The following is a 53,953-nucleotide window of genomic DNA, read 5'->3' as shown; positions in this document are numbered from 1 at the left end:
CAGTGCCGAACCGGTCTGCTCGATCGCGCCCTGCGAGAAGTTCTGGTTGATCGCCTCAACCGTCGCGCCGATCCCCTGGATCAGCTTGGGGTTGGTGAAGGCGCTGCCGGCCACGATGTCGGCAAATTCGGTGCGGCTCTTCTTGAAGCCGTTGGTTTCCGAGTTGGCGATGTTGTGGCTGATCACGCCAAGGTCGGTCTGCGCGTTCTTGAGGCCGTTGAGCGAGGTATAGAAGGACATTGCGGCTGCCTTTCAGGTAAAGTGGGATCAGGCGGTCTTGGCGACGAGCTTGCCGATCTGGTCGGAGATCGTCTGGAGCTTGTCGTTGGTCGATTGCGCGGCGGAGAGGCTGGAGAACTGCGCCAGCTGCGCCACCATCTGCGCGTTGTCGACCGGGGCGGTGGGGTCTTGGTTGTTCAGCTGCGCGGTCAGCAGCTTCAGGAAATCGCCCGCGCCCATTGTGCCCCAGCTCTTGTGGTTGGGCATGCCGTTCAGCGTGGTCGAGGTGGTGTTGGTTACGGCGGTGGTCATCACTTCATCCTCATCGTTTCAAGCATCAGCTGCTTGGCGGTCTGCATGGCTTCCACCACGTTCTGGTACTGGCGGCTCGCCTCCAGCATCTCGACCATCTCGGCGTTCTCATCGACGGGAGCGCCCCAGGTGTCGCCGTTGGCGTCGGCCATGGGATTGTCGGGATCGTGGGTGCGGATCGGCGTGGCCGTCGTGCGATAGACGCCCTGCACCTTCACCGTTGAAAGGCCGGTGGCCTGGTCCAGCTCCTGCGCGAAGACGGGGCGCAGCGGGCGATAGGCTTCCTGCTCGGTGGCGGAGACGGTGCCCGCGTTGGCAAGGTTCGATGCCGATGCGTTCATCCGCACCAACTGCGCGCTCATCGCGCGGCCGGCCACGTCGAACAGGCTCATGGGGTTGGGGCCTGCCATCGTTTATTCGCCCTTGATCGCGCGGGTCACGGTTTCGATCCGGCCCTGCAGGAAGGAAAGCGTCGCGGAATATCCCACCGCGTTCTCGGCGAATGCGGTCTGCTCGGTGGCCATTTCCACCGTGTTGCCGTCCATGCTGGGCATCACCGGCATGCGGTATCGGGTGGAGGCGGCCACCGCCTTGTCCTCGCCCGCGCCGCCGCTCATCGCCTTCAGCGCGCTGGCGAAGTCGATGTCCTTGGCCTTGTAGCCGGGCGTCGCCGCATTGGCGATGTTCGAAGTCAGCAAGCCCATGCGCTGCGAACGCAGTTCCAGGGCCATGCCGTGGATGCCGAAAAGGCTGTCGCTCATGGTGCCGAATGCTCCATACGGTTTTTCCTGCCCGTATATCAGCAAGCACCGTGCCAATTGCCGCACAGGGCCGGTTTTGCCTCCGTTCCGGCAGCCAGGCGGCAAGCGCTTGCCGGGTGCGGCAAAGTTCGTCCGCCCCTGAAAGCGAAAAGCCTGCCGCCGTTCTTTGGTGCTGAGGAGGCTCCGCGCAGCGCACATGAACCTTGGTCACCTGGTCGATCCGGCTGCCGCCGCGATCGTTGTCGGCGGCACGCTTGTCGCCACCGTGCTGCGCGCGGGGGTGCAGGATTGCGCCCAGACCCTGCGCGCCCTGTCGGAACTGTTTCGCCCCGCCTTCGATGCCGATACCGTGCGTGGTGAAGTCGCCACGCTCGCCTCGCAGATCCGCGTTGACGGCATGTTCCGCGCGCGCCCGCGTCACCTGGGCGACATTGCCTTTGACGAGGCGACCGATGCGATGATCGAACAGCGCAGCACCGAGGCACTGTTCGAACGCCACGCCTTCCACGCCCGCGCCCGCATCGATGCCGCCGTCGCCGCTGTCCGCACGCTGACCATGGCGGCCGATCTCGGCCCCGTGTTCGGCCTCGCCGGCACGCTCGTCTCGCTCAGCAACCTTCCGTCTCAGGGCATTGCCCGCTCGATGTTCATGGGCGCCATCTCGATGTCGGTGCTCACCACGCTCTACGGCCTGCTCTTCGCCAACCTCGTCCTCGCCCCGCTTGGCCGCGCGGTCGAGCGCCGGTGCGAGCGCGAGGAGGCGGAGCGGCAGGAGATCACCGAATGGCTCGCCGCGCAGGTTCAGCGCGTGCTGCCGCATCCCGGCCCGGTCTCGTTCCACGCCCACGCACAGCAGCAGCACCTGCAGGGCCATTTCGCGCAGACCCCGCACGCCGTTGATCCGCGCGAGGCGGCATGACCGCGCAGGGCATCATCCGCGCCCGTCTTGCACATGGCTTCGCCAATGGTATCGGGGGCCAGGTCCGCGCCCCGGCTTCCTCGTGGCAGACCATCCTTGCGGACCTCTGCCTGATCCTGTTCATGGTCACCGCCTCGGCCTTGGCCAACGCGCCTGACGCCCCGCTCGAACCCGACGCGCCCGAACCCTCGCGCGCGGTCGCCAAGGCGCCACCGCCGCCGCCACCGCCCCCCATCCAGCCTTCCATCCGCGCCGAACCGGTCGGCGTGTGGACCGATGGCCCGGGCGCGCCCCCGCTGGCGCAATGGCTGCAGACACAGGCCGCCGATCCTCGCCTGCGCGTCACCATCGCCGTGCGCTATGCGCGGGACAGCCGCGAGATCGCGCTAGGCCACGCCGCGCGCCTCAGCGAAGCCGCCGGGCCCCGCGCCGCCACCGCGCGCATGGTGGTTGAACCGGGCAGGGCCGATGGCGCCAGCGTCTCGGTCGGCTATGATTCCGAAGATGCGATCAACTAGTCTGGCACGCTGCTTGCTTTGTTGGGGGCATGACCCACAAGGCTCTCCTCGCGTTCGCCCTGCCTGCCGCCGCCGCGCTTGCGGTGCCGGCCCAGGCTGCTCCTTCGCCTTTCACCGACCTCGCCAGCGTGGACAATGCGGTCGCGGCCTTCACCGGCCAGCCGATCGGCGTGCCCGGCGGCGCTGCCACCCCGGTCGATCGCCGTCTGCGCCTGGCCCGCTGCAACGCGCCGCTGGCCCTGTCATGGCGGGGAGACCGGCATGACAGCATTCTGGTGCAATGCCCCGATGTTGGCGGCTGGCGGCTGTACGTTGCCGTTACCGGCAATTCCCAGCCGGGCTTCGGGCAGGCTGCTGCCACCCCCGTCGTCTCGCGCGGGGATATGGTCACCATCGCGCTTACCGGCGATGGCTTCTCCGTCTCGCAACCGGGAGAAGCGCTGGAAGGCGGCGCGGTGGGCAGCTGGATCCGCGTGCGCACCGCGGCCAAGGCCGATCCGATGCGCGCCCGCATCATCCGCCCCGGCTTGGTGGAGATGCCGATCGAATAGCGAGGCAATCTTAACCCCTCCTGCGATAGCCCTGCAGTGCAAGCTGCGGGGATTTCGCTGTTGTGGCAACGATTTGTAAAATTTTTCTGCCCCGGTCTTAAATCCCCTTAAATCCCCCCTGCATCTTCCGTTCTTCCTCCTGAGCATCGCACAGGAGCGGACCATGTCATCGTTTGAAATCGGAGCATCCCGCCCGGTTGGCGCGATTCAGGTCAAGACCGTCGCACCAACCCCGGCCACCCCCACGCCTGCCACCGTGCAGGCACCGGTAGCCTCGTCGTCGGCAGCGCAGGTTGAGACCAGCGACGCCATAAAGGCGGGCGACGCGCCCATCGACGTCGAGCGCGTGAAGACCATTCGTCACGCCATCGAAACCGGCACCTACCCCGTGATCCCGACCAAGATCGCCGACGCCATGATTGCGGCCGGCATGCTGCTGAGGAACCCGCAATAATGGCTCATGCGCTCGCGTCGGTTGATACCAATGCCGCTCCGATCACGCAGTCCCTGCAGCTGCGTGATACGCTGCGGCAGATGCTTGCCGTGCTGGAAGATGAACGGCATGCGCTTGCCGGTCTCGAGATTGACGCGATCATGGCCTGCGCCGTCAGCAAGGATTCGCTGTGCGGCCGGCTTGATACCACCGACCACGCCCTGGTGGATGAAGAATGCCGTGGCCTGCTGGATGCCGCGCGCCGGCTGAATGAGGCAAACCGCCGCGTTCGCAACCTTATCGCCGCCAATGTCGCGGCCCGGCTTGATGCCATGACCGGCCAGCCCGCGCTCTATCGCGCCAATGCCGCGCCCGCCCGGATCGGCCTCGTCCGCTGATTTTCGGCAGCAGGGCCGCCAATTGGCACGCCCTTTGCTGAACCCCTTTTTGCCGCGCCTGCTGCAGGGCGCGCAAGAAGGGGTTTTTCGTGTCTTCAGTCCAGGCATTTCCCGGGCAGGCCATACCCGCGGCGGCAACGTCCGGGGGCGAAGTGCATGCCGCCATTGCCAATGCGGCGCAGGCCACCGGGGTCGATTTCGGCTATCTGCTGGCGCAGGCCCGGCTGGAATCCGGGCTCGATCCTTCGGCGCGCGCGCCCACGTCCAGCGCGCGGGGGCTCTATCAGTTCACCGGTTCCACCTGGCTGCGCACGCTGGACAAGCACGGCGCATCCTATGGCCTCGATTGGGCCAGCCAGGTGATCGATGGCGGCGCGGTGCGTGATCCGGCCATGCGCTCGCAGATCCTCGCTCTTCGCAACAACCCGCAGGTCTCGGCGCTGATGGCGGGCGAGCTCGCCAACGACAATCGCGATTATCTCGCCGGCGTGCTCGGTCGCCAGCCCGACAATGCCGAGCTTTACCTTGCCCACTTCCTCGGATCGGAAGGGGCAGGGCGCTTCCTCACCGCACTCTCGTCCGATCCCTCGCAAAGCGCCGCGGCACTCCTGCCAAAGGCGGCCGCCGCCAACCGCTCAATCTTCTTCGGCGCTGGCGGGCCGCGTTCCGTGGGGCAGGTCATGGATCTGCTGCGGGGCAAGGTCGAAGCCGCGATGAATGGTGGCTCTGCCACCGCGTTCGGCGGCGGCATCGATGGGCTCGAAATGGCCGGTTATGGCGCCTTCGTCCCCTCGGGCTATGCCGCATCTGCCACAGAAGATCGCCCGCAGTTCACCGGCGGGCCGGTGGCGCAGGAATTCCAGGCCGCGGCCCAGGGCTCCGGTGGCGCTTCGATGGCCGATACCCTGCGCGATGCCTTCGGCCTCGTCGATGGCGGCGCAGGCTCATCTTCCTCCTCCGCGCCGGGCCATGTCCGGGCCGCCTATTCCGCGCTCCGCGCGCTGGGGATGTAACCGGCCATGCTGAAACGCTTCGGTTCGGTCAGCACGCTGGCGTTGCCTGCGGGTATCCTCACGCTCATCGTCCTGATGGTCGTGCCGATCCCGTCGGTTCTGCTCGATGTGTTCTTCGTGCTCAACATCGCGCTTTCGGTCGCCATCCTGATGGCGGCGATGAATGCGGAAAAACCGCTCGATTTCTCCTCGTTCCCCAGCGTGCTTCTGTTCGCCACGCTGCTGCGGCTCTCGCTCAACGTCGCTTCCACGCGCGTGGTGCTGGTCAATGGCCACACCGGCGGCGCGGCGGCGGGCCACGTGATCGAATCCTTCGGCGAATTCCTGATCGGCGGCAATTTCGCCGTCGGCCTGTTCGTCTTCATGATCCTGATGATCATCAACCTCGTCGTGGTCACCAAGGGCGCGGGCCGCGTGTCCGAAGTGTCCGCCCGCTTCACCCTCGATGCCTTGCCGGGCAAGCAGATGGCCATCGATGCCGATCTCGCCGCCGGGCTGCTCACCGCTGAAGAAGCCAAGGCCCGCCGCCGCGAAGTCGCGACCGAGGCCGATTTCTACGGCTCGATGGACGGCTCCAGCAAGTTCGTGAAGGGCGATGCCGTCGCCGCGCTGCTGATCCTGGGCGTCAACATCATCGCCGGCTTCGCGCTCGGCATGATCAGCCACGGCCTCTCGGCCGGCGATGCCGCGCAGAAATACATCACGCTGGCCGTGGGCGATGCGCTCGTGGCGCAGGTGCCCTCGCTGCTGCTCTCGATCGCCGCCGCCGTCATCGTCACCCGCGTGTCCGACAGCCGCGATCTTGCCGGCCAGATCGGCGGCCAGTTCGCCGATCCGCGCACGTGGCTGCCCGTGGCCGTAATCCTTGGCGCCATCGGCATGATCCCGGCGATGCCGCAGACCATCTTCCTGCCCGCCGCCGGTCTCGCCGGCTGGCTGTGGTGGAGCCTGAAGCAGCGCGCGGAACGCCTGAAGAAGGTGGTCGTGGTGGAAGAGGAACCGCCTGCCGTCGATCCGGGCCGGATCACGCTCGAGGAAGTTTCCGATCACACCCTCGTCACCATCGAACTCGGCTATGGCCTCGTCCACCTTGTCGATGAAAAGCGCGGCGCGCCGCTGGTTGCCCGCCTCACCGGGGTACGCAAGCAGCTCAGCCAGGCCTTCGGTTTCGTGGTGCCGCAGTTCCGCGTGCGGGATTCGCTGGAACTTGCACCGGGTGAATACCGCATCCTGCTCGGCGGCGTGAACGTCGGCTCGGCGGTGCTCCGCCCCGAACGCATCCTCGCCATCGATGCGGGTGAAGCGCGCGAAAATCATGATCTGATCGGTGAACCCACCCGCGATCCCAGCTTCGGCTGCCCCGCGCTGTGGATCGATCCGACCAAGCGTGACCAGGCGATTGCCGAAGGTTTTCTCACCGTGGATGCCGGCACTGTTGTGGCCACCCATCTCAACCAGTTGTTGGGGGAACGGCCGCAGATGCTGCTCGGCCCGGACGAGGTCCGCGCCATTCTCGACAGCGTGCGCGAACGCGCCTCAGGCCTGGTGGAAACCATCCATCCCAACCCGCTGTCGCTCGGCATGATCACCCGCCTGTTCCACGCCCTGCTGGAAGATGGCGTCTCCATTGCCCATCCGGTGCCGATCCTGCGCGCACTGGGGCAGGGGGTGCTGCAATCCACCGACCACGATCGCCTGATCGATCTCGTGCGTGCCGAACTCGGTCCGCAGATCGTAGGCCGCGTCTGTGCACCGCATGAACGCCTGCCCGTTCTCACCCTCGAAGGCGGGCTTGAAAACATGATCGTGGGCGGGATGCACGATCCCACCACCGGCCAGCCGGTGATCGAACCAGACCTTGCCCGCGCCATTGGTGAGCGCGTGGCCGATATCGTGGCTGAACGCGGCCCCGGCGCGGTTCCGCCGGTGCTCGTCGTCCAGCCGCGCGCCCGTCGTGCGCTCTCCGCCCTGCTGCGGATGCGTGCGCCCACCTGCACCGTCATCTCGATCAGCGAGCTGCCGCCGACGCAGCCGATCGAGGTCATTTCCGTGATCGGCGGGGAGCCTCAACCGGCCCCCGCGCTTGGCCACCAGCCAGAGGTCCTTGCCGCATGAAGCACGACCATCGCACTTTCGCCGCCGCCCGCGCCTATCGCGACGATGCGGCAGACCGGATCCGCCGCTTCCTTCCCATGGTCCGTCGCCTGGCGTGGCACGTCCACGGCTCCGGCCGCGCCGGAATAGAGCTGGAAGACCTTGTGCAGGCCGGCCTCGTCGCCCTGACCGAATGTTCCCGCAAGCATTCCGGGCCGACCGAGGATGGCTTTGCCGCCTATGCCAAGTTGCGGGTGCGGGGGGCGATGGTGGACCTTGTCCGCCGGACCACGCCGATGTCGCGCGCCGCGTCAGATCGGCGCAAGTCCATCCGGGAACATACGCAGGCGCTGGCGACCACCCTGGGGCGCGATCCGACCGAGGCGGAACTGGCTGAATCCATGGGGATTTCCGGCAACGACCTGGCCGACATGCGGGCGGCGAGCGAACCGCTGCGCTTCGAAACCATCGACGAAACCTACTCCGACAGCGACATGGCCTTTGCCGATGACCGGCCGGATTCCTTCGCGCTGCTGGCTGACAACGAATCCCGCGCGCAAGTGGCCTCTGCCATCGCCGGATTGCCCGAACGGCTGCAGATGGTGATCCAGCTGTACTTCGTGGAAGAGCTGAATCTCGCTGAAATCGCTCAGGTTCTCGACGTCAGCGTACCGCGCGTGCACCAGTTGAAGGCGCAGGCGCTGGACAAATTGCGCGCCGCATTGGGTGACGATTTCGACGTACTTTGAGAACGACTGAGAAGGGGTTGAAACGGACTGAGAGGGGGTTGAAGTCGATTGAGCCCCCCTGAAACGGCCTAGAGCGCGTGGTCCGTTCCGGCCATGATCGGGTCACCCACGCCAATGCGCTTGCCGTCGGTGATGATCACCCTGTCGCCCAGCTTGGCCTGCGCGAAGAGGCGGCGGGCGAACTCGTCGGGCACGCCGATGCAGCCGTTGGTGGCGTACCCCTTTTCCACCTTGCTGCCGTGGATCGAAACGCCATCGTTGGTCAGGCGCAGCATATAGGGCATCGGCGCGTCATAGATGTTGGAAACGTGGTCGGCGTCCTTCTCGCTGATCGGGAACACGCCGGTCGGGGTGGGCTTGTCGCCATAGCCCTTGAGGATCGCGGTCGCGCCGATCTCGTGCCCGTTGCGAAACACCGAAAGCGTGCGCGCCTCGAGGTCCACCGTCACCACTAGAGGACCGGGTTCGCTCTTGCTCTCGTCCCAGAAGAACTGGCCGAACTTGATGGGTTCTTCGATCTTGAGGATCGACTTGACCACGAAGGGGCTGTCGACCGGGGCCGGGGCAGGCGCCTTTGCCAGCGGCTTGGGCGCGGCCTGGTGCACCGCCGGGGCAGCCTCGGCCTGGCTCTTGCCGAACAGCATCTGCGCGGCATCGTGGCCGACATTGAACGCCAGCAGCGAGGCGAGCGCCATCGCCACCGTGCCGGCCCCGGCACGGAGCCAGCGGTTGCGGATGAGGTCGAGCGGCGAGTCCATGTGTGGATAGATAGCGTAAACGCATGCGGATGCGAGGGGCGCAAATTGCGCGTCCCGGCGCGGGACGGCGGGGGTTTCAGGGATTAAGGGAGAGGGTTAACAGAGGCGGTGGGTTGCGTATGTCGGCTCGCCCCCACCCCAACCCCTCCCCTGAAGGGGTGGGGCTTCTTTCAGGTGGGGGCAAGGTTGGGGCGGCTATGCAGGCGCGGATGGACAGGTTCTACCAGCCGCTCGAGGCCGCCAGCCCTTATCTGGCGCATCTGCCGCCGCTGATCGTGGCGGCGCTGGCGGCGATCGTGCTGACGATGATCGGCGGGGTGGTTGCGCGGCGCCTGCCGATGACCGGCAACACGCTGCGCTTTATGGGCAACGTGGTGCTGATCGTGGTGTTCTGCCTTGCCGCGCTGCGCTTCGTGCGGCTGGACCCCACGTTCGATTCGCTGGGATCAAGCATCGCCCTGCCGGCGCAGACCGTTTCGGGTACGGAAACGCGCGTGCCGCTTTCTGCCGACGGGCATTACTGGATCGAGGCGCGGCTGAACGGCACGAAGCAGCGCTTCATGGTCGATACCGGGGCGACGCTGACCACGCTTTCCGAGGACGTTGCGGATGAGGCCGGGATCGGCGCCGATCCGCTGGCGCTGCCGGTGGTGATGCGCACCGCCAACGGGCAGGTGCAGGCGCGCATGGGCCGCGCGGAAAAGCTGCGCTTCGGATCGATCGAGGCCAGCGACATGGACGTGGTGATCGCGCCTTCGACCGGCGGGCTGAACGTGCTGGGCATGAACTTCCTGACGCGGCTGAAAGGCTGGCGCGTGGAGGACGGCGTGCTGGTGCTTACACCGAAGAAGCCGGTGGCCGAGGCGAGCGAAAGCCCAGCCACGTAAGCCCCCAAGTTAACTGGCGCCACAGCGTCTCCAGCGGCCCGGATGGGTGCCGCGCCAGCCACCAGCGCGGCCAGGCCAGCATCGCCACCCAGCCCAGCAGCACGAACAGCGGCAGCAGGGCGCGCGGCATTTCCGGCCCCAGGCCAAGGCCCCAACCGGAAAAGATCGCGGCCATCAACACCGTGGTGCCGAGATAGTTGGTGAAGGCGCACCGCCCGGCGGCGGCCAGCGCCTGCCCCGCTGCGCCATCGCGCAGGCGCGGCCAGAGCAGCACCAGCAAGGCGGCATAGCCCATGGCCATCAGCAGGTGTTCCGGCGCGGAGAGCGCACCGCCCAGCACCAGCATGGCGTGGGGGGGAAAGCCGTGGCTTCCTGCCCAGCCGATCAGGCCCAGCGCCATCAGGCCGCCCGCGCCGATGCCGATCGCGGCGGTGCGGCGCAGCGCAGCATGGCTCCACCCGCCGCCAGTGAAGAAGCCGGTGCGCAGCATGGCCATGCCCAGCAGCATCAGCGGCAGCGTTTCGGTGAGGGTGTGGAGGAAGGTTTCAAACGGCAGGAACGGTGCGGTGGACAGGCGCAGCCGCAGCGCCGCGAGAAACCCGGCGTTGATGATGCGGGTGTCATCCGCCATCGAGGCGGCGATGCGCTGCATCATCGCGGCCTGCTCGGCCACCTCCGCCGCCGCGCCTTGGCCCGCCAGCACGCTTTGCTCTGTGGCGATACCCATGACATCGCCCGCCGCATCCAGCGCATGGGGCACGACGAACAGCGCGAGGCCCGCAATCACCAGACCGGCTGGAGCCATGCGCCGCAGCGCCAGCGCCATCAGCCCGCACAGCGCATAGGGGAACAGGATGTCCCCCCACCACAGCAGCAGGTAATGCAGGTATCCGAACAGTGCGAGCCACAGCAGGCGGCGCGCCTGCGCCCAATCGGCACTGGCGCCGCGCCGCTCCGCCGCATCGGCAAACAGCACCATGCTCGCCCCGAACAGCATCGTGAACAGCGCGCGCATCTTGCCCTCGAACACCACGAAGGCGAAGGCGAACCACGCCTCCGCGCCGGGATCAGGATGCGGCAGGCGGGGGGAGAAGCTGGCGAGCGTAGGGCCCCAGAAGCCGGTGATGTTGATCGCCAGAATCCCCAGCACGGCCACCCCGCGTACGAAGTCGATCGCGGCGATGCGGGTGGCGGCGGCAGGCGTCATGCGCTGCGGATGGGGCAGCTTGGCGGAGCGGTCAAACGGGATTTGGCCGGGGCAGATCGGCGGAGAAGAATGAAGCGGGGTTCGGATCACGTCTGAAGTGAAAGGGCGTGGTGAGCAGAAGCAGCAGCTGGCAGCGCCGCGCGGCCATTTTCCGGTCTTGGTTGCGAAACAAGAATATAGGTTTTAATACATTGCATACCCGCCTTGATTGCGCTTTGTTGGCAGGAACGAGGCAAGGCAGGGTGCCGATCCGGCAGGGGACGGTCATATCTGTCGAGGCGGAGAGGTGAGATGCATTCTTTTGGCGTGAAGCAGGCTCTTATGGGCGGCATGGCGATGTTGTGTGCCGGAAACATGGCGATTGCGCAGCCGGTCTGGCGCGAGGCCTTCCAGTCTAGCCCCGCGACGTATGAAGCGCCTACGGACGTATTCATCGCCTTCGCCAAGGAACACTGGCGCGTTCCGACTGAGCAATTGCTTGCCGACCTGACACCCCAGCCCATCAGTGGGACGGTGCGTTATCAGGTGACCGTTCAGGCGGAAGGAGACCAGATCCGGTTGCGGCTGTCGAACGAGGAAGGAAAGTCCCCGATCAAGCTCAATGCGGTGACTGTGGGGCTGGCCGGCGGCGCTTTCGTCGCGGCGCCGGGTTCGCTTCAGCCGGTCACCTTCGGCGGCTCCGCCGGTGTCACCATTCCTGCCGGGGCGCCGGTCCTCAGCGATCCGGTTCCAGTGCGGGTGAAGGCGGGGACCGACCTGCTGGTGAGCGCCGCGTTGGCGGGGCAGATGTTGAACGAAGGCCGCGGCGGTGCCGGATTCCTGCTGGCCGAAGGTGATCAGGCACGCAGCCCGGCGATGGAAAGGCCGAGGCCGATGAAGGGGCGGCCGCTGCTGACTGGCGTGAGCGTTCTGCGCCCCGAAGCATCGAAGGTGATCGTGACTTTCGGCGATTCCATCACCGACGGAAACCGCACGGCGCCGGGCATGCTGCACGGCTGGCCCGAGCAGCTGGCGCACCGGCTCGCTGCGCGCAAGGGAGGCCACACCTACACCGTGGTCAATGCCGGCATCGCCGGAAACCGGCTGCTGTCTAGCGGCTGGGGCGCGGCGGGCCTAGCCCGTCTGGATCGCGATGCCCTGCGGATCGAAGGCATTTCGCATCTCGTTCTCTTGGAAGGCATCAACGACATCAACTTTTCGGGCCAAAGCCCCTTCGGCACGAATCCCGACCTTTCGGCTGACGAACTGATCGCCGGATACCGGCAGGTGATCGCCCGCGCACATGCCCGCGGCGTGAAGGTCTATATCGCGACGCTGACGCCGAACCCGGCGAGTGAGCTCAACACCGCGGCCAAGGTTGCCTTGCGCGAGGCGGTAAACCAATGGATCAGGCATTCGGGCGAACCCGATGCGGTGATCGATTTCGAGGCGATGGTGCGGGACCCGTCGCACCCGGACGGGTTCAGGGCCGAGTTCGATTCGGGCGATCATCTCCACCCCGGCGACCAAGGCTATCGTGCGATGGGTGACGGGATCGACCTGTCGCTGTTTCCCTGAGCAGGCAAGCGTTGAACGGAGCGCGCAAGGACTCCGCTCCGGCACTGCTATTTCAAGGCTTCACCACCAGACAAACCTCACCCGCAGCTTTCAGCCCGGCGCAGGCCTTTTCCGCTGCCGCCTGAGTATATCCGCCTGCCTGGAGGCGGGTGACGCCCGTGCCCACGTCCAGGCGGGAGTGGCCGGTGAGTTCGGGGCGGGTGTGGAGGCGGGTCCAGAGGGCGTCGGCGTTGGATTTCTGGCCGAAGGCGCCGAGCTGGATGCGGTAGGTGCCAGAGGCTGGCGCGGGAGCAGGGGCAGGGGCAGGAGTCGTTGCCGGTTTGGGCGCGGGCTTGGGCGCGGGGGCCGGTTTGGGCTGCGGCGCGGGTTTTGGCGTGGCGGTGGCCATGCGGGGGACTTCGACCGGGTTGGCATAATCGGCGCCTGCCATGACCGGGCCGGTGGGGGCGGTGCCGGGATCTTCGGTGCGGGCGGCGGGCAGGGGCACGGTCTGCAGTGGGGCGGGTGCGGCCTGCTGGCGCAGCGGGGCGGTGGGGGCAGGCGGCAGGGGCGCGGTTGGCACAGGTGGCGCCTTTGCGCCGAGATCGGCGGCGGCGAGCTGGCGGCCGCGCACTTCGGCGGTGCGCAGGTCAAGCTCCTGCGCCAGGGCGGCGCCCTTCTGCCGGTCTTCCAGGGCAATCGTTTCGTTCATCGTGGCGAGGCCGCTGACCGCCTGGGTGAGGCCGGAGGCGGCGGCGCGGGTCATCAGCGCATAGGCGCGGACCCAATCCTTCTGCGCATAATCGCCATTATAGGCGGCGATGCCGAGGATATACATGGCGCGCGGTTCGCCCCGTTCGGCCGAGGCGCTGATCCAGCGCATGGCTTCGGCCTGCCGCCCGGTCTGGAACAGCAGGATGCCATAGTTGTCTGCCGCGCGGGCGTGGCCCTTTTCGGCGGCGAGGCGGTACATCTGCTCCGCCTTCGCCGGATCGCGCGGCACGCCGCGGCCCAGCTTGTAGGCCTGGCCCATGTTGAACATGGCGTCGGCATCGCCCTTGGCGGCGGGGCCCTGCCACTGCTTGACGGCGGCGGGGTAATCGCCGCGCGTCCAGGCGTCGACTCCGTCCTTCACATCGGCAAAGGCGGGCGCTGCGCCCATCGTGGTGGCGGCAAGCATCGGAAACAGCAGGCGAAAGGCGCGCATTGTCGGTCCGTGTTCCTGTGGCGCGGAGGCGAATCCGGCCGGGTGTGTTGCAGCGCATGGTAAACGATGCGCGGGGCCCGGTCATTACACCCGCCTGCAAAAGGACGGGGCGTGGCAGGGCCTTTCCCGCACACGATAGTCAACAAGGCGTTAGCAATGCCTTAGCGGGGATGCACGGGATGGTTATTGCCGTTTGCGCAGGATTTCCGCGCGGCGAAGGCGGGTGTTAACCAATATTTGAGGGTCTTCTGCGAGTCATTTCCCCCAAGAGCATCTTCGTGCCAAGGGGAATGGACGTTGCGCGTACTGGCATTGGCTTCGCAAAAGGGCGGTTCGGGCAAGACGACCCTGTCAGGGCATCTGGCCGTTCAGGCACAGCGCGCGGGCGCGGGCCCGGTGGTGCTGATCGATATCGATCCGCAAGGGTCGCTGTCTGACTGGTGGAACGAGCGCGAGGCGGAGTTCCCGGCCTTTGCCCAGACCACGGTGGCGCGGCTGGCCGCGGACCTTGCGGTTCTGCGCCAGCAGGGCTTCAAGCTGGCGGTGATCGATACGCCGCCTGCCATCACCATGGCGATCCAGAGCGTGATCTCGGTTGCCGAGCTGATCGTGGTGCCGACGCGGCCATCGCCGCATGACCTGCGGGCCGTGGGGGCGACGGTGGACCTGTGCGAACGCGCGGGCAAGCCGCTGATCTTCGTGGTCAACGCCGCGACGCCCAAGGCGCGAATCACTTCGGAAGCCGCGGTCGCGCTTTCGCAGCATGGCACGGTGGCCCCGGTGACGCTGCACCACCGCACCGACTTTGCCGCATCGATGATCGACGGGCGGACGGTGATGGAAGTGGACCCGCGCGGCAAGTCCTCGCAGGAAGTGGAAGCGCTGTGGAACTATGTGTCCGAGCGGCTCGAGAAGAACTTCCGCCGCACGGTGTTCGCGGTGCCACAGGCCCCGGCGCAGGTGACTCAGATCGGCGCGCCGCGCCCGATGGGCGGCGGCTTTGGCCGCAGGGTGGCCGGATCGTGAAGAGGGGTGTCGCCATGGGAGAAGCCAAGCCTCTCGCCTCGCTGAGCAGTGGCCTGCTCGCCCGCAAGGGCGGCGCGCGCCCGGCCATGCGCCCCCAGCTGCCGATGAGCTATGAAGAACAGCGCCGCGTGATGTTTGGCGCGGCGGCCGAGCCGGCGTTCGAGCAGACCGATTTTGCACCCACCGGCCAGGAAGACCTGGGCTGGAATGACATGGGCGAGGATGCTGCACCCGAGCCCGTGGTGGAGGCGGCGCCCGCCGTTCCCGACCAGCCCGAAGTGCTGCGCCGGATCGAGACGCTGGCCGAGAAGATCAATGCGCCGGTGGCTTCGGTGGCGGCTGTGGCAGCGCCTTCGCGCCGCCGCGGGACCGCGCTGAAGGAAGGGCGCAAGGCCGCCTTCACACTGCGGCTGGATGCGGAGCGCCACCTGCGCCTGCGCCTTGCCAGCGCGATGGACAACCGCAGCGCCCAGGCCCTGGTGGTCGAGGCGCTGGACAAGCTGCTCGATGCGATGCCGGGCCTTGATGGTCTGGTGCGCAGCGCGCGCAAAGCCTGATGATGCAACGCAAACTCCAGACCGGAAACCGCGCCATGACCTTTCGCCTGATCCCCGCAACCGGCAACCGGGCCTTCCGCTTCGCCATCTCGACCGCACTGGCGGCCGGGCTGCTGACGGGCTGTTCCGCCGCCGGGCCGCATCCTTCGAAGTTTGCCGCAGGGGCGCAGTCCGCGCTGAACCACGGGCAGACCGACAAGGCCATCGCGCTGGCCGAACAGGCCGTGCAGGCCGATGGGCGCAATGCCTCGCTCCGCCTGCTGCTGGCCAACGCCTATTTGCGCGCCGGGCGCTTTGAATCCGCGCGGCAGACCTATGACGACGCGATGGAACTGGGCGAGGACGGCGGCAAGACCGCGCTGAGCCTGGCGCTGGCGCAGATCGGCATGGGCCACAACGCCGAGGCGGTGGACACGCTGAACACCTATCGCGATGCGCTGCCCGCGGCCGATTATGGCCTGGCGATGGCCATGGCGGGGCGGGTGCAGGAAGGCGTCAACGTGCTGACCGACGCGCTGCGCCGGGGCGAGAACACGCCGAAGATCCGCCAGAACCTGGCCTTCGCCTATGCGCTGGGTGGCAGCTGGGCCGAGGCGAAGATCATGGCCGCGCAGGACGTGCCGGCCGACCAGTTGGGCGCGCGCATGCAGGAATGGGCGGCGATGGGCGCCCCCGAAGACCAGCGCATGCGCGTGGCGAGCCTGATCGGTGCGCCGCTGCGTGGCGACGAAGGGCAGCCGGCGATGCTGGCGCTCGCGAACTTCCCCGCCGATGGCAGCGCGCCGGTGCGGCAGGCCGATGCCCCGACCGCAGCCGACGCGCCCGCGCTGGCGCAGGCGGCAGTGGAGGAACTGCCCGCCGTGGCACAGGGCGACGCGCCCGCCCCAGCGCTGGCCGATGCTTCTTCGCAGCCCAAGGCGGCGCAGCTGGCCAGGATCGACCTGCCGGCCTCGCAGGCGGCGGCTCCGGCTGCAGCCAAACCTTATCGCGTGGTGGGCAGCCATGTTGCCAGGCCTCAGGCAGCGCCCGCTCCGGCCGTGGCGGTGAGCAACGGTTCGCACGTGGTGCAGCTGGGCGCGTTCGCCACCGAGGAAGGCGCCAGGCGCGCGTGGCGGCACTATGCCGCGCGCAACCCTTCGCTGAAAGGCCACGCGCCGATCATCGCCAGGGTGACGGTGCGCGGACGCGAGTTCTGGCGGGTGCAGGCGGCGGGCTTTACCGGCTTCGCCTCTGCCCGCAGCATGTGCGGCACGGTGAAATCGCGCGGCGGCGCATGTCTGGTGATGGTATCGCCCACGGCCACCTCGCCACAGGGACGCCCGGTGGAAGCGCGCTTCGCCCGCCGGTGATCCGGCAGGAACAGATTAGCCCGAGAGGGCCGGGAAGCAGACGCTTACCGGCCCTTTTCGCATTCAGTCTATCCGGGTTCCGCCCTTGAACAGCGCGGTGACGCGGCCCTGAACGGGGCGGCGGTCGAACGGGGTGTTGCCCGCAGCGGCGGCCATCTTGTCGGAATTGACCACCCACGGCCGGTCGGGATCGACCAGCGCGATGTCCGCCTCGGCACCCGTTTCCAGCTTGCCCGCCGCCACGCCGAGCAGCGCGGCGGGATTGCCGGCGAGCAGGGCAAAGGCGCGGGCCAAGTCGATCGCGCCATCGCGCACCAGCGTGAGAGTGAGCGGCAGCAGCGTTTCCGCGCCCGCCATGCCGGGTTCGGCATCGGCAAAGGGCAGGCGCTTGTCCTCTGGCCCGCGCGGATCGTGGCCGGATGCGATCACGTCGATCGTGCCATCGGCGATCGCCGCGATCACCGCCTTGCGATCCGCATCGTGGCGCAAGGGCGGAGACATGCGGCAGAAGGTGCGGAAGTTGGCCAGTTCAAGGTCGGACAGCATGAAGTGCGCCGGGGTTACGCCCGCTGTCACCTTTACTCCGCGTGCCTTGGCCGCGCGGACCAGATCGAGCGCGCGGGCGGTGGTGACCTGCCGGAAATGCAGGCGCGCGCCGGTGATCTCGGCCAGCGCGATATCGCGCGCCACGGCCAGCGCCTCGGCCTCGGCGGGGGCGGAGGGCAGGCCCAGCCGGGTCGCCATCTCGCCCGCCGTAGCTACGGCGCTTCCAACGATCCCGGCGTCTTCGGCATGGGTCACCACGACCATGCCGAGCATGGCGCAATAGGAGAGCAGGCGCATCATCACGCCCGAATCGCCGATCCAGCGCCGCCCGGTGGCGACCGCCCGCGCGCCGGCATCGCGCATCAGCGCTAGTTCGGCGAGTTCGCGCCCTTCCAGCCCGCGGGTGGCGGCGGCGAGGGGGTGGACCCACATGTCGGGCTTGCCGCTCTGCGCGGCGAAGCGGACGCGGGCCGGGTGGTCCAGCGGCGGGCCCTGATCGGGCATAAGCGCGGCGCGGGTGATGCCGCCGAAGTGGAACGCCGGCTTGTCCACCGCGAAGACGCCGAGGTCGACGAGGCCCGGCGCAACCAGCGCGCCCCTGGCATCCACCACCTCGTCACCGTCGTTCGGGGCGACATCGCCCAGCGCGACGATGCGGCCGCCTTCGCACCGCAGGTTGCCCGGTTGCGGCGCGCCGGTGGGCAGCACGAGCAGGCCGCCGGTGATCGTCAACGGACGGGGGATCATGCTGCGCCTCCCTTCGCCAGCGCATCCCAGCCGGGCACCTGCCGCGCGCGGCGGGTCAGCACGTCGAGGCAGGCCATGCGGATGGCGACGCCGCGCTCCACCTGCCCGGTGATCAGGCTGCGGGTGGGGTGATCGGCCACCTGGCTGTCGATCTCTATGCCGCGGTTCATCGGGCCGGGGTGCATGACGAAGGCGTCGGGCTCGGCCTTGGCCAGCCGGTCCAGCGTCAGGCCATAGAGGTGGCGGTATTCGCGGGGCGAGGGGATGAACTGGCCCTCCATGCGTTCCTGCTGCAGGCGCAGCATCATCACGATGTTGGCCCCCTTCAGCGCCGCATCGAAATCGTGAAACGGCTGCACGCCCATGGCCTCGATCTCCGCCGGCATCAGCGCGGGCGGGGCGCAGACGCGGATCTCGGCGCCCAGCGCGGTGAGGCTGAGGATGTTGGAGCGGGCGACGCGGCTGTGCAGGATATCGCCGCAGATGGTAACCTTCAGCCCGTTGAGGTCGCTGCCCGGCGCGAGCTTGAGCGCATGGCGGATGGTCAGCGCATCGAGCAGGGCCTGCGTGGGGTGTTCATGCTGCCCGTCACCGGCGTTGAGCACCGGGCAATCGACCTTTTCCGCGATCAGCCGCACCGCGCCGCTGCTGCCGTGGCGGATCACGATGGCGTCTGCGCGCATGGCGTTGAGCGTCATCGCGGTGTCGATCAGCGTCTCGCCCTTCTTCACGCTGCTGGTGGCGGCGTGCATGTTGACCACGTCGGCGCCCAGCCGCTTGCCCGCGATCTCGAAGCTGAGCAGCGTGCGGGTGGAGTTTTCGAAGAAGGCATTGATGATGGTCAGGCCGGAAAGGACCTCCGCCCGCTTGTTGGGCTGGCGGTTCAGTTCCACCCATTGCTCGGCTTCATCGAGCAGGTAAAGGATCTCGTGACGGGCGAGCCGCCCGATCCCGGTGAGGTCACGGTGGGGGAAGGCGAGGCCGCCTTCAGGATATTGAAGCCGCAAACTCATATGCCACGCCTCCGAGGCGTCAAAATGACGAACATATCGGACCAAGCCGCTCGCGGGGAGGGCTGGTTGCCCTTCCAAGGGCGGCTTGGTTCGAGATGGAAGTCATTTTGACGTCCCATAGGGATTTGACGCAAAACGGCCCCCTGCGGCGTCGGGCCGACTTGAAATATCGACATATTCCTGCGTCCGCCCTCCTAGCAGTGAGCCGTTTTGCCTCAAACCTCGGAGGCGTGGCATATGAGTTTGCGGCTTGATCGATGGTTGCATCGAAGACCACCCCCTATGCCTCTCGCCCCTCGATGCCAAGCCTTTGCGCTGGTGCAATGGCCTGCGCGGACCTAGATATCCCCCATGTCGTTCGCCCGCTCGGTCTGGAAGATCCTCGTCGCCATCAAGGACGGTCTCGTCCTGTTGCTCCTGCTGCTGTTCTTCTGGGCGCTCTATGCCGTGCTCACGCTGCGGCCCGCGCCGGGCATGGTGCACGATGGCGCGCTCTATATCGAGCTGAACGGCCCGGTGGTGGAGGAGAAGGCGCGGCTGCAGCCGAGCGCCATCCTGCTTTCGGGCGAAGCGCCGCGCCGCGAGTTCCAGGAACGCGACCTGACCCGCGCGATCGAGGCGGCGGCGACCGACACGCGGATCAAGGCGGTGGTGCTCGATCTGGAAGACTTCGGCGGCGGGCGGCAGGTTTCGCTGAGCCGGGTGGGGGCGGCGATGGACAAGGTGCGCGCTGCGAAGAAGCCGGTGCTGGTTCGCGGGATGCTCTATACCGACGATGCGGTGCAACTGGCCGCGCACGCCAGCGAGGCCTGGGTCGATCCCATCGGCGGCGCGGCGGTGACCGGCCCGGGCGGCACGGGCCTCTATTACAAGGCGCTGTTGGACAAGCTGCAGGTGAAGGCGCACGTCTTCAAGGTCGGCACCTTCAAAAGCGCGGTCGAACCCTTCCTGCGGCAGGATTCCTCGCCAGAGGCGAAGGAGGCGACCGGCGCGGTCTATGCCGCGCTGTGGCAGGACTGGCAGGACGAGGTGAAAAAGGCGCGGCCCAAGGCGGACATCGCGCTGGTGACGCAGGATCCGGCGAAATGGCTGGCCGCCTCGAATGGAGACGCGGCGCAGGCGGCGGTGAAGGCCGGGCTGGTGGACCGCGTGGGCGACAAGGCCGCGTTCGGCAAGCGCGTGGCGGAAATCGTCGGCGCGGACCCGGCCGGGACCGAGGGCGCATTCCGCGCGACCAAGCTGGGGCCCTATCTGGCCGACCGCGCGCCTTCCAGCGCGGGCAAGGCCATCGCGGTGGTGACCGTGGCGGGCGATATCGTGGACGGCAATGGCGGGCCGGGGGTGGCCGGCGGGGACCGCATTGCCGACCTTGTGGACAAGGCCGCGGCCAGTGGGGACTATGCCGCGCTGGTGGTGCGGGTGGATTCCCCCGGCGGATCGGTGACTGCGGCCGAGCGCATCCGCAGCGCCATCGCGCGCGCCAAGGCCAAGGGGCTGCCGGTGGTGGTCTCGATGGGCAACCTGGCGGCGAGCGGCGGATACTGGGTTTCCACCCCGGCGGAGCGGATCTTTGCCGAACCGGGCACGATCACCGGATCGATCGGCATCTTTGCGGTGATCCCCAGCTTCGAAGGCGCGCTGGCCAAGATCGGCGTAGGCACCGATGGCGTGCGCACCACGCCGCTTTCGGGCCAGCCCGATGTGTTCGGCGGGCTTTCACCGCAGGTGGAGGCGGTGATCCAGACCGAGATCGAGGCGAACTACCGCCGCTTCCTCGATCTGGTGGCGAAATCGCGGCACAAGACCCCGGCGGAGATCAACCTTATCGCCCAAGGGCGCATCTGGGACGGCGGCACCGCGCGGCAGATCGGGCTGGTGGACCAGTTCGGCGGGCTGGACGATGCCGTGGCCTGGGCGGCGAAGAAGGCGGGGGCGGCAACCTGGCACCCGGTCTACCTCGGCGCGGCGAGCGATCCGTGGAACACGCTGCTGGAAGAGATGGCGGGTACCGACTCGACCGAGGCGCAACCGGCGGCGCACGATCTGGCGGGCCGCGTGGCGCTGGCGCAGTCGGCGCTGGCGGGGCGGATTGCGGCCGATCTGGACCGGCTGACCAGCGGACAGGGCGCGCAGGCCTGGTGCATGGAATGCGCGGGGCTGGATGAGGCAGCTGCGCCGAGTGCGTCGGCCAAGGGGTGGCTGGCGGCGTTGTTGAAGCTGCTGGTTTAGGGGGCAGGAAGGGTTTGGCGGAGCAGAACCACGGGAGTGGGGTGGATTGCTGCCATTTGTGTGTTATGCCATTTCTGTGGCACTGCACCCCGAGGTTCAAGCTTTGCTCAACGCTATGCGAGCGTTAGAGTTGTTTTTGAGCGATAAAAACGAGTTTTGGGCGGGGAACGTCGGGCGAGCCGCCGACGAAGTTGCCAATTCCGATGTCCACGGACTCCGGCGTTTTCTTAGCTACTTCGGTGGCATGGGATCGTTGAATGATCTCTTCCTACATCGTAACGGCACGCCGCTCGGATGGGAAAACGATCATCTCGCTTCCTTGGTCAGAAGAGCTTGGCATCTTGGGAATGAGCTTCGGGACCAAATCCGTTAGCCGCGAATGGGACATCCGGATTAGTTTCGCGGCCTAAGGCCCCATTACCCTTCCCTTCGTTCGTGTCGAGCGAAGTCGAGACACCGCGCACTGTATCTCGACTTCGCTCGACACGAATGGATGGGGGTGAGAATGCCGCTCAATCCGGCGGGGGCGGGGTTTCCTGGGGGCTGCCGGGTTCGATGATGTCCGGCCCGGTCGGGTTGACCTCGGGCGGTTCGCTGCCTGGGTATTCGCCGGGCGAGGGCGTGGCCGGCACTTCGGGCGGGGATTGCGGCTCGATGGTGTCGGGCTGGGGGATCTCTGGTTGCGTGGCCATGGCGGTGGTTCTTCCCTTGGATCGTATACGCGTGGACCGGCGTTCGCATCGTGTCATTGTCCTGCCGCAACGGCCCGGCGAAGGGGGCGGTTCCGCCCGATTCCCGAGGCTTGCCCTTTTGCGCCCGCTGGGATAGGGGCGGCGCTCGCTTTTCGCCGGATGCGGGCGTGGCGGAACTGGTAGACGCAGCAGGTTTAGGTCCTGCCATCGCAAGATGTGGGGGTTCGAGTCCCTTCGCCCGCACCAGAGCCGCCCCGGCCGGCTCCGCCCCCAATTCACGGCCTTCACGACGGCCGAGTCGTACGAGAAAGTTGGATCAGGATGCAGATCGTCGAAACCAGCAACGAAGGCCTGAAGCGCGCCTACACCGTCACCATCGCAGCCGGCGACATCGCCGCGCGAATCGAGGGCGAAGTGAAGAAGATCGCGCCGCAGGTGCGCATGCCCGGCTTCCGCCCCGGCAAGGTTCCGGCGAACCTCGTCAAGAAGATGCACGGCCCGGCCCTGCACCAGGAAGCGCTGAACACCTCGATCCGCGAGGCGATGGACAAGCTGGTGGCCGACCACGCGCTGCGCCCCGCGATGCAGCCCGACGTGGCGCTGGGCGAAGGCTATGAGGAAGGCAAGGACGCCGAGCTGACCGTGAGCCTGGAAGTGCTGCCGGTGATCGAAGCGCCTTCGCTGGAAGGGCTGAAGCTGGAAAAGCTGACCGTGCCCGTGGCCGACGAGCAGGTGATCGAGGCGATCGAGCGCATCGCATCGGGCCAGAAGAGCTTCACCGACGCCGGTGAAGGCGCGGTGGCCAAGGACGGCGACCAGATCGTGATCGACTTCCTGGGCAAGCTGGATGGCGAGCCGTTCGAAGGCGGCGCGGCCGAAGACACCCCGCTGGAACTGGGCGCGGGCCGCTTCATCCCCGGCTTCGAGGAACAGCTCGTGGGCGTGAAGGCGGGCGAGGAAAAGGTCATCACCGTGACCTTCCCCGAAGACTATCCGGCCGAGAACCTGAAGGGCAAGGAAGCGACCTTCGACATCACCGTGAAGGCGGTGAAGGTGCCCGGCGAGTTCACGCTGGACGACGAGTTCGCCAAGGCGCTGGGGCTGGAAAGCCTCGACATGCTCAAGACCCTGATCCGCGGCCAGCTGGAGCAGGAAACCGCCGGTCTCACCCGCACGCAGATGAAGCGCCAGCTGCTCGACGTGCTGGCTGCCGGCCATGACTTCGCCGTGCCGCCCTCGATGGTCGACGCTGAATTCGAGCAGATCTGGCAGCAGCTGCTGCAGGAAGCCGAGCGCGAGGAAGACACCGAGGCCGCGCTGAAGGAAATCGAGGCCGAGAAGGACGATTACCGCAAGATCGCCGAGCGCCGCGTGCGTCTGGGCCTGCTGCTGTCGGAAATCGGCCAGGCCAATGGCGTGGTGGTGACCCAGCAGGAAATGGAAATGCTGATCCGCCAGGCGGCGCAGCAGTATCGCGAGCAGGACCGCCAGCGCTTCGTCGACTACGTCCGTTCGGAGCCGCTCGCCGCTGCGCAGCTGCGCGCGCCGCTCTATGAGGACAAGGTCGTCGACTTCCTGTTCGACAAGGCCGAAGTGACCGAGCGCGAAGTGACGCGCGAGGAGCTGCAGGCCGCGATCGAAGCGGACGAGAACGGCGAGGCCGCCGAAGTGAAGTCGGCCCCGAAGAAGAAGGCTCCGGCCAAGAAGAAGGCCGAGGCTGAAGAGGCTCCCGCCGAAGCCGCCGCCGAGCCGGCTGCCGAGGAAGCGCCGAAGAAGAAGGCTGCGCCCAAGAAGAAGGCCGCTGCGGAAGAGGCTCCGGCCGAGGAAGCCGCCGCTGCGCCGAAGAAGAAGGCCGCGCCAAAGAAGAAGGCTGCCGCCGAAGAGGCCTGATCGCCCCTTCGCTGAAAGCATTGGAAAATCCGGAAGGGGCGCTCGGCAACGGGTGCCCCTTCCTGAGTCATGATCCCTAGCGTTCGTGCGGATTGCCCCAGCGAATCACGCCGTGAGACACTGCATGCAGGACGAACCCTGAGGGGGGATCAGTCGATGCATACGGTGCGCAACCGCCGGGCCAGCAGCCCGCGCGCAAGGAATGCGAAGCCTGCGCCGCCGGTGAAGACCGGACGCGAGGAATTGACCTTCATGCTGCGCCATGGCGCACCCCCGCCACCCGCATTTCCGGCTGACCTGATCATCCCCGCGCATCGTGGCGCGGTGATTACCGCGGCGGCATGGCCGGCGGTGATGGTGCCGCCAGTGGCCAAGGCGCGGCCGAAGAAGCGGCCGGCAAAACCAGTGGCCAAGGCACTGGCCGTTCCCGAGCCCACGCCCCTGCCGAAGATTCCCGAACCCGAGCGCGCCCCCGCGCTCGCCCTGCCGCCGGCACCGGAGCCGGCGCTGAAGCCAGATGCCCCTGCCGAGTCCATGGAAATGCCGATTCCACGGGACCGCGCGCTGGTGGTGCGGCGGCAGGGATTTGCGGACGTGATCTCGCACGTGCTGATCGAGGCCGGGGTGCGGCTGGCGCGCTGGTCTGCCCGGCGTCGCCGCGCCGAGGTGGAGCGCAAGCGCATCCGCGCCGCCGTTGCCAAACATCGCGCCATGGTGGCGCAGCTTGAGGCACTGGAAGCCCTGAGAGGACGCATCGGATCCTGACACGCGCAAACGCGTGCAGGATCATTCGCCCCAGCGCTTGAGCCGGGGCCTGGGCAGGGGAGCTGTCCGTGCGCGTTCATAGGCGGCGCCGGCCGCCAGCACGCGGGCATCGTCCCACTGCGCGCCGATGAAGGAGAGGCCCACGGGCAGCCCTTCGATCGCGCCCATCGGCACGGTCAGGTGCGGATACCCCGCAACAGCCGCCAGCCCGCCCGCGCCTGCGCTCACCCCGTGATCGCCGGAAACCAGATCAATCGGCCAGGCCGGCCCGCTGGTCGGCGCGATCAGGAACGAGACCGCGTGCTCGGCCAGCAGCCGGTCGATACCTTCCTTGCCCGCCAGCCGCAACGAGTTTGCCCGCGCCTTTCGCCAGGCCTCGGCGTCGGTCATCTTCTCCGCCTGCTCAAAGGTATCCTGCCCGAACCAGCGCAGTTCCTCGGCGGCATGCGCCTTGTTGAACGCGATCACATCGGCCAGGCTGCGCACCGTTGGGTTGCCCGGCAGCGATCGCAGCCATGCGCCCAGATCCTCGCGCAGTTCGTAGAACAGCACCGTGCCTTCATCACGCCCCAGTTCGGGCGGGCGCTGATAGTCGATCTCCACCAGCACCGCGCCTGCCGCCTTCAGGTCATCCAGCGCGCGGGCAAACAGCGCCTGCACCTTGGGATCATCGCCTGCCTGGCGCCGCATCACGCCCAGCCGCACGCCTTTCAGGCTGGCACCGGCCAGCGCCGCGGTGAAATCGGTCTTGTGCGCATCGGCCTCCGCCGTTGCCGCGTCGGCGGGGTCGCTTCCGGCCATGGCGTTGAGCAGCAGCGCTGCATCGGCCACGCTGGTGGTCATCGGCCCGGCGGTGTCCTGGCTGTGGCTGATCGGCGCGATGTTCGTACGGCTGACAAGGCCCACGGTCGGCTTGAACCCGACGATGCCGTTGACCGAAGCGGGGCAGGTGACCGATCCGTCGGTCTCGGTGCCGATGGCCGCCCAGGCAAGGCCTGCGGCAATCGCCGCACCGCTGCCCGAGGACGAGCCGCAGGGGCTGCGGTCCAGCGCATGGGGGTTCCTGGTCTGCCCGCCCGCGCCGCTCCAGCCGCTGCTGGAAAAGTCCGATCGGATGTTGGCCCATTCGGAAAGGTTGGTCTTGCCCAGGATCACCGCGCCCGCCGCGCGCAGCCGCGCCACCACCGGGGCATCGCGGCCGGTAACATTACCTTTCAGCGCAAGGCTGCCGGCCGTGGTCGGCATCGGATCGGCGGTTTCGATGTTGTCTTTCACCAGCAGCGCCCGGCCGGCCAATGGCCCGCCTTTTGCCTTTGCTGCTGCTTCCTGCCTCGCCGCATCGGGATTGAGCGCGATCACCGCGTTCAGCATCGGCCCCGAATCGTCGATGGCCCTGATCCGCGCGCGATAGGTGGCGACGCTGTCCGGCTCGTTGGCCTGCGCCATCGCCAGCGGCATGAACGAGAGGCAGGCCATCAGCGCCGCCGCCCGTCGAAGGATTTTCTTCACAGCCATCGCCTCCCTGATTGGCCCGGCGCGAAAGTCGCGCAAACAGGGCCTTGCGGGCAAGAGCACCCCCAAAAAGGGTGGAGAACGTGCACGGCGGCGTCCGCAACCATGCGCATCCACGGTTAATGCCCTTGAACATCCTGCCGGGGCACGCGACATAGGCGACGCAAAACCACACGAGGAAGACCATGCTCGACCTGTTCGGCGCCCGTGGCGCCCAAGGAAAGTTCACCACCGACCCCGTCACCGGCGCGCTGATCCCGGTCGTGGTCGAACAGTCGAGCCGCGGCGAACGCAGCTTCGACATCTATTCCCGCCTGCTGCGTGAACGCATCATCTTCGTCACCGGCGAAGTGGAAGACCACATGGCCTCGGTCATCGTGGCGCAGCTGCTGTTCCTCGAATCGGAAAATCCGTCGAAGGACATCTCGATGTACATCAACTCGCCGGGCGGCGTCGTCACGGCGGGCATGGCGATCTATGACACCATGCAGTACATCCGCCCCCGCGTTTCCACCGTGTGCATCGGCCAGGCCGCCTCGATGGGCAGCTTCCTGCTTGCGGCGGGCGAGCCTGGCATGCGCATCGCGCTGCCCAGCGCCCGCATCATGGTGCACCAGCCTTCGGGCGGCGCGCGCGGCATGGCCTCTGACATCGAGATCCAGGCCCGCGAAATCCTGCGCATCCGCAAGCGGATGAACGATCTCTACGTGAAGTTCACGGGGCGCTCCCTCGAGGAAATCGAGAAGGCGATGGACCGCGACACCTTCCTCGAGGCCGAAGAAGCCAAGGCTTTCGGCCTGGTGGACAAGGTTTTCGAATCGCGTCCCGTTACGGACCAGACCGGTGTCGAAGAGGGTTCGGGCGGTTCGCCCGACGCGTGATTTATCCTTGCGTGGCGGCATCTTAAGCTTCGCGAAAGGTGCCGCCCGCTAGGGACTTTTTACTGTAATTGAGTCCGGTTGATTAATGCCCTTGGGGTAGTAGGATAACTGGACCCGCCTCTCGTGGAGGGGCGTCTGGGAACGAAGAATGACCAAGCTTTCCGGATCGGATACCAAGAGCACCCTCTACTGCAGCTTCTGCGGGAAGTCTCAGCACGAGGTGCGCAAGCTGATCGCCGGCCCCACCGTGTTCATCTGCGATGAATGCGTCGAGCTGTGCAACGACATCATCCGTGAGGAAACCAAGGCCGGCATTGCCGGCAAGAAGGATGGCGGCGTCCCCACCCCGCGTGACATCTTCGAGACGCTGAACGACTATGTGATCGGGCAGGACCGCGCCAAGCGCGTGCTCTCCGTGGCCGTGCACAACCACTACAAGCGCCTGAAGCACAGCGGCAAGGGCGGCGATGTGGAGCTTTCGAAGTCCAACATCCTGCTTGTCGGCCCCACCGGATCGGGCAAGACGCTGCTGGCCCAGACCCTCGCCAAGACTTTCGACGTGCCGTTCACCATGGCCGACGCCACCACGCTGACCGAAGCCGGTTACGTGGGCGAAGACGTGGAGAACATCATCCTCAAGCTGCTTCAGGCCAGCGACTACAATGTCGAAAAGGCGCAGCACGGCATCGTCTACATCGACGAGATCGACAAGATCAGCCGCAAGGCCGAAAACCCCTCGATCACGCGCGACGTTTCGGGCGAAGGCGTGCAGCAGGCGCTGCTCAAGCTGATGGAAGGCACCACCGCCTCCGTCCCGCCGCAGGGCGGGCGCAAGCATCCGCAGCAGGAATTCCTGCAGGTGGACACCACCAACATCCTGTTCATCTGCGGCGGCGCGTTTGCCGGCCTGGAAAAGATCATTGCGGACCGCCTGCAGAAGCGTTCGATCGGCTTTGGCGCGCACGTGGCCGATCCCGACAAGCGCAAGGTTGGTGAACTGCTGCAGAAGGCAGAACCCGAAGACCTGCTGAAGTTCGGCCTGATCCCCGAATTCGTCGGCCGCCTGCCGGTGATCGCCACGCTCAACGATCTTGATATCGAAGCGCTGGTGAAGATCCTCAAGGAACCGAAGAACGCGCTGGTCAAGCAGTACGCCAAGCTGTTCGAGCTGGAAGACGTGGCGCTGACCTTCACCGACGACGCGCTGGAAGCGATCGCCAAGAAGGCCATCGAACGCAAGACCGGCGCCCGTGGCCTGCGCTCCATCGTGGAAGGGCTGCTGCTCGACACCATGTTCGACGTCCCGACCGAAAGCGACATTGCCGAAGTGGTGGTCGACAAGGATGTGGTTGAAGGCCGCAAGGAGCCCGTCCGCGTGCTCAAGGGCAAGGAACAGGCGGCCTGATCCGCGTATTGCGCTGAAACTTCAAAAGGGCGGGACCGGAAACGGCCCCGCCCTTTTTCTTGTTGCCGCCCATGTTCCCATGGGGCGGGCTTTCCCGGTCAGCCAGGCAGCGAAACCGCGTCGGTGACGTGGATTACGCCATTCTTCTCCATCATGTCGGCGGCGATCACGGTGGCCTTGCCACCCTTTTCGTCGGTCAGCACAACCTTGCCGCCTTCCAGCGTGGCGGTCAGCTTTGCACCGGCGACGGTGGTGAGCACGGCCTTGCCACCGCCGGCGTTGATTGCGGCCACCGCATCAGCGGCGGTGATCTTGCCCGGCACCACGTGATAGGTCAGCACCTTGGTCAGCGTGCCCTTGTTCTCGGGCTTCAGCAACGTGTCCACGGTGCCGGCGGGCAGCTTGGCAAAGGCGGCATTGGTGGGGGCAAAGACGGTGAAGGGGCCGGCGCCATTCAGCGTGTCGACCAGGCCGGCAGCCTTCACTGCGGCGACCAGCGTGGTGTGATCGGGAGAGGCGACAGCGGCTTCGACAATGGTCTTGTCGTGTCCCTCGTGGTGGTTCGCCAAGGCAGGCGTGGCGAAAGGCAGGGCGAGTGCGGCCAGCGCCAGAGCGGCGCGGCGGAGGAAGGGGGCAGTCATGATGGTCACTCCTGAACAGGGTTCATGGAAGAGGTGACGCGGATGTCTGCGGCTGCCGGCGGAAGGGGACGAAGACCGGCACTGGCCGCGGACATGAATTCCGCACCACCCCTTCCGCGATCCAACATCGGGATGCCCTGTGCCGGCCGCGACCTGTCCCGAAGGGAAGTGCCCCGAAGGGCCAACAAGGGATCTAAACGGTGCCTTCGGCGTGCAGTCGGCAATCGTGGCCGTCGGCGCTGGTTTCCACCTGCAGGGTGGCATGGCCAATGCCGAAGTCGTGTTCCAGTTCGTGCGCCAGATGGTGCAGGAATGGGTCGCCCGGATGGCCCTGTGGGATCACGAGGTGCGCGGTCAGCGCGGTTTCGGTGGTGCTCATCGGCCAGACGTGCAGGTCGTGCACGGCGGCCACTCCCGGCTGGCTTGAAAGGAACGCGCGCACCTTGCCCATGTCGATCCCGGCGGGGACGCCATGCAGGCCAAGCTTCAGCGAATCCTTCAACAGCCCCCAGGTGCCGCGCGCGATCACGGCCACGATGACAAGGCTGGTCACCGGATCGATCCATTGCGCGCCGGTGAGCATGATCAGCAGCCCGGCCAGGACCACGCCCGCGCTGACCGCCGCATCCGCTGCCATGTGCAGGTAGGCGCCGCGAACGTTCAGGTCATGGTGCCGGCCGCGCATGAACATCAGCGCGGTGATCGTGTTGATGACGATGCCGATGGCCGCGACGATCATCACCGGGCCGGGCGCGACCGGTTCCGGATGGAACAGCCGGCGGATCGTTTCCACCAGGATTGCCCCCAGCGCGATCAGCAGCAGTGAGGCGTTGCCCAGCGCGGCGAGGATCGAGCTGGACTTGAAGCCATAGGTGAAGCGGGCCGAGGGCGGGCGATTGGAGAGGACGGCCGCTGTCCATGCGATGACCAGGCCGAGCACGTCGGACAGGTTGTGCCCGGCATCGGCCACCAGCGCCATCGATCCGGCAAGTATGCCATAGACGCCCTCCACCGCCACAAACCCGGCGTTGAGCGCGATGCCGATGGCGAAGGCGCGGCCGAAGTCCTGCGGGCCATGATCGTGCCCGTGCCCGTGCCCGTGCCCGTGGTCATGGTGATGATGGTGGTGGTGCGCGCCGGACATGGGCATGGCCTTAGCGGGCAAGGCGGTGCAGGCCAACTCCCTGAATATGCGCCGGGGAGCCTGTAAGCCGGGTTCTGTAGCGCCGACGGTATCCCACGTGTGGACCGTATCGCCGCTGGCAGCCATTCCTCTGGGCGGACCGTTGCCGGGCCGCTCTAGCAATCAACCCGGGCTGCTGGCCCGAAACAAGCCTGTCCGAAGACGCGCAGCCCCTATTCGATCTTGCTCCGGGTGGGGTTTGCCGTGCCGCTCCTGTCGCCAGTCGCGCGGTGCGCTCTTGCCGCACCCTTTCACCCTTGCTGTCCCGAACGGTGATCCGGGATTAGCGGTCTGCTCTCTGTGGCACTTTCCCTTGACCCTTGGCCTTGCGGCCGCCGGCCCGGCGGGCGTTACCCGCCACCCTCGTTTCGTGGAGCCCGGACTTTCCTCGACCCCTTGCGGGCCCGCGGCTGCCCGGCTCCCCGGCGCGGAGCGTCACCTAGCATGGCCGAGATCGCGGGCCAACAGCAGTTCGAAAAGCAGCGCACCGATCTGCCCGTCGATCTCTCCGGTGATGCGGTGCGGGCGCCAGCGACGCTCAAAGGCGCGGACTGCGGCGGCGGGATCGGTGATGTCATAGCCGAAGCGTTCGAGCGCGAGGTAGAATGCGCCCTCGTTGTCGTAGAGAAGCCGCATCGATGGTCTGGGCTTGGCGAGGGCGAGGCGCAGCCTGGCGAGCAGGTCCCAATCGAACAGCTCGCCCGGATCAGTCTTGCGGGCAGGGGCGATGTCGCTGTGGCCGACCACGTTGGCGCGGGGCACGTTGTGGCGCTTGACGATGTCGGCCAGCAGCGGGACCAGCGCCTCCATCTGCGCATCGGGAAAGGGGCGGTATCCCCATTCGTGCCCCGGGTTGACCAGTTCGATGCCGACGCTGGCCGAGTTCACGTCGGTGACGCCTCGCCAGTAGGAGCGACCGGCATGCCATGCGCGCTTGCCCTCCGGCACCAGGCGGGTGACGGTGCCGTCCTCGTCTATCATGTAGTGCGCGCTCACCTCGGCGGCGGGATCGCACATGCGCTCCAGCGCCTCGGCTGCGGTCTGCATCCCGGTGTAATGCAGCACCACCATGGAGACCGGCAGCTTGCGTTCGTTCCAGTTCGGAGAAGGCGTCTCCTTGTGAACGAGCCACCGGTTCATGGCTGTCAGGCGACCGGCAGCACCGCGCCCATCACCAGCGCTTCGGGCGAGAGGTGCACCTGGATGCCCCCGCCGATCGAGGCGGCAAGCTGCTGCACCATTGCCGCTGGCGCGGTCTTGCTGTTCAGGTCCGCCGGCGGAAGCGATCCGTCAAGCGCCTGGCCGACGGTGGCATCAAAGGCGATGCGCGTGCCCGCCGCGCGGACCACGATCTCGCTGGCGCCTTCGCGCACTTCTGCCGCGATATCGAGCGTGCCGCCGCGCACCAGCGCGTCAATGGCGATGAGTGCGAGGTTGAGCAGGACCTTGACCGCCGGCTTGGGCAGGGAATCCCCCGCAAGCGCCCAGTTGACCGCGATGCGGCCGTTGTTGCCGACCAGCGCATCGACCAGCGCGCGCGGTTCCTGGTTGGGCACGCTGTCGCCAAAGCCACCTGCGGCACCGAAGGCCAGGCGGAAGAAGCGCAGCTTGTCAGCCGAGGTCTTGGCGCTCTGTTCCAGAAGCTCGAAGCACTTCTGCCGCATGCCGGGGTCTTTTTCATCGGCCAGCAGCTCCAGGCCATTGGTGAGCGCACCCACGGGGCTGAGCAGATCGTGGCAGAGACGCGAGCAGAGCAGGCTGGCGAGATCGACGGAAGACGTGGTCATTGTTCAGGAAACTCGCCCATATGCTTTCCAAGTTGACACGGTTGACACTGTCCTGGCCAAAAAGTCCGGGACCCCCGCGAACCTTTCCGAAATGCCGGAGCGGGGGCTGGGGGCAGGCAGGCAACGCATCATTGCACCCGCCTTAACCTTCCTGCAGCGTGTAGGAAAGCGGTTCGAACCCTGATGGCGTGTCTTTCCACGCGGTAACACTTTCATGCGCCACGATCAGCCAGATGCGGCCGTCATGCGCGGCGTCCCGCAAGTCAGTTTCTGATGGGCGGGCCAGGCCGTTCGGGTGGGAGTGGTAATAGCCAAGTACCTCGGGCCCGCCGGCGCGCGCATCGCGGTGGGCCGCGACCAGAGCGACCGGATCAATCTCGAAGTGCCGGGCAGGTTCCGGATGGACATTGGCAGCGTTCAGCGCAACCTGAATCAGTCCCGATGACCCGAGCAGCAGTCCGCAAGCCTCGTCAGGGTGGCTTTCCTTAACAGAACGGAGGATTGCATCATGGGCCGCAGCGTCAATCACGATGTCCATGGCCAATATCTGACGGAATTGCCAAGTGGTTGCAAGAATACAATTTTGTCTAGTCAACGTGGGGTCAGGCCCAATTGCTTCGAAAGGAAGAACCTGCCAAATCCCTGAATTTCTGCCATTTTCGCGGTAATCACCCTATCCGTGAACAGTACCTAACCACATCGGACCGAATTTTCATCATGATTCCAGCATTCTGAGGCTGACCGGGCATCCGACTTGGTGGATGTGGCCGTCGTCGTCGGGACCTCATGCAATGATCGATGTGAAGACGATCAAGTTCAAGCTTCTGGCAGGATGTCTGATCCTGGCGACTGGCGCCGCAGGCTCGACCACGCTCTGCGTGCTCGGCATGTCGCGGCAGGATGTGGCCATGGGGCGGATGAACACCGCCACCGGCCTGCTGCGCGAACACATGGAGGCGGACATGGGGCACGATGCCATCCGCGCCGAAGTTGTCAGCATTGTCGCGTCACGCCAGACCACCGCCATCGATGGGGCTGCCGCCGCGGCAGAACTTGAGCAGCGGATCGACGAGTTCGAAAAGCATATGGCCGCCACCGCGCGAAGCGACGTTGCGCCAACTGTGGCGGGGGCGCGGGCAGCAGCCGATCCGGCATTTCGCAGCTATGTCGCCACCGGGCGGGAGATTGCCCGCCGGGCAAAGGCCGGATTGGTGCCAGACGATCAGGAACTGCAGAATTTTCAGCGATTGTTCGCAGAGCTTGAAGGCCAGATGTCCAGCATATCCGACGCGGTTCAGGCCAATGCGGAACTGACCTCGACCAGCGCCACCTGGGCGGCGACGCAGGCGCGCTGGATTGCGCTGGCCAGCATGCTGATCATCCTGATCCTGCTGGCATGGATCGCGCGCGTCGGTCGAACCCAGATGATTCATCCGTTGCTTCTGCTTGGGCAAAGCGTGCGTCAGATGGCGGCGGGCAAACTGGACGTTGAGATGGGTGGAGAAGGCCGGTCCGACGAGATCGGCGACCTCTCCCGATCGGCAATCGCCCTGCGCGACAGCCTGATAGAGGCACGCGCCGAAACCAAGCGTCAGGCCGAGGCGATTGTCACGTCGATCGGTGCGGGCCTTAGCAACCTGGCCAGAGGCAACCTTGCCTTTCGGCTTGAGCAACCGCTGGCCGGGCGCTTTGAAGGGCTGCGCCACGATTTCAATGCCGCGCTCGGGGAATTGGGCGCGGCGATGTCGAAGGTGCAGGGTTCCACGATCGCACTGGAGAGGGTGGCTGCGGACATCGGCGATGCGGCGAGCGACCTTGCCGGGCGCAATGTGCGCCAAGCCGCAGGACTGGAGGAGACCGCCACGGCCATCAACGGGCTGAACCAGCGGGTGTCCGGATCATCGGAAGCGGTATTCAGTGCGCGCGCGGCGGTGGATGGCGTGGGCGGTGAGGTGGCTCGTGGTGGCCAGGTGATCGAGGAGGCCGAGCAGGCGATGGATCGGATCGAAGCGGCATCGCAGGAAATCGGCAAGATCGTCAGCGTCATCGATGGCATCGCATTCCAGACCAACCTGTTGGCGCTCAATGCCGGAGTGGAAGCAGCAAGGGCCGGCGACGCGGGCAAGGGCTTTGCCGTGGTGGCCAGTGAAGTGCGTGCGCTGGCGCAGCGCAGTGCCGAAGCCGCGCGCGAGATCAAGGATCTGATCGGAAATTCGAGCGACGAGATCGGCGGCGGGGTGAAGCTGGTGCGTGATGCCGGTGCTAGCCTGCGATCGATCACCGAGCGGATGGACGAGATCAACCGGATGATGGAAGTGGTGGAGGCTGGTGCCAACGAGCAGAAGGGCTCGCTCCAGTCGCTGGATGAAACATCGCGGCAGATCGGCAAGATCACGCAGAGCAATGCGGCAGTCGCCGACCAGGTGAGCAACGCCAGCCGGACGATGGCGCAGGCCATTTCCGAAGTGGCCCGCGAACTGGCGCGGTTCGAGATCGGGGAGGCGCGGCCGCGTGAGACGCGCCGCGCGCTGGCGGCATGAGGAGGGGCACAGCCTCGCTGGCGGCCTTGGCGCTGTTGGTGCCCGCACCGGCCTGTGCCGAGGATGACGATGACGGCGTGGACCTGGCGGCGGAAGTGATCGTTGATCTTGCCACGGTGGCGGCAGGCGATGGTGACCGCAAGCTGCGTGCGCTGACCAACGTGAATGTGACGGGCGATTTCGACCTCGACACATTGGTCGGCTGGCGGGGTGCGAAGGTCCATCTCGACGTGCTGGATAACCGGGGGGCGCGGCCCAACGATTCGGCGGCGACGCTGCAGGGTGTGAACAACATCGAGGTGCCCAAGGCGGGCCTCCGCCTGTTTGAAGCATGGATTGAGCAGGATCTGCGCGGAGGCGCTTCGCTGAAGCTTGGCCTCTATGATGTGAACAGCGAATTCTACGCCAATGATTCGGCTGGCCTGCTGATCGCCCCGCCATTCGGGATCGGATCGGAACTGGCCGCGACGGGGCCGAACGGTCCTTCGATCTTTCCGTCGAGCGCGCTTTCGGCGAGGCTGAACGTGCCGTTCGCCGATGGCGCGGGCTATGTCCGCGTGGCCGGGGTGAACGCCCGTGCCAGCACGATTGGCGACAGCGGCGGCGTGGACTTCAGCTTTCGTGACGGCCTGCTGGCGATTGCCGAGGCGGGGTGGGACCGGAACGGCTGGAAGCTTTCGGTGGGCGGCTGGCGCTATACCAAGAACCCGCAGAACATTTACGAGACCGGACCAGGTGGTGAGCCGCTGCGCCGGGTCTCGCAGGGTGCCTATGCCGTGATCGAGCACAACCTGATGCCCGAAGGCGCGGCGCGACAGGTAACGGCGTTTCTGCGTGCTGGCCTGTCTGACCCGCACACCACGCCCTATACCGGCGGGTTCCAGGCTGGCGTGCTGGTGGCGCCGGCGCTGGCAGGGCGCAAGGACAGCCAGTTCTCGCTGGGCGTCAACCATGCGTGGATCAGCACCCACTTCCGCGATGAAGTGGTCGCATCAGGCGGCCGGCCCGTGCATGGCGAGAGCATGGTGGAAGTGACCTATTCCGATGCCCTTGCCGATTGGTTTTCGATCCAGCCCGATATCCTGTGGGTCCGCGATCCCGGCGGCGACAAGGGTGCACGCAATGTGGTGGTGGGCACGGTGCGGGTGACATTCTCGTTCTGAAGAAGGGCGGCCCGTTCTGAAAAGGCCCGATCCGGGCAGTCTTGCCGGTGCGCAAAGAATCCCCATATTCCGGCCATGGGGGAACAAGAGAGCATCATCGAAGGCATCATTGCGACCGGTGGCCAACGGCTGGACCGGGCGCTTGCCGATGCCTCGGGCCTTTCACGCGAACGGATCAAGGCGCTGCTCGATGACGGGCGGATCACGCTGGGCAAGAAGGTTGTCTCGCAGGCTTCGGTGAAGCCCGCCGAGGGTGCACGCTTTGCCATCCGCGTGCCGCAGGCCGCCCCGGCAGAAGCGGTGGCGCAGGACATCCCGCTGAACGTGGTGTTCGAAGATGCCGATCTGATCGTGGTGGACAAGCCGGCAGGGCTGGTGGTGCATCCGGCTGCAGGGAACCTCGACGGCACCTTGGTCAACGCGCTGCTGCACCATTGCGCCGGGCAGCTTTCGGGCATTGGCGGCGTGGCGCGGCCGGGCATCGTGCACCGCATCGACAAGGACACCAGCGGCCTGCTGGTGGTGGCCAAGACCGACGCGGCGCACGAGGGGCTGGCAAAACAGTTTGCCGACCATTCGATCCACCGTGCCTATCGCGCGATCACGGCGGGCCGCCCGGTGCCGCCGTCCGGCACGGTGCGGGGGGCGATCGCCCGGTCCAATCACGATCGCAAGAAGATGGCGCTGGTCGAGGATGGCCGTGGCAAGCATGCAGTCACGCACTATCGCACGCTGGAAAGCCTGAACGATGCGGCGCTGGTGGAGTGCCGGCTGGAAACAGGCAGAACCCACCAGGTTCGCGTTCACCTTGCGTCAATTGGCCATGCGCTATTGGGTGACCCTGTCTATGGACGCACACCCTCGCGCCTTCGGCCGCTCCTCAACCGACTCGCTTTCCGCCGCCAGGCCCTGCACGCGGCCGAACTCGGCTTCGTGCACCCCACAAGCGGTGAAGCGGTCCATTTTTGCAGCCCGATTCCCGCCGACATGGCGGAACTCATCGATGAACTGCATGGTTAGAAGGGAGGGTGCTACACTAAAGTCCTTATTGCGAATTGCCGAGTCGAGGCAGACACTCGTTCGGCATTCAGTTGTCGTTTGAAACTGAAAAGATTTGCTGTGTGGTCCCGCCGTCCATCGCCCGGTAGGGGATGAGCATTGGGCACTGACGCGACGAAAGGAAGTGTTCAGGTGAGTGAACAGAACAAGGCGTTGACCGTCCCCGCGCTGGGTGGGGAAGCGAGCCTCAACCGTTATTTGTCGGAAATCCGGAAGTTTCCGATCCTGACGGCCGAGCAGGAATACATGCTTGCCAAGCGATATCAGGAACATGGGGATCCCGAAGCCGCCGCGCAACTGGTGACGAGCCATCTTCGGCTCGTGGCCAAGATCGCCATGGGTTACCGCGGCTATGGCCTGCCGGTTTCCGAGCTGATCAGCGAAGGCAACATCGGCCTGATGCAGGGCGTGAAGAAGTTCGAGCCCGACCGGGGCTTCCGCCTGGCCACCTATGCCATGTGGTGGATCAAGGCCTCGATCCAGGAATTCATCCTGCGCAGCTGGTCGCTTGTTAAGATGGGCACCACCGCCGCGCAGAAGAAGCTGTTCTTCAACCTTCGCCGGATGAAGAAGAACCTCGAGGCGTTCGAGGACAGCGACCTGCATCCCGACGACGTCCGCAAGATCGCAACCGACCTCGGCGTGCCCGAGCAGGAAGTGGTGAACATGAACCGGCGCATGATGATGGGTGGCGATGCGTCGCTCAACGTCTCGATGCGTGAGGATGGCGAGGGATCGTGGCAGGACTGGCTGGCCGACGACCGTCCGCTGCAGGACGAGACGGTGGCTGACGCCGAAGAGGCGCAGTTCCGCCACGACATGCTGGTCGAGGCGATGGAAAGCCTGAACGAGCGCGAGAAGCACATCCTGGTCGACCGCCGCCTGGTGGACGAACCCAAGACGCTGGAAGAGCTCAGCCAAGTCTACAACGTCAGCCGCGAACGGGTGCGCCAGATCGAGGTGCGCGCGTTCGAAAAGCTGCAGAAGGCGATGCAGCGCATCGCGGGCGAGCGCAGGCTGCTGCCTGCGGCGTAAGAGCAGCGAGTGAACTGAAAGGGCCCCGGCGCTGCGGCGTGCGGGGCCTTTTTCATGGCAGGCGTTGCCAGCGGAATCGGGCGCGGTAATAGTCACGGCGATGGAAGACGAGATCAAGGCGCTGAAGAACCCGCCCCGCCCGCGCGCCCGTGCGCCCGGCCGGGTGCACAAGGTGGCGTGGCTGCTTGCCCGGCTGGTGGCGGCGTTCCTGTTCCTCAGCGTGGCGCAGGTGGTGATCTACAAGTTCGTGCCTGTACCGGTCACCTTCACCATGCTGGGCGATCCCAAGGGCTTTACCAAGGACTGGACGCCGCTGACCCGGATTGACCGCAGCATGGTGGATGCGGCGATCTCTGGCGAAGACGGCAAGTTCTGCAGCCACAATGGCTTCGATCAGGATGCGATCCTCCAGGCGTTCCGTCGCAACCAGAAGGGCGGGCGCATCCGCGGCGGATCCACGATCAGCCAGCAGACCGCCAAGAACGTGTTCCTGTGGCAGGGCGGCGGCTATGTGCGCAAGGCGCTGGAGGCCTGGTACACCGTGTTGATCGAGGCGATCTGGGGCAAGCGCCGGATCATGGAAGTGTACCTGAACGTGGCCGAGACCGGCATCGGCACCTATGGCGTTGAGGCCGGGGCGCAGCGCTATTATGGCAAGGGCGCACAGAACCTGTCATCGATAGAGGCGGCGCGGATCGCGGCAGCCTTTCCCCAACCCAAGAAGCGCGAGGTGGTGGGCGCATCGGGCTTCGTGCGCCGCCATGGCAATGCGATCGCCCGTCGCATCGCGGTGGTGCGAGGGGATTACGACGCCTGCGTCTATCAATAGGGCCGGATTTGGGAGGGCCGGATTTGGGGCCGCCGCCCTTGGGGCAAACGGCCCCGCCGGCGTGTACGCCTGCCGCCGGAGCGCGTAACCGGTAAACCCCGGTTTGCACGCTGGATGGCAGCATCTGGTGTGCGACGGTGTGTCGCACCGCACAGCAATGGTACTTAAAGCATCATGCCGCCGCGCGCGCAGCCTCGTCCTCGGCAACGATCAGCCAGCGGGCGGCGCCTTCAAGCCCGACCGCTGTCAGCCGGCCCGAGGCGAAGGCTCCGGTGTCGATGCCGATGCGGGTGGGCGTGATGCTGGGTTCGTCGAAGATGGTGTGGCCGTGCACCACTGCGAAATCGCGATGGCTGCGGTCCTCGATGAATTCCCCACGGATCCAGCGCAGGTCGGATGTCTGCTGGTTTTCCAGCGCCACGCCCGGGCGGATGCCCGCGTGGACGAACAAGTAATCGCCGATGCGGATATGGTCTTCCATCGCCTGCATGAAAGCGATGTCCTCGGCAGGGACCAGCGAGGGGAGGAGCGCGCGCAGCTCTTCCAGCGTGACCCGGTTGTATTCGTCCGGATCGATGGGATAGCTCAGCAGCGTTTCGCGGCCGCCGTGGCGCAGGAAGTGGCGCAGGGTGTCCTCGCGCTCGAAGCTGCCGAGGAACATTTCCTCGTGATTGCCGGCCAGCATGCGGACAGTGCGCTGCCTCGCCCATTCGCGCGCGGTTGCGATCACGCCTGCGCTGTCCGGCCCACGATCTACCAGATCGCCCAGCAGGATAACGGTGGTCCTGGCCGGGTCGCGCCCAGCATCGTCCGCTTCGATCATTGCGATCAAGCTGCGAAACAGGTCGAGCCGACCGTGAATATCCCCGATCGCATAGACGCGTTCACCATCCGGTATGCGAGTCACCGGTTCTGGTTCTGCCTTGGCGGCGAAAAGGGTCCGAATCTTGTTAAACATGGTGCGTTGCAAAACGACTCGTTGTCATGACCGGCATATGGCTGTTGCACGAAAGAGCGCAAGGACCGGTTAGGCGATGATGCGTAAATGCCACAGACGCGCGCAGGAACGAAGCTGAGTCTCGCCATCATCCTTGTGCAATGCAGCATCCCCTGCGCTGCAAGCAGGGCCGGGAGTAACCAGCCACTTTGGCGGCGTTGACTGACCCTGGCAGCAGGGACCCGCACCGAACAATCGGTTAGGGTCCCGGCTTTCTTGGCTCTCAGCGCAGATAGAAGTCGATCGTCGTGACAACCCGCACCTTCTTGTAGGGCGAATCCGAAACGCCCCAGCCGCCGCCACTGTCGCCATCGCGCGCGGTCACCTCGAAATAGCCCTGCGTGGCGTTCTTGATCCCGCCAACGCTGGTGCCGCTGTCCTTGGCAAACTGTTCAGCACTGCGGCGCGCGTCCTTGGTCGCCTCGGCCACCATCTGCGGCTTGATCGCGTTCAGTCCGGTGAAGGTATAGGCCATGCCCGAGCCTTCCTCCAGCATCACCCCACGCCGCACCAGATCGAACTGGCGCCGCACCGCATCCTGGGCGCGGCGGATATCGGTGGTGCGCAAGGCCATGCGCTGGCGCACGGTGAAGCTGGTCACGCCGTTGTCGGTCATGGTCGTGACGTTCACGCCGGTCGGCTGCAGCGCATCGGCGGGAAAGCCCAATTCGCCAAAGAAGGCGCGGATCTGCTTGCTGTCGTTGTCCACGCTCGCCTGCGCAGTGGCCAGGTCCGGCGCCGTGGCGGAATAGGCGATGGTCCAGGTGGCGAGGTCCGCCGTCACGTCGCGTTCGGCAAGGCCGCGCACCGTCACGGCGCGATCCGCCTCACGGCTGCGCCGCAAACCGTCGCCCAGCAAGTAACCGCCGGCAATCACCCCCACCGCAAGGATGCCCGCAGCGATCAGCGGCACGCGCCCCGTTTGCATCGCGTGAAAACGCGAGGGGTGGGATTCTTGCCCAAGGTCACTATCTGTCTGGTCCATGCTCACTCTCCCTGAGGGGCGATCAGCCCTGCGGCGACATGTGCCTTTTCATCGATGAACCGTTTTTGAACGCGAGGTGTAGATGACCAAGTTCCTGCATTCGATGATCCGGGTGACTGACCCGGATGCAACCATCGCGTTTTTCGAATTGATCGGGCTGAAGGAAGTGCGCCGCTTCTCCAGCGAGCAGGGCCGCTTCACGCTGATCTTCCTGGCCGCGCCGGGCGAAGAAGGAGTGGCCGAGGTGGAGCTGACCTACAATTGGCCGCCCGAAGATGGTTCTGCAGCCGAAGTCTATGGCGGCGGACGCAACTTCGGTCATCTCGCCTATCGCGTGGACAACATCTACGAAACCTGTGCTGCCCTGCAGGCCGCCGGGCATATCGTCCACCGGCCGCCGCGCGATGGCCATATGGCTTTCGTGAAATCGCCCGACGGCATCTCTGTGGAACTGCTGCAGGATGGCCACCTGCCGCCGCAGGAGCCATGGGCCAGCATGCCCAACACCGGCACCTGGTGAACCTGCCGATTTTCTGACCGGTATTTGACGGGCCTGCCTGCCGGCTGTGCCCGTCAGCACCCGCATGCGAGAAAGCCGCAAGGCGAATCGGCAAGAACAGACCATGCGGCGCGGGCTTTACCGGACTTATGACAGCTTCCTGGGCGAATGCGCCCGCGTTCATGAAGACGCGGGCGACGCGGCCCCGTATCTGAAGCGTGAGATATACGAGCTTCTGGGCATGAAGCCGGATTACGACGATCTCCCGCTGATCCTGCAGGAAGTCCCCGTCTCGGCCTGACTGGCGATGGCCGGGATCGCAGCGATGGAGCGGGTGAAGGGAATCGAACCCTCGTATTCAGCTTGGGAAGCTGCTGCTCTACCATTGAGCTACACCCGCCTGCGGCATCCGCCGGCGCTCGCGGGGCCTGCCCGCGCTGCGGTGCGATTGCCACAGGGGCCCAGGACGGTCAACCGGTCTTGCAGGGTTTCCGGCACTGATGGCGCACAGCGTGATCTGTTTCATGCCAAGGGCTTGACCCCGGTATGGAGAGGCAGGCACACCGTGCGCCACCTAGTAGAGGGGAGTCCTGAAACATGTTCAGTCACGTGATGGTTGGCGCCGACGATATCGACGCTGCCCGGAAGTTCTATGACGCCACGTTCGCGGCGTTCGGCGGGAAGCCGGCGGTGACCGACGAGAAGGGGCGGCTGATCTACCAGCACAACGGCAGCATGTTCCTGGTGACCAAGCCGATCAATGGCGAGCCCGCCTGCGGCGCCAACGGCGGCACCATCGGCTTTGCAATGACGCCGGAACAGGCCGACGCCTGGTGGAAGGCCGGGCAGGAAAATGGCGGCACCACTTGCGAAGATCCGCCGGGGCCGCGCGCCGGCAGTCCGTTCTACCTCGCCTACCTGCGGGATCCCAGCGGCAACAAACTGTGCGCGCTGCACGTGCTGGGCTGACCGGATGACGATCGAGACCGTTTCGACGAGCAAGGCGCACGGCGGCACGCTGAGCGTCCATGCCCACGAATCGGCCGCGACGGGCACGAAGATGACGTTTTCCGTCTTCGTGCCCCCGCAGGCTGAAAGCGGGGCGAAGCTGCCGGTGCTGCTTTATCTTTCGGGGCTTACCTGCACCCACGCCAACGTGACCGAGAAGGGCGAATACCGCCGGGCCTGTGCGGAGCACGGTATCGTCTTCATCGCGCCAGACACCAGCCCGCGCGGCGAAGGCGTGGCCGATGATCCGGCTGGCGCCTATGACTTCGGCCTTGGCGCCGGTTTCTATGTAAATGCCACGCAGGAACCGTTCGCACGGCATTACCGCATGTGGGATTATGTGGCGGAAGAACTGCCGGCGCTCGTTGCCGCGAACTTCCCCGTGGACCTATCGCGCATGGGCATCACCGGCCATTCGATGGGCGGGCACGGCGCCCTTACGCTGGGCCTCACCTATCCCGAACGGTTCAGGTCGCTGTCGGCCTTCGCGCCGATCGTGGCGCCGGGGCAGGTGCCGTGGGGGCACAAGGCGCTGGGCGGCTATCTGGGCGAAGATCGCGCTGCATGGCGCGCGCATGATGCAACGGCGCTGGTTGAAGACGGCAAGCGGCCTGCGGGCGCGATCCTGATCGACCAAGGCGATGCCGACGGGTTCCTGGCCGAGCAATTGCGGCCAGCGCTGTTTGCTGCTGCCTGCGAAAAGGCGGGCGTGGACGTCACGGTGCGGCTGCAGCCGGGCTATGACCACAGCTACAACTTCATATCCACCTTCATGGAAGACCATATCCGCTGGCATGCGGAGCGGCTATAAGGCGATCCTGGAAGTCCACCTCCAACCCCTTCCGCGTGCGGGAGGGGAGCGAGACTTGGCCTTGCGTAGCAAGGCTTAGTCGCAGCGGGGTGGGTTGTCAGCGGACGCTCTTCGCCACGTTGTCGAGCAGTCCGTTGACGAACTTGGCCTCGCGCGCATCGAAGAAGGCGTGCGTCACGTCGAGGTATTCGTTGATCACGGTGCCGACAGCCACGTCCTTGCGCGCCAGCAGTTCATAGACACCCGAGCGCAGGATCTGCAGCATCGTCTTGTCCAGCCGGGGCAGCGACCAGCCGTCGGCGAGCTTCTGCGTCAGCAGGTCGTCAATCTCCTCGCGCCGGGCGTCCACGCCGCGCACGATATCATCGAAAAAGGCGACGTCAGCCTTCAGGTACTCCACGTCCTCGATCTCCGCGCCCAGGCGGTGGAGGTGGAATTCATCGAGCAGCAGGTGCAGCTGCTGCTTTTCCATCTCGAGCTGGTAGAGCGCCTGCACCGCGGCGAGCCGGGCGGCGGAGCGGGCGTTGCCGCGGGTCGGACGCCCGCTCACAGGCCGAGCCTCAGTTCGATCGAGCGGGCGTGGGCGGCAAGCCCTTCGGCATCGGCGAGCGCGATGGCGGCAGGGCCCACGGCGCCGAGCGCGCTTTCGGGGACGGCGATGAAGCTTGTGCGTTTCATGAAATCCAGGACGGAAAGACCGGAAGCGAAGCGTGCGCGCCGCCCGGTGGGAAGGACATGGTTGGGCCCAGCGACGTAATCGCCGATGGCCTCGGGCGTGTGGCGGCCAAGGAACACCGATCCGGCGTGGCGTATCCCGGCGAAGATTGCATCGGGATCGTCGGTGGCGATTTCGACGTGTTCGGCGGCGAGCGCGTTGGCGAGGGCAGGGGCCTCATCGAGCGAGTCCACCACGATGATCGTGCCATAGGCGTCCCAGCTCGCCTTGGCCACCTTTGCGGTGGGCAGCATGGCGATTTCCACGCCGACCGCATCGGCGACCTGATCGGCAAATGCGGCATCGTCGGTGATCAGGATCGATTGCGCCAGCGGGTCATGCTCGGCCTGGCTGAGCAGGTCGGCAGCGATCCACACGGGATCGTTCTTGCCATCGGCAATCACAAGGATTTCCGAAGGGCCGGCGACCATGTCGATGCCGACCACGCCATAAAGCTGGCGCTTGGCCTCGGCCACCCAGGCGTTGCCGGGGCCAGTGATCACGTCCACCGGGCGGATGCGCCTTGTGCCATGGGCAAGCGCGGCCACGGCCTGCGCCCCACCGACCCGCCAGATCTCGTCCACGCCGGCAAGATGCGCGGCTGCCAGCACCAGTGGGTTGACCACGCCCTTGGGCGTCGGGGTCGTCACCACCAGCCGCTCCACGCCCGCGACCTTGGCGGGGATAGCGTTCATCAGCAGCGATGAGGGATAGGCCGCGCGGCCGCCGGGGACATAGAGCCCCGCGCCGTCGACCGCGCGCCACTTCGCGCCGAGCCGCAGCCCTGCCTCGTCGGTGTAGTCGCGGTCCTCCGGCAACTGTGCGCGGTGATAGTCTCGGATGCGCTGGGCGGCGAGTTCGAGCGCGGCGCGCAAATCGGGCGCCAGGTTCTCGAACGCCTCGCGGCAGTCTTCGGCCGGGATGCGCCAGCCATCGTCGGCGGGCAGGTGGCCGTCGAACCGCTCGGTGTATTCGGCCAGCGCCTCGTCACCGCGCAGGCGCACGTCGTCGATGATCGTCTGCACGTCGCGCGCGATATCGGGATCGCTTTCGCGACGGTCCTTCACCAGCCGGGCAAAGGTGCGGGCGAAATCGGGGTCGGAGCTTTTCAGGCGCAACATCAGGCGGCCTTTCGCTTGGCGACCATTTCGCGGAACGCATCGACCAGCGCGCCGAGCCGGGCGCTGTCGGTCTTCAGCGCGGCGCGGTTGACGATCAGCCGCGCCGAGACGGGCAGGATGCGGCTGGTTTCAACCAGGCCGTTTTCCTTGAGCGTGCGGCCGGTGGAAACGAGATCGACGATGCGGCTGGCAAGGCCCAGCGAGGGGGCCAGCTCCATCGCGCCATTCAGCTTCACCACTTCGGCCTGCACGCCCAGCTTTTCGAAGTGGCGGCGGGTGAGGTTGGGATACTTGGTGGCGACGCGCGCATGGCTTTCGCGCGCATTGGCCCCGCTTTCCACCATCTCCACCGGCTCCGCCACCGAAAGGCGGCAGTGTCCGATGTCTAGATCGACCGGGGCATAGAGGTCGGCATAGTCGAATTCGTCGATCACGTCGGAGCCGACCACGCCGATCTGCGCCGCGCCGTGGGCGACGAAGGTGGCGACATCGAAAGCGCGCACGCGGATGATCTTCACGTCCGGCCTGTTCGTGGCGAACGACAGGGCGCGCGAGGACTTGTTGAAGAAGTCCGCATCGGGCACCACTCCCGCCTGTTCGAGCAGCGGCAGCGCCTCGTCGAGGATGCGGCCCTTGGGCAGGGCGAAAACGAGTGGTTGGGCGGAGGTCATAGCCGCCCGCCCCTATGGCAAAGGGCCGGAAAGGGCAACCTCATGCAACCGATCATGGAGATCGAACGGATCGCTGACGCTATCCGATGGCAGGCCGATCATGCCGCAAACAACGGCGCGCCATGCACCGGGCGGGTGGTGCGGGCGCAGCTGCGGCTGCTCGATGGGGCAACGGCGGTGGGTCGGCGTATCGCGGCATGGCCGGGCAAGCCGCTGGAGGATGCGATGCCGCTGCGGCTGGCGGGCGGGCACCACTTCCTGGCGCTGAGTGGCGCGGATTCGCGGCTTGCCCCGGTCTATCGGGGCGAAGTTGCCGATCAGGACTCGGTGGATGCGTTGGTCGTTGCAGTAACGCGCGATCATGATGAAGCCCTGCTGCCGTGGCTCGGCGGACCACCGCAGACCAACGAGGCGGGCCGCTCCGCCTCGATCATGGCCGGGTTGCTCTGGCTGGCCCAGCGCTGGGGCTCCCGCTTCGAACTGAACGAACTGGGCGCCAGCGCGGGCGTTAACACGATGATGGAGCGCTTCCGCTTCGATCTGGGCGGCACCACCGTGGGGCCTGCCGATTCGCCCATGCAGATCGTGCCCGAATGGCGCGGGCCACCGCCGCCCGCCGCAGACATTGCAATCACCGCCATCCAGGGTTGTGACCGCACGCCGGTGGACCTGTCAGACCCGGCACAGGCGCTGCGGCTGAAGAGCTATGTCTGGGCGGAAGTGACCGAGCGGATCGCGCGGATCGACGCGGCCATTGGCTTTGCCGCCCAGAAGCCGCCGCTGGTTTCGGCGATGGACGCGGCAGATTTCGTTGAGGCGCGGCTGGCTGCGCCGCAGGAGCATGACACCACGCGCGTGATCTATCACTCGATCGTCTGGCAATACCTGCCAGAGGAAACGCGCGCCCGGATCGAGGCGGCCATTGCCGCGGCGGGCGCACGCGCCACGCCGGAACGGCGGCTGGCGTGGATCATGCTGGAAACAAACCGGCAGACCTTCCGCCATGAATTGACCGTGCGGCACTGGCCGGGGGATGGCGAGCCGGTCCTGCTCGGCACCGCGCATGCCCATGGCGCGTGGGTGGAATGGCTCGGTGTCAGCCCGCCCGGCGCCTGAACAGGCGGCCGATGCGTTCCTCCCACCCGCCGTGGTAGGAACCCCATTCCCACATCGCCACCACCGCCAATACGACGACGCTGCAGCCGAAGAAGCCGATGGCCGAGGGTCCGCGCCACAGGCTCCAGCCGCCGAGGCCGAGCAGCAGGGCGATTCCTGCCAGGTGGCTGAGCGGCGTGTTGCCAAGGCGGTTGCCGAAGCGTTTGAACACCGCCGTGCCGAGCAGGTAGACCAGCAGGCCGCCGCACTGGGTCAGCACCAGCCCCTCCGTCACCGGGCCGCGTGGCTCCTCGAGAATTAATGCGTCCGCTACGGCGCTCACCACCACGCCCGCTACGATCGGCATGTGCAGGTAGGTGTAGGCGTTGCGCGCCACCCGGCCGGGCTCGGCGTGGTTTTCGATGTGCTTGGCGCCGCGTTCCGCGCCCACATCGAAGTAGATCCACCACATCAGCGCAGAGCCGACGAAGGCGAGCAGGAAGGCGGTGATGCGCGGACCCATGGGTGGGGCGGCGGCGAAGTTGGCGCCGGTCACAACCACGCCTTCGCCCAGCGCGATGATGATGAACAGCGCGCAGCGTTCGGCCATGTGGCTGCCCGATATGGTCCAGTCCGATGGCTGCGACCGGCCAAGGAGAGGCAGGCGATAGCCACGGATCGGCCCGGCATATTCGGCGACAAGCGCAACCGCCCACAACGCCAGCCGGTGGCTCTCTTCCTGCGTCAACGCTCCGCCGATCCAGCACGGGGTGGACAGTGAGAACCATGCCGCGATCCGGACCATGGTCATCGCCGCGACCCGTTCATCGCGCCACATCGCCAGCGCCATGAACACGCTGCGGCCCACCTGCAGCGCAAGATAGCTGCACACGAACAACAGGCCGCGATCGTCGGGCGCGGTGGCGAAAGCGCGGGGCATGGCGACCGCCATCACCATGCTGGCAAGCATCGCCACCAGCAGCATGATCCGCACCGGCACGCGCTCGGGCTCGGCCCAGTTCGCCGCCCAGGTGGTGTACATCCACGCCCACCAGACGGCGCCGAACAGCACCGTCGCCTCGGCAAAGCCGGTCCAGCTGAGGTGCATCAGCAGGGTGTGCGAAACCTGCGTGATCGCGAAGACGTAAACCAGGTCGAAGAACAGCTCGAGATTGCTGACCGGCGCGTGGCCGCCGCCGTGGTTGCGCAGCAGCGACCGGTGCGGCGGGGTCAGTTCAGCCATCGGTGCGATCAAGGAACGCGTCGAGCGCGGCGTTGACCCGGCCCGGCGCTTCCCACGGCACGAAGTGCCCGCAATCGCTCACTTCCTCGATCGCCAGCTGCGGGATCATCGCGTCCAGCCCGTCCAGGTTAGCAGGCGGCAGGGCGAGGTCGTCCATCGCCCATATCACCAGCGTGGGGATCAGCAGTTGCGGCAGCGGTGGCGGGGCATAGCCCGCAGGCAGCGCGAATGGCGCATCCATCGGCGGCACGTCGATCGGGCTGGCACGGTACCAGTTGAGCATGGCGATGGCCGCATCGGGGTTTGACCAGTCGGCGAAGAGCGCATCGCGTTCCGCATCCTCGATCGTTGGGGACCGCTCCCAGTTGAGCGCCTGGGCCAGCAATGCGGCAAGGCCGTGTTCGCGCACCATCGCGTCATTGGCGGTATCGCGAAAGGCGCGCATGTATTGGCTCGCGGCGCGTTGCACCGGGTCCGTGTAAAGCAGCCGCTGGAACACCGCCGGGTGCGGCGCATTGGCGATCACCGCGCGCGATACCCGCGTGCCTTGGCCCATCATCGCCACGCCCCAGGCGATCACGCCGCCCCAATCATGGCCGATCACCGTAAACTTCACCACGCCCAGCGCATCGGCCAGCTGGAACACGTCTCCGATCAGCTTGTCCGGGGTATAGCTGGCCACGTCCAGCGGCTTGGACGATCCACGATAGCCGCGCTGGTCGGGCGCGATGCAGCGGAAGCGGTTGGAAAGGTGCGCTATCTGGTGCCGCCAGGTGCGGTGCGATTCCGGAAAGCCGTGCAGGAACATCAGCACCGGCGCATCGCGCGGGCCGGTGTCCACAATGTCCAGCTCGATGCCGCTGGCGAGCGAGACCCTCTGCTGTTCCATGCCGTCTCTCCCTTTATCTGTTATGGATAGCTGACCGTGGTGGCGATGCGGGGCAGGGGGATGAACTCCTCCTCGTCGCCCGGCACCTTGGGAAAACGGCCGCCCTCCCAATCGTGCTTGGCCTGGTTGATCCTGTCGCGGCTGGAACTGACGAAGTTCCACCAGACATGGCGCGGCGTGGTAAATGCCTCCCCGCCCATCAGCATCACCCGTCCGCCCCTGTCGCTCGAAAGGCGCAGTTCCGCGCCCGGTGCCAGCACGACCAGATCGTACAGCCCCAGCGGCTGCCCTTCGATGCTCGCCTCGCCACCCACCAGCATCACCGCCCGCTCATCCGCCTCCGCCTCGATCGGCAGCGCGCCGGCGGGCGCGAGCACGATCTCGGCATAGATCGTGGCGGCATGCTGCGTGGTTCGCGCGGTGGCGCCCCAGAGCGTGCCCATGATGACCCGCGCGCTGGCGCAGCCGTCTTCCACCAAGGGCAGGTCTGTAACCTGCTCGAACGCGGGATCGATCTCCTCGCATCCATCCGGCAGGGCCAGCCAGGTCTGCATGCCATAGAGCCGCGGGCCGCCCGGTCGCTCGCTTGCCGGGCTGCGCTCGGAATGGACGATGCCGCGCCCGGCGGTCATCAGGTTGACCTGCCCCGGCCGGATCGTGGCGAAGGAGCCGAGGCTGTCGCGATGTTCGATCGCCCCTTCGAACAGCCAGGTCACCGTGGCGAGGTTGATGTGCGGGTGCGGGCGCACGTCCATCGCCGCGCCATCGGGCAGGTGCGCCGGGCCGAACTGGTCCACGAAGATGAACGGACCCACCATCGTCCGCTGGCGCGAAGGGATCGCCCGCCGCACCTGGAACGCGCCCAGATCATGGGTGGAGGGCGTGATGGTCTGGATCACGGGATCGGTCATGCCTGCACCTCAAGATCGAGCAGTTCGAGGATGTTCACCGGGAAGATCGGCTCGTGCCAGGCTGCCAGCTCTGCCCGCGTAAACCAGCGATGGTCGCGGATCATTGCCTGCTCCAGCGGAGTATGCCCTCTGGTGTCCGGGGTGAAGGTGGTGGTGATCACGCGGAAGAAGCGCTCGTCCGAAGTGATAGGTTCACCCTCCAGCGTCAGGTAATCGTCCGCCCGACGCGCGATTTCAGGCCCGCAATGCGGCACCTGCAGCCCGGTTTCCTCGAACAGTTCGCGCACCGCCGCCTGGGCAAAGTCCTCGCCGGGGTCACACTCCCCACCAACGCCGCACCAGAACGCGCGACGGCCGTCGGGTGCAAAGCGGAACAGCAGCAGCCGTTCCGCTTCGTCCAGCAGCAGGATGCGCGCCGCCCGGCGGATGCGGCGCGGCGCGGTCATTCTCCGGGCGCCCGCGCCTTGATGGCCAGCGCATGCACGCGCTGGCCCGGCAGGTCGCCCAGCGCGGCGTTGACCATGCGCTGCCGCTGCAGTCGCGATACGCCGGCAAAGGCGGCGCTTTCGATCTCCACGGTAAAGTGCGATTCGCCCGACCCGTCGTGGCCGGAGTGGCCCGCGTGGCTGGCGCTGTCGTTGATCACGGCAAGGCGGGAAGGGGTGAAAGCGTCGGTCAGCTTTCGTTCGATTTCAAGGGCGATCGGTCCGGTCATGGCTTCCATATTACCCGCTAACGCCCCATGTGGAAGCGCGATGAAACAGAATAGGTTCCATGGTCGGGTGGAAGGCGCCGGCCGCATCTGCAATGCCCCCGGCTGTGACCTGCCGGGCGAGTTCCGCGCGCCCGGCGTGCGCCCCTCCGGCTTCGACGGACCGGGTGACTACCGCTGGTTCTGCCTCGATCATGTGCGCCAGTTCAACGCAGGCTACGATTTCTTCGCCGGGATGACGCCGGACGAGATCATGGAGGCGCAGTCCCCCACCGCCGGCTGGGAATCCACCACGCGCGCCTTCCGCCCCGATGCCGGCATCGATCAGGCCCCGCGCTGGAGCGACTTTGCTGACCCGCTGGAGGCCATCGCCCAGCGCGCCCGCATGCGTCGCGCCGATCATGAAGCGGCGATGGAAGCCACCCGGCGCGGGCTGAACCCCGATCAGCGCCGCGCCTACGAAGTGCTCGGCCTCGGCTTCGATGCCGATCGCAAGGCCCTGCGCAGCCGCTATTCCGAGCTTGTCCGCCGCTTCCACCCCGATCGCAATGGTGGCGATCGCAGTCACGAAGCGCGGCTGCAGCAGGTGGTCGAATCCTATAACCTGCTGCGTGGCAGCGGCGCCTTCGCCTGATCAGCCGGCCGGGGCGAGGTCGGGCTCCACCCAGCCGCGCCGTGCTTCCACGCTGAACAGCCGCTCGCGCGAATAGAAGCACAGCGGCCAGTCGCGCGGGGCGATCTCGCTGGCCAGCAGCGCGTTCACCGCATCAACCAGTGGCAGGTCGGCCGGCAACGTCGCGTTGAAGGCGCGCACCCCGCGTGCGTAAAGCTGCGTCAGCGTTTCGTGATAGCCGGCACTGTCGGTGTTCTCGCCGCCCGTCGCCAGGTTGTAGCTGCTGATGATCGCCGGCAGGTCACGCTCAGGCACCACATCGCACCGTTCGCGCAGCAGCCACAGGCAGGACGCCAGATGGGCCTCGTGCGTCCAATCCTCTTTCGGCAGCGTGCGGTCGAGCAGGCCTTCGCCCACATGGCGCACCGCCTCATCCGAGGGGAAGGGGCGGATCGGGTGATCGGTCATGGACAATTCCTGAAAGAAAAGGGCGCGAAAAAGAAAGAGGCCCCGCCGGGTGGGCGGAGCCTCCTTGCTGTCTTGCCAAGGGTCCCCGCCAACGCGGGGACGCGAAGGGCAGTTGCGTTACGCGGCGACCGGAGCGGCCTGGCGCACGGATTCATCAACATGCTCGGCGAATTGCTCGAAGTTGTCGATGAACTTGCGCACCAGTTCCTGCGCGGTCTTGTCGTATTCCGCCGCATCGGGCCATGCGCCGCGCGGATCGAGCAGCGCGGTGTCGACACCCGGCACAGCCACCGGCACTTCGAAGCCGAAGTTCGGATCTTCGCGGAATTCGACGCTGTTCAGGCTGCCGTCGAGCGCGGCGTTTAGCAGCGCGCGGGTGGCCTTGATCGGCATGCGCTTGATCCCCGGCGTGGTCGCCTTGCCGCCGGACCAGCCGGTGTTGACCAGCCAGCACTGTGCGCCGCCCTTGGCGATGCGTTCCTTCAGCAGGTTGCCATAGACCGACGGGTGACGCGGCATGAACGCTGCGCCAAAGCAGGTCGAGAACGTGGCTTCGGGTTCGGTCACGCCGATTTCCGTGCCGGCGACCTTGGCAGTGTAGCCCGACAGGAAGTGATACATCGCCTGCTCCGGCGTCAGCCGCGCGATCGGCGGCAGCACGCCGAACGCGTCGGCGGTCAGGAAGATGATGTTCGACGGCGGGGGACCGAGGTTCTTCTCGCTGGTGTTCGGGATGAACTCGATGGGATAGGCGCCGCGCGTGTTCTCGGTCTTGCTCTTGTCGGTGAAGTCCAGCTCGCGGGTCTTCTCGTCCATAGCCACGTTTTCAAGGATCGTGCCGAACATCTTCGTCGTGGCGTAGATCTCGGGCTCGCCCTCGGCCGAAAGGTCGATCATCTTGGCATAGCAGCCGCCTTCGAAGTTGAAGACCGCCGTGTCCGACCAGCCATGTTCGTCGTCACCGATCAGGGTGCGGCTGGCGTCGGCGGAAAGCGTGGTCTTGCCCGTGCCGGAAAGGCCGAAGAAGATCGCGCTGGTGCCGTCCGCGCCGATATTGGCCGAACAGTGCATCGGCATCACGCCCTGCGCCGGCAGCAGGTAGTTCAGCAGGCCGAACACGCCCTTCTTCATCTCGCCGGAATACTCGGTGTTGCCGATCAGGATCAGCTTCTCGGTAAAGTTGACCGCGATGACCGTGTCGCTGCGGCAGCCGTGGCGTTCCGGGTTCGCCTTGAAGCTGGGCAGGTTGATGATGGTGTATTCGGGCGCGAACGTGGCGAGTTCTTCAGCGGTCGGCCGCACCAGCAGCGTCCGCACGAACAGGCTGTGCCAGGCCATCTGGGTGATGACGCGCACGTTCACGCGGTATTCCGGCTGGCTTCCGCCGAACAGGTCGGCAACAAACAGCTCGTCGCGTCCCTTCAGCGCTTCGATGAAGTCCGCCTTCAGGTTCGCCCAGTGATCGGGCGACATCGGCTGGTTGATCTTGCCCCAGTTGATCGAGGTTTCGGTGGTGGCGTCGCGCACCACGAACTTGTCCTTCACGGAACGCCCGGTGAACTTGCCGGTATCCACCAGCAGCGCACCGTCGCGGGTCAGCTTGCCTTCGCCGCGCTTCAGTGCGTGTTCCACCAGCGCGGCCGTGCCCAAGTTGGCGAACAGCTCGGCCGGTTCCGGAAAGCCCTGCTGCGAAAGCGAAACGTTAAGGCCGGTTTTGAGCAGGGTATCGGACACTTCAGACCTCCCGTGGTACGGCCTTGGAGCAGGCCGCGCGAATTTGGACAGTTTGCGCAACGCAAAGCTTGAATACGAATGCGCAGACTCGAGAGCCGCGCATAGTCATTGCCCCATGCGGCGTCAAATCTCCCAGTTCAACGAAGTTTTTTGCGCGCCAAGTTGCAGGATAATCAACTGTCTCACTTCATGCGGGATCTCCCGGCCCGCAGTTGCCAGCGTGGACCCCGCAGGCTAAGCCCAAGGCCCTGCCACGCACCCGGTGACGATCGAAATGGCCAGCAATCCGGACGCCAGCAAGACCGAGCCGGCCGGCAGGGCCGATCCGCCGCGTGCCGAGCCAGCAGGTCCCCAGGTCATCGCCCTGGTCGATGATGATCGCAACATTCTCACCACCGTCTCGATTGCGCTCCAGACCGAAGGCTTCGCCACGCGGCTCTACCCGGACGGCGCTTCCGCGCTGAAGGCGCTGCTCGACAATCCGCCCGATCTTGCGGTGTGCGACATCAAGATGCCGCGCATGGACGGGCTGGAGCTGTTGCGCCGCCTGCGCGAGAAGAGCGAGCTGCCGGTCATCTTCCTCACCAGCAAGGATGACGAGGCGGACGAGGCGCTCGGCCTGTCGATGGGGGCGGACGATTATATCGCCAAGCCGTTCAGCCAGCGCCTGCTGATCGCGCGCATCCGCGCGATCCTGCGTCGCAGCGAGATCGTGCGGCGTGATGCCGCGCCCGATGCCGAAGCCGCGCCTGCCCCCTTGCCTGAACCGATCCGGCGCGGGCGGCTGACGATGGACCCGGCGCGCCACCAGGTTGCGTGGAGCGGCGAACCGGTCTCGCTCACCGTCACCGAATTTTTGATCTTAGAGGCGCTCGCCCTGCGCCCCGGCGTGGTCAAGACGCGCAACCAGCTGATGGATGCGGCCTATCACGATGATGTCTTCGTCGATGATCGCACCATCGACAGCCACATCAAGCGGCTGCGGCGCAAGTTCCGGGCGGTGGACCCGCAGTTCTCGGCGATCGAGACGCTCTACGGCGCGGGTTACAGTTTCGCCGATGCCTGACGTT

The 53,953-nt window shown here is 66.4% G+C and carries 60 protein-coding genes, 2 tRNA genes and 1 other RNA gene (2 of these 63 cut by a window edge); 33 read left to right on the top strand and 30 right to left on the bottom strand.

The window, feature by feature from the left end; genetic code table 11:
• The 4 genes in view from POM99_RS13700 to POM99_RS13685 are tightly spaced (at most 27 nt apart) and all read right to left on the bottom strand, a layout consistent with a single transcriptional unit that may run on beyond the window.
• On the bottom strand, positions 1-240 hold the 5' end (the start) of the coding sequence (locus tag POM99_RS13700; protein ID WP_277278761.1) for a flagellar hook-basal body complex protein. It extends 573 nt beyond the left edge of the window; only the first 240 of its 813 coding nucleotides appear in the window; the start codon lies at positions 238-240; the stop codon falls past the left edge of the window.
• 27 nt (positions 241-267) lie between these two features.
• Complete coding sequence (locus tag POM99_RS13695) at positions 268-531, bottom strand: flagellar hook assembly protein FlgD (protein WP_277278759.1); 264 nt, start codon at positions 529-531, stop codon at positions 268-270.
• Positions 531-941 carry a flagellar basal body rod protein FlgC gene (gene flgC, locus POM99_RS13690; RefSeq protein ID WP_277278757.1) on the bottom strand — a complete coding sequence of 137 codons (411 nt, stop codon included), beginning with the start codon at positions 939-941 and terminating at the stop codon, positions 531-533. Before flgC ends, POM99_RS13695 begins: the two co-directional genes overlap by 1 nt.
• A gap of 3 nt (positions 942-944) precedes the next feature.
• Complete coding sequence (locus tag POM99_RS13685; protein ID WP_277278755.1) at positions 945-1,292, bottom strand: flagellar basal body rod protein FlgB; 348 nt, start codon at positions 1,290-1,292, stop codon at positions 945-947.
• 196 nt (positions 1,293-1,488) lie between these two features.
• Between POM99_RS13685 and POM99_RS13680 the strand changes: the two genes are divergently transcribed.
• The 8 genes from POM99_RS13680 (at position 1,489) to POM99_RS13645 (ending at position 7,967) form a co-directional block, all read left to right on the top strand.
• Complete coding sequence (locus POM99_RS13680) at positions 1,489-2,211, top strand: MotA/TolQ/ExbB proton channel family protein (RefSeq protein ID WP_277278753.1); 723 nt, start codon at positions 1,489-1,491, stop codon at positions 2,209-2,211.
• Positions 2,208-2,729: a hypothetical protein gene (locus POM99_RS13675; RefSeq protein ID WP_277278751.1), complete on the top strand. Its 522-nt coding sequence runs from the start codon at positions 2,208-2,210 to the stop codon at positions 2,727-2,729. Before POM99_RS13680 ends, POM99_RS13675 begins: the two co-directional genes overlap by 4 nt.
• A gap of 29 nt (positions 2,730-2,758) precedes the next feature.
• Positions 2,759-3,280: a flagella basal body P-ring formation protein FlgA gene (locus tag POM99_RS13670; protein ID WP_277278749.1), complete on the top strand. Its 522-nt coding sequence runs from the start codon at positions 2,759-2,761 to the stop codon at positions 3,278-3,280.
• A gap of 163 nt (positions 3,281-3,443) precedes the next feature.
• On the top strand, positions 3,444-3,734 hold the full coding sequence (flgM, locus tag POM99_RS13665; RefSeq protein WP_277278747.1) for a flagellar biosynthesis anti-sigma factor FlgM: 291 nt from the start codon (positions 3,444-3,446) through the stop codon (positions 3,732-3,734).
• Positions 3,734-4,111: a flagellar protein FlgN gene (locus tag POM99_RS13660; protein ID WP_277278745.1), complete on the top strand. Its 378-nt coding sequence runs from the start codon at positions 3,734-3,736 to the stop codon at positions 4,109-4,111. The genes flgM and POM99_RS13660 overlap by 1 nt, the downstream gene beginning before the upstream one ends.
• Before the next feature lie 89 nt (positions 4,112-4,200).
• On the top strand, positions 4,201-5,124 hold the full coding sequence (locus tag POM99_RS13655; RefSeq protein ID WP_277278743.1) for a lysozyme family protein: 924 nt from the start codon (positions 4,201-4,203) through the stop codon (positions 5,122-5,124).
• Positions 5,125-5,130: 6 nt separating this feature from the next.
• Positions 5,131-7,239, top strand: coding sequence for a flagellar biosynthesis protein FlhA (locus POM99_RS13650; protein WP_277278741.1), 2,109 nt, complete (start codon positions 5,131-5,133; stop codon positions 7,237-7,239).
• The gene (locus tag POM99_RS13645; protein ID WP_277278738.1) at positions 7,236-7,967 is read left to right on the top strand and encodes a sigma-70 family RNA polymerase sigma factor; all 732 of its coding nucleotides are present in this window, start codon (positions 7,236-7,238) and stop codon (positions 7,965-7,967) included. The genes POM99_RS13650 and POM99_RS13645 overlap by 4 nt, the downstream gene beginning before the upstream one ends.
• Positions 7,968-8,035: 68 nt before the next feature.
• Here POM99_RS13645 and POM99_RS13640 read toward each other — a convergent pair whose 3' ends face one another.
• Positions 8,036-8,725, bottom strand: coding sequence for a L,D-transpeptidase family protein (locus POM99_RS13640; RefSeq protein ID WP_277278736.1), 690 nt, complete (start codon positions 8,723-8,725; stop codon positions 8,036-8,038).
• A 197-nt stretch (positions 8,726-8,922) separates the two neighbouring features.
• Here POM99_RS13640 and POM99_RS13635 point away from each other — a divergent pair, with 197 nt between their 5' ends.
• Positions 8,923-9,612: a retropepsin-like aspartic protease family protein gene (locus POM99_RS13635; RefSeq protein ID WP_277278735.1), complete on the top strand. Its 690-nt coding sequence runs from the start codon at positions 8,923-8,925 to the stop codon at positions 9,610-9,612.
• Here POM99_RS13635 and POM99_RS13630 read toward each other — a convergent pair.
• The gene (locus tag POM99_RS13630) at positions 9,563-10,819 is read right to left on the bottom strand and encodes a DUF418 domain-containing protein (RefSeq protein WP_277278733.1); all 1,257 of its coding nucleotides are present in this window, start codon (positions 10,817-10,819) and stop codon (positions 9,563-9,565) included. The two genes, POM99_RS13635 and POM99_RS13630, sit on opposite strands and share 50 nt — an antisense overlap.
• Positions 10,820-11,110: 291 nt before the next feature.
• On the opposite strand from POM99_RS13630, the gene POM99_RS13625 reads away from it, so the two are divergent.
• Positions 11,111-12,376 carry an SGNH/GDSL hydrolase family protein gene (locus POM99_RS13625; RefSeq protein ID WP_277278731.1) on the top strand — a complete coding sequence of 422 codons (1,266 nt, stop codon included), beginning with the start codon at positions 11,111-11,113 and terminating at the stop codon, positions 12,374-12,376.
• Positions 12,377-12,428: 52 nt separating this feature from the next.
• Here the strand turns inward: POM99_RS13625 and POM99_RS13620 are convergent, their stop codons facing one another.
• A complete protein-coding gene (locus tag POM99_RS13620) occupies positions 12,429-13,562 on the bottom strand; it encodes an SPOR domain-containing protein (protein WP_277278729.1) in 1,134 nt (377 codons plus the stop codon).
• A 297-nt stretch (positions 13,563-13,859) separates the two neighbouring features.
• On the opposite strand from POM99_RS13620, the gene POM99_RS13615 reads away from it, so the two are divergent.
• Genes POM99_RS13615 through POM99_RS13605 form a run of 3 tightly spaced genes read left to right on the top strand, consistent with a single transcriptional unit; the run spans position 13,860 to position 16,494 of the window.
• The gene (locus POM99_RS13615; RefSeq protein ID WP_277278727.1) at positions 13,860-14,588 is read left to right on the top strand and encodes an AAA family ATPase; all 729 of its coding nucleotides are present in this window, start codon (positions 13,860-13,862) and stop codon (positions 14,586-14,588) included.
• Between the two features lie 14 nt (positions 14,589-14,602).
• Entirely contained in the window at positions 14,603-15,145 is a 543-nt protein-coding gene (locus POM99_RS13610) for a hypothetical protein (RefSeq protein WP_277278725.1), read from the top strand.
• A 2-nt stretch (positions 15,146-15,147) separates the two neighbouring features.
• Positions 15,148-16,494, top strand: coding sequence for an SPOR domain-containing protein (locus POM99_RS13605; protein WP_277278723.1), 1,347 nt, complete (start codon positions 15,148-15,150; stop codon positions 16,492-16,494).
• Between the two features lie 63 nt (positions 16,495-16,557).
• Here POM99_RS13605 and POM99_RS13600 read toward each other — a convergent pair whose 3' ends face one another.
• A complete protein-coding gene (locus POM99_RS13600; protein ID WP_277278721.1) occupies positions 16,558-17,787 on the bottom strand; it encodes a dihydroorotase in 1,230 nt (409 codons plus the stop codon).
• Positions 17,784-18,800: an aspartate carbamoyltransferase catalytic subunit gene (locus tag POM99_RS13595; protein WP_277278719.1), complete on the bottom strand. Its 1,017-nt coding sequence runs from the start codon at positions 18,798-18,800 to the stop codon at positions 17,784-17,786. The genes POM99_RS13600 and POM99_RS13595 overlap by 4 nt, the downstream gene beginning before the upstream one ends.
• 351 nt (positions 18,801-19,151) lie before the next feature.
• Between POM99_RS13595 and sppA the strand changes: the two genes are divergently transcribed.
• Together sppA and POM99_RS22570 are read left to right on the top strand one after the other, a co-directional pair.
• Positions 19,152-21,029: a signal peptide peptidase SppA gene (gene sppA / locus POM99_RS13590; RefSeq protein ID WP_277278718.1), complete on the top strand. Its 1,878-nt coding sequence runs from the start codon at positions 19,152-19,154 to the stop codon at positions 21,027-21,029.
• Positions 21,030-21,144: 115 nt separating this feature from the next.
• A complete protein-coding gene (locus POM99_RS22570; RefSeq protein ID WP_438823016.1) occupies positions 21,145-21,402 on the top strand; it encodes a DUF6966 domain-containing protein in 258 nt (85 codons plus the stop codon).
• 139 nt (positions 21,403-21,541) lie between these two features.
• Here the strand turns inward: POM99_RS22570 and POM99_RS13585 are convergent, their stop codons facing one another.
• Positions 21,542-21,721: a hypothetical protein gene (locus POM99_RS13585; RefSeq protein WP_277278716.1), complete on the bottom strand. Its 180-nt coding sequence runs from the start codon at positions 21,719-21,721 to the stop codon at positions 21,542-21,544.
• A gap of 161 nt (positions 21,722-21,882) precedes the next feature.
• Between POM99_RS13585 and POM99_RS13580 the strand changes: the two genes are divergently transcribed.
• From POM99_RS13580 to POM99_RS13570, 3 genes are all read left to right on the top strand, one after another.
• Positions 21,883-21,967, top strand: a tRNA-Leu gene (locus POM99_RS13580).
• Between the two features lie 75 nt (positions 21,968-22,042).
• Complete coding sequence (gene tig / locus POM99_RS13575) at positions 22,043-23,611, top strand: trigger factor (protein ID WP_277278714.1); 1,569 nt, start codon at positions 22,043-22,045, stop codon at positions 23,609-23,611.
• A gap of 156 nt (positions 23,612-23,767) precedes the next feature.
• A complete protein-coding gene (locus POM99_RS13570; RefSeq protein WP_277278712.1) occupies positions 23,768-24,376 on the top strand; it encodes a hypothetical protein in 609 nt (202 codons plus the stop codon).
• 21 nt (positions 24,377-24,397) lie between these two features.
• On the opposite strand, the gene POM99_RS13565 is transcribed toward POM99_RS13570, so the two are convergent.
• The gene (locus POM99_RS13565; RefSeq protein WP_438823013.1) at positions 24,398-25,891 is read right to left on the bottom strand and encodes an amidase; all 1,494 of its coding nucleotides are present in this window, start codon (positions 25,889-25,891) and stop codon (positions 24,398-24,400) included.
• Positions 25,892-26,073: 182 nt separating this feature from the next.
• Between POM99_RS13565 and clpP the strand changes: the two genes are divergently transcribed.
• Together clpP and clpX are read left to right on the top strand one after the other, a co-directional pair.
• On the top strand, positions 26,074-26,769 hold the full coding sequence (gene clpP, locus POM99_RS13560) for an ATP-dependent Clp endopeptidase proteolytic subunit ClpP (protein WP_277278711.1): 696 nt from the start codon (positions 26,074-26,076) through the stop codon (positions 26,767-26,769).
• Positions 26,770-26,917: 148 nt separating this feature from the next.
• Positions 26,918-28,174, top strand: coding sequence for an ATP-dependent Clp protease ATP-binding subunit ClpX (clpX, locus tag POM99_RS13555; RefSeq protein WP_277278709.1), 1,257 nt, complete (start codon positions 26,918-26,920; stop codon positions 28,172-28,174).
• Positions 28,175-28,272: 98 nt separating this feature from the next.
• On the opposite strand, the gene POM99_RS13550 is transcribed toward clpX, so the two are convergent.
• From POM99_RS13550 to POM99_RS13525, 6 genes are all read right to left on the bottom strand, one after another.
• On the bottom strand, positions 28,273-28,815 hold the full coding sequence (locus tag POM99_RS13550) for a fasciclin domain-containing protein (protein ID WP_277278707.1): 543 nt from the start codon (positions 28,813-28,815) through the stop codon (positions 28,273-28,275).
• Between the two features lie 193 nt (positions 28,816-29,008).
• On the bottom strand, positions 29,009-29,959 hold the full coding sequence (locus POM99_RS13545) for a cation diffusion facilitator family transporter (RefSeq protein WP_277278704.1): 951 nt from the start codon (positions 29,957-29,959) through the stop codon (positions 29,009-29,011).
• Positions 29,960-30,006: 47 nt separating this feature from the next.
• An RNA gene (gene rnpB / locus POM99_RS13540) (RNase P RNA component class A) lies at positions 30,007-30,424 on the bottom strand.
• Between the two features lie 9 nt (positions 30,425-30,433).
• Entirely contained in the window at positions 30,434-31,138 is a 705-nt protein-coding gene (locus tag POM99_RS13535) for an N-acetylmuramoyl-L-alanine amidase (RefSeq protein ID WP_277278702.1), read from the bottom strand.
• Between the two features lie 5 nt (positions 31,139-31,143).
• Positions 31,144-31,785 carry a histidine phosphotransferase family protein gene (locus POM99_RS13530; RefSeq protein ID WP_277278700.1) on the bottom strand — a complete coding sequence of 214 codons (642 nt, stop codon included), beginning with the start codon at positions 31,783-31,785 and terminating at the stop codon, positions 31,144-31,146.
• A gap of 142 nt (positions 31,786-31,927) precedes the next feature.
• Positions 31,928-32,323, bottom strand: a complete 396-nt coding sequence (locus POM99_RS13525) for a M67 family metallopeptidase (protein ID WP_277278697.1) — start codon at positions 32,321-32,323, stop codon at positions 31,928-31,930.
• Between the two features lie 253 nt (positions 32,324-32,576).
• On the opposite strand from POM99_RS13525, the gene POM99_RS13520 reads away from it, so the two are divergent.
• The 5 genes from POM99_RS13520 to mtgA all read left to right on the top strand — a co-directional run bounded on the left by POM99_RS13520 (position 32,577) and on the right by mtgA (position 38,411).
• Positions 32,577-34,325: a methyl-accepting chemotaxis protein gene (locus tag POM99_RS13520; protein WP_277278695.1), complete on the top strand. Its 1,749-nt coding sequence runs from the start codon at positions 32,577-32,579 to the stop codon at positions 34,323-34,325.
• Positions 34,322-35,488: a carbohydrate porin gene (locus tag POM99_RS13515; RefSeq protein WP_277278693.1), complete on the top strand. Its 1,167-nt coding sequence runs from the start codon at positions 34,322-34,324 to the stop codon at positions 35,486-35,488. The genes POM99_RS13520 and POM99_RS13515 overlap by 4 nt, the downstream gene beginning before the upstream one ends.
• A 75-nt stretch (positions 35,489-35,563) precedes the next feature.
• Complete coding sequence (locus POM99_RS13510; protein WP_277278691.1) at positions 35,564-36,508, top strand: RluA family pseudouridine synthase; 945 nt, start codon at positions 35,564-35,566, stop codon at positions 36,506-36,508.
• Positions 36,509-36,679: 171 nt separating this feature from the next.
• Complete coding sequence (rpoH, locus tag POM99_RS13505; RefSeq protein WP_277278689.1) at positions 36,680-37,582, top strand: RNA polymerase sigma factor RpoH; 903 nt, start codon at positions 36,680-36,682, stop codon at positions 37,580-37,582.
• 100 nt (positions 37,583-37,682) lie between these two features.
• Complete coding sequence (gene mtgA, locus POM99_RS13500; RefSeq protein WP_277278687.1) at positions 37,683-38,411, top strand: monofunctional biosynthetic peptidoglycan transglycosylase; 729 nt, start codon at positions 37,683-37,685, stop codon at positions 38,409-38,411.
• A 172-nt stretch (positions 38,412-38,583) separates the two neighbouring features.
• Here the strand turns inward: mtgA and POM99_RS13495 are convergent, their stop codons facing one another.
• Both POM99_RS13495 and POM99_RS13490 read right to left on the bottom strand, forming a co-directional pair.
• Entirely contained in the window at positions 38,584-39,369 is a 786-nt protein-coding gene (locus POM99_RS13495; RefSeq protein WP_277278685.1) for a metallophosphoesterase, read from the bottom strand.
• Positions 39,370-39,631: 262 nt separating this feature from the next.
• On the bottom strand, positions 39,632-40,336 hold the full coding sequence (locus POM99_RS13490; RefSeq protein WP_277278684.1) for an SIMPL domain-containing protein: 705 nt from the start codon (positions 40,334-40,336) through the stop codon (positions 39,632-39,634).
• Positions 40,337-40,475: 139 nt separating this feature from the next.
• On the opposite strand from POM99_RS13490, the gene POM99_RS13485 reads away from it, so the two are divergent.
• Complete coding sequence (locus tag POM99_RS13485) at positions 40,476-40,913, top strand: VOC family protein (protein ID WP_277278682.1); 438 nt, start codon at positions 40,476-40,478, stop codon at positions 40,911-40,913.
• Between the two features lie 103 nt (positions 40,914-41,016).
• Complete coding sequence (locus POM99_RS13480) at positions 41,017-41,193, top strand: hypothetical protein (protein ID WP_277278680.1); 177 nt, start codon at positions 41,017-41,019, stop codon at positions 41,191-41,193.
• Between the two features lie 25 nt (positions 41,194-41,218).
• Here POM99_RS13480 and POM99_RS13475 read toward each other — a convergent pair.
• A tRNA-Gly gene (locus tag POM99_RS13475) sits at positions 41,219-41,292 on the bottom strand.
• A gap of 197 nt (positions 41,293-41,489) precedes the next feature.
• On the opposite strand from POM99_RS13475, the gene POM99_RS13470 reads away from it, so the two are divergent.
• Together POM99_RS13470 and fghA are read left to right on the top strand one after the other, a co-directional pair.
• Complete coding sequence (locus POM99_RS13470; RefSeq protein ID WP_277278678.1) at positions 41,490-41,861, top strand: VOC family protein; 372 nt, start codon at positions 41,490-41,492, stop codon at positions 41,859-41,861.
• Between the two features lie 10 nt (positions 41,862-41,871).
• The gene (gene fghA / locus POM99_RS13465; protein WP_277278858.1) at positions 41,872-42,711 is read left to right on the top strand and encodes an S-formylglutathione hydrolase; all 840 of its coding nucleotides are present in this window, start codon (positions 41,872-41,874) and stop codon (positions 42,709-42,711) included.
• Between the two features lie 97 nt (positions 42,712-42,808).
• On the opposite strand, the gene nusB is transcribed toward fghA, so the two are convergent.
• Genes nusB through hisG form a run of 3 tightly spaced genes read right to left on the bottom strand, consistent with a single transcriptional unit; the run spans position 42,809 to position 45,218 of the window.
• The gene (gene nusB / locus POM99_RS13460) at positions 42,809-43,261 is read right to left on the bottom strand and encodes a transcription antitermination factor NusB (RefSeq protein ID WP_277278676.1); all 453 of its coding nucleotides are present in this window, start codon (positions 43,259-43,261) and stop codon (positions 42,809-42,811) included.
• Positions 43,258-44,547 carry a histidinol dehydrogenase gene (gene hisD / locus POM99_RS13455; protein ID WP_277278674.1) on the bottom strand — a complete coding sequence of 430 codons (1,290 nt, stop codon included), beginning with the start codon at positions 44,545-44,547 and terminating at the stop codon, positions 43,258-43,260. The genes nusB and hisD overlap by 4 nt, the downstream gene beginning before the upstream one ends.
• Positions 44,547-45,218, bottom strand: coding sequence for an ATP phosphoribosyltransferase (gene hisG / locus POM99_RS13450; RefSeq protein WP_277278673.1), 672 nt, complete (start codon positions 45,216-45,218; stop codon positions 44,547-44,549). Before hisG ends, hisD begins: the two co-directional genes overlap by 1 nt.
• Positions 45,219-45,260: 42 nt before the next feature.
• On the opposite strand from hisG, the gene POM99_RS13445 reads away from it, so the two are divergent.
• Entirely contained in the window at positions 45,261-46,334 is a 1,074-nt protein-coding gene (locus POM99_RS13445) for a DUF2332 domain-containing protein (RefSeq protein ID WP_277278671.1), read from the top strand.
• Here the strand turns inward: POM99_RS13445 and POM99_RS13440 are convergent.
• Genes POM99_RS13440 through POM99_RS13420 form a run of 5 tightly spaced genes read right to left on the bottom strand, consistent with a single transcriptional unit; the run spans position 46,315 to position 50,071 of the window.
• Positions 46,315-47,556: a low temperature requirement protein A gene (locus tag POM99_RS13440; RefSeq protein WP_277278669.1), complete on the bottom strand. Its 1,242-nt coding sequence runs from the start codon at positions 47,554-47,556 to the stop codon at positions 46,315-46,317. The genes POM99_RS13445 and POM99_RS13440 overlap by 20 nt on opposite strands.
• Positions 47,549-48,445: an alpha/beta fold hydrolase gene (locus POM99_RS13435; protein WP_277278667.1), complete on the bottom strand. Its 897-nt coding sequence runs from the start codon at positions 48,443-48,445 to the stop codon at positions 47,549-47,551. Before POM99_RS13435 ends, POM99_RS13440 begins: the two co-directional genes overlap by 8 nt.
• A gap of 20 nt (positions 48,446-48,465) precedes the next feature.
• The gene (locus POM99_RS13430) at positions 48,466-49,356 is read right to left on the bottom strand and encodes a pirin family protein (protein ID WP_277278665.1); all 891 of its coding nucleotides are present in this window, start codon (positions 49,354-49,356) and stop codon (positions 48,466-48,468) included.
• Positions 49,353-49,802: an NUDIX hydrolase gene (locus POM99_RS13425; RefSeq protein ID WP_277278663.1), complete on the bottom strand. Its 450-nt coding sequence runs from the start codon at positions 49,800-49,802 to the stop codon at positions 49,353-49,355. The genes POM99_RS13430 and POM99_RS13425 overlap by 4 nt, the downstream gene beginning before the upstream one ends.
• On the bottom strand, positions 49,799-50,071 hold the full coding sequence (locus POM99_RS13420; protein WP_277278661.1) for a BolA family protein: 273 nt from the start codon (positions 50,069-50,071) through the stop codon (positions 49,799-49,801). Before POM99_RS13420 ends, POM99_RS13425 begins: the two co-directional genes overlap by 4 nt.
• 40 nt (positions 50,072-50,111) lie before the next feature.
• On the opposite strand from POM99_RS13420, the gene POM99_RS13415 reads away from it, so the two are divergent.
• Positions 50,112-50,702 carry a J domain-containing protein gene (locus POM99_RS13415; protein WP_277278659.1) on the top strand — a complete coding sequence of 197 codons (591 nt, stop codon included), beginning with the start codon at positions 50,112-50,114 and terminating at the stop codon, positions 50,700-50,702.
• Here POM99_RS13415 and POM99_RS13410 read toward each other — a convergent pair whose 3' ends face one another.
• Together POM99_RS13410 and POM99_RS13405 are read right to left on the bottom strand one after the other, a co-directional pair.
• The gene (locus POM99_RS13410) at positions 50,703-51,149 is read right to left on the bottom strand and encodes a hypothetical protein (RefSeq protein ID WP_277278657.1); all 447 of its coding nucleotides are present in this window, start codon (positions 51,147-51,149) and stop codon (positions 50,703-50,705) included.
• A 117-nt stretch (positions 51,150-51,266) separates the two neighbouring features.
• A complete protein-coding gene (locus POM99_RS13405) occupies positions 51,267-52,871 on the bottom strand; it encodes a phosphoenolpyruvate carboxykinase (protein ID WP_277278857.1) in 1,605 nt (534 codons plus the stop codon).
• A gap of 286 nt (positions 52,872-53,157) precedes the next feature.
• On the opposite strand from POM99_RS13405, the gene POM99_RS13400 reads away from it, so the two are divergent.
• Both POM99_RS13400 and POM99_RS13395 read left to right on the top strand, forming a co-directional pair.
• Positions 53,158-53,949, top strand: coding sequence for a response regulator (locus tag POM99_RS13400; RefSeq protein WP_279644676.1), 792 nt, complete (start codon positions 53,158-53,160; stop codon positions 53,947-53,949).
• Positions 53,942-53,953: the 5' portion of an ATP-binding protein gene (locus POM99_RS13395; RefSeq protein WP_277278652.1), read on the top strand. It continues 1,572 nt past the right edge of the window; 12 of the gene's 1,584 nt are visible here — the first part of the coding sequence; its start codon is at positions 53,942-53,944; its stop codon lies beyond the right edge, outside the window. The genes POM99_RS13400 and POM99_RS13395 overlap by 8 nt, the downstream gene beginning before the upstream one ends.

The sequence above is a fragment of the Novosphingobium cyanobacteriorum genome, from assembly GCF_029436685.1.
Lineage (GTDB): Bacteria > Pseudomonadota > Alphaproteobacteria > Sphingomonadales > Sphingomonadaceae > Novosphingobium > Novosphingobium cyanobacteriorum.
The sequence above is the reverse complement of the archived record's forward strand: the minus strand, read 5'-3'. Positions and strand labels throughout refer to the sequence as shown.

Coding starts and splice junctions, on each gene's coding strand:
- POM99_RS13670 (WP_277278749.1), top strand. CDS start 2,759: ATGACCCACAAGGCTCTCCTCGCGTTCGCCCTGCCTGCCGCCGCCGCG.
- POM99_RS13510 (WP_277278691.1), top strand. CDS start 35,564: ATGGGGGAACAAGAGAGCATCATCGAAGGCATCATTGCGACCGGTGGC.
- POM99_RS13595 (WP_277278719.1), bottom strand. CDS start 18,800: ATGAGTTTGCGGCTTCAATATCCTGAAGGCGGCCTCGCCTTCCCCCAC.
- POM99_RS13680 (WP_277278753.1), top strand. CDS start 1,489: ATGAACCTTGGTCACCTGGTCGATCCGGCTGCCGCCGCGATCGTTGTC.
- POM99_RS13535 (WP_277278702.1), bottom strand. CDS start 31,138: ATGAACCGGTGGCTCGTTCACAAGGAGACGCCTTCTCCGAACTGGAAC.
- POM99_RS13635 (WP_277278735.1), top strand. CDS start 8,923: ATGCAGGCGCGGATGGACAGGTTCTACCAGCCGCTCGAGGCCGCCAGC.
- POM99_RS13585 (WP_277278716.1), bottom strand. CDS start 21,721: ATGGCCACGCAACCAGAGATCCCCCAGCCCGACACCATCGAGCCGCAA.
- POM99_RS13550 (WP_277278707.1), bottom strand. CDS start 28,815: ATGACTGCCCCCTTCCTCCGCCGCGCCGCTCTGGCGCTGGCCGCACTC.
- POM99_RS13400 (WP_279644676.1), top strand. CDS start 53,158: ATGGCCAGCAATCCGGACGCCAGCAAGACCGAGCCGGCCGGCAGGGCC.
- POM99_RS13570 (WP_277278712.1), top strand. CDS start 23,768: ATGCATACGGTGCGCAACCGCCGGGCCAGCAGCCCGCGCGCAAGGAAT.
- POM99_RS13650 (WP_277278741.1), top strand. CDS start 5,131: ATGCTGAAACGCTTCGGTTCGGTCAGCACGCTGGCGTTGCCTGCGGGT.
- POM99_RS13415 (WP_277278659.1), top strand. CDS start 50,112: ATGAAACAGAATAGGTTCCATGGTCGGGTGGAAGGCGCCGGCCGCATC.
- POM99_RS13645 (WP_277278738.1), top strand. CDS start 7,236: ATGAAGCACGACCATCGCACTTTCGCCGCCGCCCGCGCCTATCGCGAC.
- POM99_RS13480 (WP_277278680.1), top strand. CDS start 41,017: ATGCGGCGCGGGCTTTACCGGACTTATGACAGCTTCCTGGGCGAATGC.
- clpP (WP_277278711.1), top strand. CDS start 26,074: ATGCTCGACCTGTTCGGCGCCCGTGGCGCCCAAGGAAAGTTCACCACC.
- POM99_RS13420 (WP_277278661.1), bottom strand. CDS start 50,071: ATGACCGGACCGATCGCCCTTGAAATCGAACGAAAGCTGACCGACGCT.
- POM99_RS13425 (WP_277278663.1), bottom strand. CDS start 49,802: ATGACCGCGCCGCGCCGCATCCGCCGGGCGGCGCGCATCCTGCTGCTG.
- POM99_RS22570 (WP_438823016.1), top strand. CDS start 21,145: ATGCGAGCGTTAGAGTTGTTTTTGAGCGATAAAAACGAGTTTTGGGCG.
- POM99_RS13545 (WP_277278704.1), bottom strand. CDS start 29,959: ATGTCCGGCGCGCACCACCACCATCATCACCATGACCACGGGCACGGG.
- POM99_RS13685 (WP_277278755.1), bottom strand. CDS start 1,292: ATGAGCGACAGCCTTTTCGGCATCCACGGCATGGCCCTGGAACTGCGT.
- mtgA (WP_277278687.1), top strand. CDS start 37,683: ATGGAAGACGAGATCAAGGCGCTGAAGAACCCGCCCCGCCCGCGCGCC.
- POM99_RS13675 (WP_277278751.1), top strand. CDS start 2,208: ATGACCGCGCAGGGCATCATCCGCGCCCGTCTTGCACATGGCTTCGCC.
- POM99_RS13610 (WP_277278725.1), top strand. CDS start 14,603: ATGGGAGAAGCCAAGCCTCTCGCCTCGCTGAGCAGTGGCCTGCTCGCC.
- POM99_RS13470 (WP_277278678.1), top strand. CDS start 41,490: ATGTTCAGTCACGTGATGGTTGGCGCCGACGATATCGACGCTGCCCGG.
- POM99_RS13515 (WP_277278693.1), top strand. CDS start 34,322: ATGAGGAGGGGCACAGCCTCGCTGGCGGCCTTGGCGCTGTTGGTGCCC.
- POM99_RS13695 (WP_277278759.1), bottom strand. CDS start 531: ATGACCACCGCCGTAACCAACACCACCTCGACCACGCTGAACGGCATG.
- POM99_RS13630 (WP_277278733.1), bottom strand. CDS start 10,819: ATGACGCCTGCCGCCGCCACCCGCATCGCCGCGATCGACTTCGTACGC.
- POM99_RS13410 (WP_277278657.1), bottom strand. CDS start 51,149: ATGACCGATCACCCGATCCGCCCCTTCCCCTCGGATGAGGCGGTGCGC.
- POM99_RS13430 (WP_277278665.1), bottom strand. CDS start 49,356: ATGACCGATCCCGTGATCCAGACCATCACGCCCTCCACCCATGATCTG.
- hisG (WP_277278673.1), bottom strand. CDS start 45,218: ATGACCTCCGCCCAACCACTCGTTTTCGCCCTGCCCAAGGGCCGCATC.
- flgC (WP_277278757.1), bottom strand. CDS start 941: ATGGCAGGCCCCAACCCCATGAGCCTGTTCGACGTGGCCGGCCGCGCG.
- POM99_RS13620 (WP_277278729.1), bottom strand. CDS start 13,562: ATGCGCGCCTTTCGCCTGCTGTTTCCGATGCTTGCCGCCACCACGATG.
- POM99_RS13565 (WP_438823013.1), bottom strand. CDS start 25,891: ATGGCTGTGAAGAAAATCCTTCGACGGGCGGCGGCGCTGATGGCCTGC.
- POM99_RS13445 (WP_277278671.1), top strand. CDS start 45,261: ATGCAACCGATCATGGAGATCGAACGGATCGCTGACGCTATCCGATGG.
- POM99_RS13640 (WP_277278736.1), bottom strand. CDS start 8,725: ATGGACTCGCCGCTCGACCTCATCCGCAACCGCTGGCTCCGTGCCGGG.
- POM99_RS13435 (WP_277278667.1), bottom strand. CDS start 48,445: ATGGAACAGCAGAGGGTCTCGCTCGCCAGCGGCATCGAGCTGGACATT.
- POM99_RS13520 (WP_277278695.1), top strand. CDS start 32,577: ATGATCGATGTGAAGACGATCAAGTTCAAGCTTCTGGCAGGATGTCTG.
- POM99_RS13660 (WP_277278745.1), top strand. CDS start 3,734: ATGGCTCATGCGCTCGCGTCGGTTGATACCAATGCCGCTCCGATCACG.
- POM99_RS13600 (WP_277278721.1), bottom strand. CDS start 17,787: ATGATCCCCCGTCCGTTGACGATCACCGGCGGCCTGCTCGTGCTGCCC.
- tig (WP_277278714.1), top strand. CDS start 22,043: ATGCAGATCGTCGAAACCAGCAACGAAGGCCTGAAGCGCGCCTACACC.
- POM99_RS13485 (WP_277278682.1), top strand. CDS start 40,476: ATGACCAAGTTCCTGCATTCGATGATCCGGGTGACTGACCCGGATGCA.
- POM99_RS13490 (WP_277278684.1), bottom strand. CDS start 40,336: ATGCAAACGGGGCGCGTGCCGCTGATCGCTGCGGGCATCCTTGCGGTG.
- POM99_RS13440 (WP_277278669.1), bottom strand. CDS start 47,556: ATGGCTGAACTGACCCCGCCGCACCGGTCGCTGCTGCGCAACCACGGC.
- POM99_RS13605 (WP_277278723.1), top strand. CDS start 15,148: ATGCAACGCAAACTCCAGACCGGAAACCGCGCCATGACCTTTCGCCTG.
- POM99_RS13495 (WP_277278685.1), bottom strand. CDS start 39,369: ATGTTTAACAAGATTCGGACCCTTTTCGCCGCCAAGGCAGAACCAGAA.
- flgM (WP_277278747.1), top strand. CDS start 3,444: ATGTCATCGTTTGAAATCGGAGCATCCCGCCCGGTTGGCGCGATTCAG.
- POM99_RS13625 (WP_277278731.1), top strand. CDS start 11,111: ATGCATTCTTTTGGCGTGAAGCAGGCTCTTATGGGCGGCATGGCGATG.
- clpX (WP_277278709.1), top strand. CDS start 26,918: ATGACCAAGCTTTCCGGATCGGATACCAAGAGCACCCTCTACTGCAGC.
- POM99_RS13530 (WP_277278700.1), bottom strand. CDS start 31,785: ATGACCACGTCTTCCGTCGATCTCGCCAGCCTGCTCTGCTCGCGTCTC.
- hisD (WP_277278674.1), bottom strand. CDS start 44,547: ATGTTGCGCCTGAAAAGCTCCGACCCCGATTTCGCCCGCACCTTTGCC.
- POM99_RS13525 (WP_277278697.1), bottom strand. CDS start 32,323: ATGGACATCGTGATTGACGCTGCGGCCCATGATGCAATCCTCCGTTCT.
- sppA (WP_277278718.1), top strand. CDS start 19,152: ATGTCGTTCGCCCGCTCGGTCTGGAAGATCCTCGTCGCCATCAAGGAC.